Below are 57,671 nucleotides of genomic sequence, written 5' to 3'. Positions count from 1 at the left end.
CAGATCCGCCCGGTGGAGAAATCGGTTATCGAAGCCCGGCTTGAAAAATGGCGCGCGCTTCGCCAGCCGCAGGGCGTGCCGGGAATGAGCGCGCATGAAGTGGGAGCTATCGCCCGCTTCTGGCAGAACGCGGTACCGCGCGCGAAACAACAGATTGATGACGCGCTCTGGCATCAGATTGCCACGCTTGTGCCTTCCCTCGATCTCAGCACCCGCGCCAGCGTCTGGTCGCTGCTGTGGGGCGAACAGCAGGAGTTAACCCAGCAGTGGCTGAGGTTTGCGCATATGCTGCATCAAACCAGCCATGCGCGCGAGCTTGCTGCCCCGCTGAGCCTGCTGGTGGATAACTTCGGTCTGCCGTGCGAAGGGTTTCTCACCCACACCGCCCTGACCTCACCCGACGCGCAGGAAGCGTTGCTACACCCGCTCAGCCACGGCGACATGCTTAACGCCATCAGCATTCCCGTCGACGTGCTGGCGTTTTTGACCCGCGAGCTGGTCCTGCCCGTTGAGCACGGCGTGCTGGACGATGTCGATCTGATTGATATTCCGGCGTTCACCACGGATGAGACACCGCTGCTGACGCAGGCCAAGCGCCAGTGGTTGCTCGATCACTATCGCCAGCAGCTGCAGCCTGATGTCCTGGTTGTCTGCAACGCGACGGCCCGACACGATCAGACGGCCCATACGGCCAACGTGCTGCTGAACTGGGTGCAAGAAACCCAGTCAGCCGACGCGTCGGCCCTGCCGGGGCTGGTGTGGGCCATTACGCCGCACGACGCGCGGTTTACCACCAAACACAATCTCGACGAGGCGGTGCAACAGCTGCTGGGTCAACCGGGTTTGCGCTGGGGAACCTTGCAGGCGCTGGATAGCCACAGCATGCAGCGCGTGGTGGAGTGGCTGTCGCAAGCCACCCTGCCTGCTCAACGTCAGAAACGCCTGCGCGCATTACACTCATCGCTACAGCACGCGCTGGCGGCGCTGATGCAGCCCTGGCTTGCGCCGTTGACGCAAACACCCGAGGCCAGACGCGCGCAGGCCGAAAATATGGTCCGCACCCTGCAGGGCAGTGCCGCCCGCCATGGTGAACTGCTGGAGGGTTTACTTCCTCCGTTAAGCGCGTTTGAGACGCTGCTGGCCGTTCAGCAGCCGCGTGAAGAACAGGTCAACGGCTTGTTTACCGATACGATCGATCTCTTCGCGGATAATACCCAGGAAAGCACCGGAACGTTCCAGACCAAAGACAAGGCGCGTCTGGCGCATAAAGTCTGGATCAACCACCTGCGCCAGTGGAGCCGCAATGAGGCCGCCGCTGCCCGTCTGGGCCTGGAGCCTGCGGTTCTGCAACAGGTGGCGGACGTTCTGGTCGTCGCCAGCTATCGGCTGGATCTGCCTGCGCAAGTGCAGAATATTGTCGACGGGGATAAAAGCAGCGCAGCGCAGCTTCATGCCGTAATGGGGAATTTCGTGGGCTGGCTGGGGTATGAAAAGACGCCTGTCGCCGAACGTCCGGCCAGCCGCCTGCGTAAAGGCCAGGCGATCTTCGTGACACCGGTGGTCAACAGCGACACGCCAAGGCTCACGCGTCTGGGCGAGCAGCCCGTGCATGCTGCAACGGTCTATGTGTACGACTGGCTGGTTGCCCTCTACAGCCGGGCGATTGAGAACATCGAGTATCATCATCCGCAAGACGTTCAACCCTGTGCAAGAAAGGCGTTGCAGAGGCTGTTAGGCTAACCTTTCACGGCCCGCAGCAGTGCGGGCTGCTTTCAGAAAAGCGAGATCAGCAGTGCGACCGGGAAGCTCATCGGCCAGGTCGAACCGACAAGAAACGCGCTCAGCAGACGAATGCGCTTGCGATCTTTGGAGAGGAACCAGGTGATTAACGCGCAGATTGACGCCATGATTGCGTAGAAAACCAACATCTTTTGATACAACGTCATTCTGTTTACCTGAGCCGAAAAAATAACCGCACGCAATATGCGTCATACGTTGACACAGATCAAGTTTTTTCGTTACATCATAACCCTTTTAAGAATAAGGGTAATAACAACTGAGTACACTTCGTAACAAACCCGGAGCACAAGGGATCCTCTTTATTAGTAACATGCATTATAAATGCACATTATGATAAATTTGCCTTCGCGAAAAGCAGTCTAATGGAGACAGGCTTTTATGGGAGGAAACATGCTACGCATTCCGCAAAGTTGTATTCATACCCGCTCCACCCCTTTCTGGAACAAAGAGACGGCTCCCGCCGGGATTTTCATCCGTCATCTGGGTAAGGGCACACGTCCGGGCGTTTACCCTCGCCTGTCCGTTTCACAGGGTGCAGTACGTTACTTAGGCTATGCTGATGAAGTCACGCCTGAGCCTGACAGTGAACTGATCATTGAAGCAGGCCATTTCGGCGTTTTTCCGCCGGAGAGATGGCACCACATTGAAGTGATGACCGACGACACGCTGTTTAACATCGACTTTTTTGTCGAGCCTGACGTACTGAAGTCGCTTTAAGCGCCTGACATCAAGAAGGAAAACTCTATGCTACGTATTCCTGAGAATTTTGTTCATACCCGCTCCACACCGTTCTGGACGAAAGAGACGGCACCGAAAGCCCTCTTTACCCATCACAACACCAAAGCTGGCGTTTATGGCCGTTTATCCGTGATGCAGGGTGCAGTGCGTTACTTCGGTTTTGCCGACGGCGACGCTACCGAGCCGGACCTGGAGCTGGTCATTGAAGCGGGATCGTTTGGTATCTCCCCGCCGCAGAAATGGCACCGCATTGAGCTGTTGACCGACGATACCTATTTTAATATCGACTTTTTCGCCGATCCTGACGTCACGCTCAGCGGTGCAGGTATTGGAAAAGTGGTTAACACGCATAAGGAGTAAATCATGGGCAAGGCAACCTATACCGTTACGGTCACGAATAACAGCAACGGTGTATCGGTCGATTATGAAACGGAAGCTCCTATGGAGCTGCTGATACCGGATGTCGCCGCCGACGTGGTAAAAGATCTGGTGAATACCGTGCGTGCTTACGATACCGAGAATGAGCACGAGGTGTGCGGCTGGTAAATTACGTGATCATCAGTGGCGGTGTCGTATCTGACGATGAGCGACATACTGCCATCCGACAGTCGTTTAGCGACTGTCGGGGATCACTCTCCATCAACTCAATGCTAATTAGTCAATCTTCCTGTCTGCTGGATTGATGTCCCCCTTTAGTTCCCCCCTTTCAGCAAAACTCTCTTTTTATAATCACGTTCTTTGTTGACGTTCTCCTATGTATAGCGCACCCGTGAACATCAAAGTCAGCCTGATGTTTCCTATCCACCCGCGATACAGAGCGCTACGCTTTTTGGGTTTTAGATTATTTATTTTTGGCGACCAGGCGTGTTGTGAGAGGTCTGAATCGGCTACCGGGTTACCAGAGGGCTTCGCTCGAAAAAAGCCATTTCAGCAAAATGGCCAGTCGGGTGCCTGGCAGCAGTATTCAGGCACCCGACTGGCTGAACACAGGCAACCTGTTTACCTTCACCACCTTACCCGGGAATGACGGGTCTTTTCCCCGACACACGGCCTGTTGGTGATCCCGATCACATTTAAACGTGTTCCCTGTAGGCATTTGCTGGCACAGATAGTTAAATAATACTCATTATCATTTCGATGTATCGTGAGGAAGTGGCTGGCATGCATTGTCACCCTGTATCTGGTGCATGCCTGAAGATTATCCCCCGCCTCCTTCAAATGTCGCTGCCTGCATTATTGTCAGTGTCCATCTTCACCCGAATCGCGATGAAGGACGGCATCCTGATGTATTCAGATAATCGTTAAGCACTGCGTAGGATCACGGGTCCTATAAACCCCACAGGTCATTTTGCGGTTGTATGCATTTTTTTGTTTGTAATGGCTTTTCTATGGTGATGTATAAAATAAGGAGATACAGAAATGAAAGAATTGACCACTAATCAAATCAATACGGTAGCCGGTGCAGGCGGTGACGTCGGTCGGGAAATTGCCCAGGGCCTTGGTGCAGGCGCAGGTACATATGTCGGCGGCACACCAGGTGCGATTGTCGGGGGGATCGCCGCAGGGCAGACGTATGACTGGGCGTCAACGCATACTCCCGATCCGTCTCTGTCGCCGTCAGGACTGGGGGGAACGCTGGGAGGTACCCCATTTAATCCGCACGATCCTGATACTGTCACGAATGCCGCTGGCGCAGCGGACTTTGCAAAATGTTTCCTTTCTGGCGGTAAAGATTGTTCCTGACAGTTAATAACCTGCCCGTACAGGAAACTGTGACGGGCAATTCCAGGCTGGGCTACGGCACAGCCGCTGTCCCAATAATGATTCTTCTATCAGCTGACTGCAGCGTCGTTTCCCTGTGCGCAATAATAATCCGTGTAATATTCAGTCGTTTAATTGCCTGATTAACTGCGATTTCACTGTCGGTATCCAGTGCGCTGGTGGCCTCATCCATGAATAATATTCCGGGACGGCGATAAAGCGCCCGGGCGATAAACAGCCGCTGTTTTTGCCCACCTGACAGCCCTTCCCCCAGTTCACCTATAAGCGTTTCGTACCCCATGGGCATGGCCATGATCACGTCATGAATATAACTGACTCTGGCGCATTCCATCATCCAGTCATCATCGGTGGTTTCAGCGAAGCCACAGATGTTTTCACGCACCGAGCCTGAGAAAAGACGGTCATCCTGCATCACGCAGGCAATCATTTTATGATAATTATTGATGCCCAATTGTCGGATATCGGTTCCGTCCATTAATACCTGACCGGAGTCGGGCTCAAACAGTCCGCAAAGCACCTTCAGCAGTGTCGTTTTTCCCGATCCGGAGGGGCCCGTGATGGCCACGCTTTCTCCGGGTCTGATGCAGAGACTGAGGTCGACGAAAACAGGAGGAGACTGGCTGTCATATCGGTAGCTAAGGCCCCGGGTCTCCAGCCCCGCTGGCTCCATCGCGGCTTTCAGTCCTGAGTCCGGCTTAATCTCTTCCCGCTCATTGAGGGCAATATCCGAAATCCTTTCGTTATGCAGACTCATCATGCGCAGCTGAAGCAAATAGTTTGTCAGCGAACCCACCCGCGCTGAAAACTGGCTGCGGAAAACCCCGAACGCGACAAACATGCCGATGGTCATCTGGTTATCAATCACGAGACTGGTGCCCAGCCACAGGATCACAACCTGGTCACAGGCAGTTACAAAGGTGTTTATCCCACCAAATAACATGTCCATCCTGGTGAGCCTGATGCCGGTATTGATGGCATCAATCTTAAGATTGAGCCAGTGACGGCTTCGACGCTGTCCCATTCCTTGCATTTTAATGGTCGCGATGCCGTACAGGGTCTCCATAAAATAGGAACTGGCCCTGGCCCCCCTGACCAATGCATCTTCGGATAACTGGCGGTAATGGCTGTAGGTAAGTAAACGGATCATCACATATAATGCGGTAAAGCTCAGTACCACGGCAGTCAGCCATCCTCCATAAAGTACGAGCATGACCAGCACACAGACAACCATAATACTGTCCATGATGGCCCCCACCACGCTGGTCGTAAATGTCGTACGCAGCGTATCCAGCGAACCGAAGCGGGACTGAATATCACCCAGTTTTCGTCGTTCAAAATATGCCAGTGGCAGCTGGAGCAGATGGCGGAAAAGCCCTGACTGCCATTGCACGTTTATCAGCGTTTCCATAACGATTGTTGACCAGGCTCGTATCATACTGACCGTGGCCCGTAACAGGATGAAAAACATCAGGCCTGCGCAGATGAGCGTAAGCAACCCCTGATCGCCTGCGGGAATGGCGTGATCCATCACCAGTTGGGTGCCCACAGGCATCATCAGGGTGATTGTTTCAATGAAAAGTGAAAAGCAGAAGATTTTGGTCAGCGCGCCGCGTATGCCATGAACACCGCGTAGTAACGCCCGCATGCTGATCCGGTTCTGGACGGTCTCCTGAACAAAAGTACTGCCGGGCCATACCTCCAGCGCAACACCGGTGAAGCACTGAGACATTTCATTGGGATCTGCTATTCTCCGGCCCCGGGCCGGATCATGGAGCACGAACCCCTTCTTACTGATGCTTACCAGCACCACGAAGTGATTAAAATTCCAGTGAAGAATACAGGGTAGCCTGAGGTCGCTGAGTTCACAGAGATCAAGTGATAAAGCCCGCGTCTCCATTCCAAGATGAGTTCCCGTCTCCATGACGCCCGCAAGCGTGGCTCCCCGGGCAGACAGGTTAAACTGCCGACGCAGGGCAATCAGGTCAACGTTTCGGCCATAATGGCCACAAACCATCGCCAGACAGGCCAGTCCACATTCTGACGATTCCGTCTGATGCACGACTGGCACGCGTCTGCGAAGTTTGAGATCAAGTTTATTCCCCAGGTCAGCAAGGACGCGTTTAGTTGTCATTCACTGGCCCTGTAACGCTGTGCTTCATGTCGTAGAAAGGTGACAGCATCCACTGATAAATCCGTCGTTTCTCGAGAAATAATGTGCTCTGTGCCTTCATACCGTTTTCCAGCGGCAGATCTCTACCCATGTAAGCGATTGACTGACGTTCCGGCCTGACGACCACTTTATAGTAAGGAATTGATCCTCCCGCAGTGTTCCGAGGCGCTCCCGCATAGGTCTGCATTTCCTGGGAAGACGCTGGTGTTCGGGAAACCAGCATCACTTTCGCCGCAAACTGTCCGAATTTTTCCGCCGGGAAAGCTTCGTAGCGCACATTCACGCTGTCACCCACAGAAATATAGGGCAGAGCATCATTCGGTACCCACAAAACCAGGTCATGGCTTTTTACGTTCTGCGGAACGATTTGCAGAAGGCTGTCTCCTGCACTGACCATCTGTCCCGGCGTAACACTAAGCGAATCAATTTTTCCGTCCGACAATGCACGAACTATGACATCGCCTCCGGCATCCGTAGTGACACGTTCTTTCTGTAACTCGTAACGCTGCAGTTCCATCTGGTAAATGCGGTTATCAAATTCAGCTGCCTGCGTTTGGATCTGACTGTCCAGACTGGTTATCTGCAGGATGTTCTGCGCATTCTGTGTGCTCAGATTCAACAGGCTATTCTGTTGTTGATAATACAGTGCCACCTGGCTGGTTAACTGATCTTTAGTTATAAGTCCCTGTTTCTGATACTGGCGGTAGTTCTCCATATTTTGCTTCATCATGTTTATCCCTTCTTCCGCCCGACGGACAATAGCGGCAGAACGCCTGAAAGCCTCGCTGTACTGCAACTTCTGTTTTTCAAGCGTCCGTAGCGTTGTTTCCTTACTTTTCCTGATGCCAGCGATCATATTCCCGATACGGGCCAACTGGTTATCAATATCCTGACGTTGCGTATCACTGACCACCCCGCTGCGGGTACTTTTACTGACATCAATCTGATAGACAGCTTCCCCTTTCCTTATGCTGTCCCCCTCTTTGATGAATTGTTTGACGACAAAGCCCTGCATACCAGAATAGACATTTACCGGCCTCGGCCAGGTGCTTATTTCCCCCTGAACGTTAATACGCCGGGTGTAAGAACCTGAAATGATGAAGGTCATGAGACAGGTCAGGAAAAACGCCGACATTGCCATGACCAGCCAGACGGGAACACCCGGTAGTAAAACCGCATTCCCGTACCACGTCTTTTTCCTGCTTTCCAGAGCTTCCTTTCGAAACATATCTCCTTCCCGGATCAAAATTGAGATAAAAAGTGGTGCATACGCCGGCAAACATAAAGCGTCATAGCCGAAAACGCCCATAACTGCTCACGCTATCAGACGGTCCCCAGATAAGCGGTGACAAAGGGCATACCGATCACGGTCATGTTCATCAACATATGAAGAAAAACGGGCATCAGTATTCCACCGGATTTGACTCGTCCTACGACAAATACACCAGAGACCAGAAACAGCATCACAAACGATCTCCAGTCCAGGTACTGCAGATGACACGCAGAAAATATAAGAGAGACCACAATTCCGGCAGCGTAAATATTATTTCCGAACCAGTATCTGAACACGCTTAAAAGACAACCACGGAAAATCATTTCTTCATAAACCGGCACAATCAGGATCATCATTACAGCATTCATCCAGAATACGTGACCTTTCAGTGCCAATTGGGACACAGACCAGCTTTCAGCCTGTTTTATAAAAATAAGCGAAGGTATAACATACTGAATAAACAGGACACACAAAAAGAGCGGGAAGAATATGCCGATCCGGATACTCCCCCAACCATAACCTTCTCTTTTACGAAAGTAGAAGTAATAAAGAGGAAAGATAATCATGAATTCCAGGCTAAAGAGCAAGGGATAGAGATATCCCTTGTCTAACAGCGCCTTACTACCGTCATAAAACAGGGGTAAGAACGTGATACCCATAAAAAGAAGGAACATCGCAAAGCAACCGGTAACAGATTTGCTCCTTTCAATAGTTTCACTGTTGTATCCGTCAACATTCATATTTTGGACCAGTAAAAGTGTAAATTATGCTCATAAACCGCACTGACTGTACACATCAGGATAACCCTGATGATTCTGCTCACATGCTTCTTAAGGAAGCAGAGAGGATTGGGGTCCTGTGAACTGTTCATGCGGCTTAACCGGCCTTTTGGCACTGTTACAGATCATACGGACATCATAGGGATCAGTAACAAACATCATTGAGGTTATTAGGACTCCATATGCACTCTCGTCCTGCCGCGGCGTTCCATGCTTCGGAGGGCAAATTCGCAGGTTTCTGCCTGATTGTTCCACCCAGCCCAGAAGGTGACATCGCCGGATCGGGTGTATGGGCGGCAGCCCAGTCATACACCTGTCCCGCAGCTATTCCACCAGCAATGGCCCCCGGTGTGCCGCCGACATACGTACCTGCACCAGCGCCGAGTCCCTGCGCAATTTCGCGGCCGATATCGCCTCCCGCTCCAGACACGGTATTGATTTGACTATTTGTAAGTATTTTCATCTCTGTAGTTCCTTATTTTATTTAACACCGAATAATATCCATTACTCAAAAAAAAGATGCATACAACGGCAAATACCGAAACCAGTGCTCTCGAAACTGATATTATAGGTTCGTTATTGACAAATATGTTATATAGAGAAATAAAAGAATAGAAAATGACGAAATTAATAATACCAGAAATAATCGCATCTGCAATATCACAGTTCCTTTGCTTATTTCTAAAAACCATGACCACTCCTTGTCTCTAACGGACAGCACTAGCAAAGAAATATTCAGATTGAATAAGTAAAAGAACAACAAACCATGCTTGTTGTACTCATTAAACAGCACAGGATCACCTTATGAAAAATAGTTCATCGTCATTTTTATTTACCTGTATTGTCGCAACCTTTGCAAATGCTAATGAGTCTTATTTAACAGCTAATGCTGACATAATCATACTAACAACACTCCTAAACGTGATCATGATCACGTTAATTAGCGCATTTCGATATCAATTATCGCGTAATCTCCGGACTACTATTCTGCCCCCTCAGACAGTCAATAGTAGATTTCACGCCAATACGGATTAGAGAGTGAAAATATTGATTACCTCATTCTATAACGGATGTGACTGTGATTGATCCGGGCAATTATAATAACGATCTGCTCGCCCTACGGACAGTCGTGCGCCTGCCCGCTTTAGGTCATCCTCACATCACCGTCAGCCCGGTAACTCCATCTGGATCAATTATCACATTTAGACAGGTAACAATTTGATTTCCGTTCAGCAGAGTATTGCCAGTATGCATTGACTCAAGGCATATACGCGTACCGACAAATACTCTGCATAAAAATACGTACAGGGTTGTGTAACAGATCCGTCAGGCATCCACCGCCTGCAGTAAACGCGCCTTCATCGTGCTATAAGTCGTCCGTGCATAGTTTTCTGCCCACGACTGATCGGTAATCTGACTAACGTTGACCGCGCAATATTTGGTTTCCGGCGTTTTGGATATCGGGTCAAGGTTGTCCTGCGTCAGCTCATTGCACGCACCTATCCACCACTGGTAAGTCATATATACCGTCCCTGCATTAATGCGCTCACTCACATCTGCACGGCTTATCACTTTTCCCCTGCGCGAGCTGACCCACACCAGCTGCTTGTCTTTGATACCCCGCTCGTTTGCATCTTCCGGATGGATTTGTACAAAACCAGGTTCATCAGCAAGGCTTTGCAATGCCGCACAGTTACCCGTCATGGAACGACATGAGTAGTGGCCAACTTCACGGACCGTACAAAGCACCAGCGAGTATTCTTCGTCCGGGAGTTCCGCTGGCGCACGCCAAGGAGCGGCAAATAGCTGGCCCTTCCCCGTTGGGGTATCGAATCTGTTGTCTTTATAAAGATAGGGTGTACCCGGATGTTCGGGTGTTGGACATGGCCACTGCACATGACCCATTTCACCCATTTTTTCGTATGTAACACCAAAGAAGAGAGGACAAAGTTCGCGCATTTCGTCCCAGATTTGCTGGTTATTGTCGTAATGCATCGGGTATCCCATCGCTGTGGCAATTAAGCTGATAATTTCCCAGTCGCGTTTGACATTGTAAGGGGTATCAATTGCTTTCTCGAAACGCTGGAAACCACGGTCGGCACAGGTAAACACGCCGCCATGTTCACCCCATGAAGTGGCGGGTAAAATAACATCTGCCACTTCAGCTGTCTTGGTCATGAAAATGTCCTGAACTACAACAAAATCAAGTGCTTCAAAACCTTTACGTACCAGACCAAGATCAGCTTCGGTCTGTAACGGGTCTTCACCCATGATGTAGTAGGCTTTAATCTTACCTTCAAGAGCCTGATGCGGAACTTCGGTGATACGTACGCCGGCTTTGTCGTCCATGTCATCGACGTTTATGCCCCAGGCTCTGGCAAACTTAGTCCGGACCTGCTTATTTTCCACATCCTGATAACCCGGAAACTGGTTGGGCAGCACGCCCATATCGCACGCACCCTGTACGTTATTTTGTCCCCGAACCGGGCCAACCCCTACACCTTCACGCCCCAGATTCCCCGTCAGCAACGCAAGGCTTGCGAGCCCTTTAACCACATCAACCGCCTGACCAAACTGCGTCACGCCCATCCCCCACATGATGGTAGCCGACGGTGCGGCAGCGTAAGTACGCATTGCCTGACGAACTGACTCGGCCGGAACACCGGTGAGGTGTTCAACGTCCTCCGGTTTATAGCCTTGAACCCCTTCACGGTAAATATCCAGGCCTTCGGTGTATTTCTCAACGTATGCTTGATCGTAAAGATGTTCCTCAAGCAGCACATAACCAAAAGCATTTACCAGTGCCATATTACAGCCGTTTTTCAATTGCAGATGCTGATCGGCTATACGAGCGGTTTCGATGCGACGCGGATCGCAAACGATGATTCGGGCACCGTTTTGTTTCGCTTTAATTACACGGCGCGCTACTATTGGATGTGAATCGGCACAGTTATAGCCAAACACCAGCAGACATTTTGAATTTTCAATATCGCCGATTGAATTACTCATTGCACCGTTACCCAGTGTCATCTGCAGACCTGCAACTGATGGTCCGTGGCAAACACGTGCGCAGCAGTCAATATTATTGGTATTCAGGACCGCTCGTGCGAACTTCTGCATTACATAATTAGTTTCATTACCTGTTCCACGTGATGATCCCGTGGTCATAATTGCGCGTGGGCCATACTGCTCTTTGATGGATTTAAGTCGATTAGCTGTATAGTTGATGGCTTCATCCCAGCTTACGGGCTTAAGTTTACCGTTCTTCTCATAACGAATCATCGGCTGCGTCAGTCGTGGTGTGAGTAGCCTGGTATCGTTGAGAAAATCCCAGCCGTAATAACCTTTCAGGCAAAGTTCATTCTGGTTTGTCACGCCATCGGCCGCTTCGGCACGGATAATTTTGTTATTCTCAACAATCAGCTTAAGTTTGCAGCCTGCGCCGCAATAAGGGCAGACGGTAGTAACTTTTTTCATCAGTAACAGACCTGTTAAAAGTGAATTTTTGACATGATAAAATTATGCGGTTTCGTTACCTGAAGGCAGCGTAACCTCGGGTTTCATCATCAACTCAGGGGACAATATTCCCCCCTTTTCACAGTCATGCATGAAATATGCCAATTATATATCATCTATAATTCAGTAATTTAAACGTTGCGCTGACACATAGTGACGATGATTTCGGCATATTTGTCGATAATCCATTCAAGGGTGTCAGAGACAATGTTCCTGCAGTGGCGAACGGTGTTTTCCAGTACGCAGTGGCCGCATCCGATGAATAGGATCAGCCCGCGTAATGAACGCCAGATAAGTGCGCGCATCCACCGCGACGCCATCCCAGGGGCAGGATGACATCGAGGTGGGCGCAAAACGCATCAACCCGTTGAGGGTGGCGCGGCGAAGCTTTAGGCGCGGTAGAGTCGAAGCGCATTTCGGAACAGGTGATGGCCGGGATAACAATATGCTGATTGCATCAGAATGTGTAATTCATGCTTACCGAGACGCTACGCGGTTCGCCATAGACGGCAGAGTCATCGAGGTAGGAGTAGTATTCACGGTCGAACAGGTTGCGGACGTTCGCCTGCACCGCCAGCTGTTTCGTCAGCTGATACTGTGCGAACAAATCGACGAGCGGATAGCTGCCCTGGTAGAGGCGCTGCGTTTCGCCGTCCGGACCGGTGACATCTTTGTACACCTGATTCTGCTAGTTAATCCCGCCGCCTACGGTCAGTTCCGGAAGCACCGGGACGCGGTAGCGGCTGAACAGCTTCAGCTGCGTCTGCGGCGCGAAGCTGTTAAAGCGACCATCTGAATCACGGGCAACGTAACGGGTCGCACTGAAGGTAAGCTGCAGGTTGTCGGTAACGGCACCGTTCACTTCAAATTCCGCCCCTTTGCTCACTGCGCCTTTGGTTGCGCGATAAGCTTGTTCGCTGGATCCATTAACGAATTCTCCGCTTATGGCCTCTCCTGCGTTCTCTTGTTCGATGCGGAATACGGCAACGTTGGTGGTCAGTCGACCGTCCATCCAGTCGGCCTTCAGGCCCGTTTCATAGTTTTTGCCGGTGACGGGGGAAAGCCATGCGCCATCTTTCGTGCGTTTGGTTTGCGGGGCAAAAATTGAGGTATAGCTGGCGTAAGCGGAAAGGCTGTCGTTGATGTCATATACCAGCCCGCCGTAAGGCGTGGTGTTGTATTTACGTATATCGCCGCTGCTGCCGTCTGAGCTGTATTGGGTATAACGTGCGCCAACAATCAGCGACAATGGATCCGCCAGCGACAGGCGTGTCGCCGTATACACCGATTTTTGCCGCACGATATCATCCGCATTTTGATACCAGTCGCCCCACTCCGGCTCGGCCACGCTGCCGTCCCAGCTGTTGTTGAAGATGCCAATCCGATCGCTGTCCATCGGCCCGTCTTTGCTGAAGGTGGCATTGTGCTGCCGGCTATAGCTGGCTCCGGCCATCAGCTGATGTTGACGCCCGAGTAGTTCAAAAGGTCCGCTGGCGTAGGTATCAAAGGAGTCCAGGGTACGCTTGCCGCGATCCTTACTCCCCCAGCCTGTTGCGCCCTCACCGGTGGTGGCGTCCGGATTGCCCATCACGTAGAGCAGAGTGTCGTTGAACGTTTGCTCGCCGTGGGTTCCATTGAAACGAATCGACCAGCCGTTATCCCAGCTGTGAGTGAGGTTAGCAAAAACTTTACGTGATTCAACGTTGTATCCCGTCCAGTCCGCCGAGGTATTCACGTTGCGATCGTAATGGGTGCGTCTGCCGTTACTGTACAGGCTGGGTAATCCGCCCCAGGTCGGGTTGGCGGTATTTGTTTGCTGATAATCCCAGCCCAGCGAGGCCGTTGTGTGTTCCGTTACATCGCCTTCAATTACGCCATAGAGAAATTTCTTGCGCTTACCATATCTGTCAAGCCAGCTGTCCTGATCCTGATAACCTGCCACGACGCGCCCGCGCAGGCTTCCGTCGGAATTGAGCGGCGCGGAGATGTCGCCCACATAACGCTGTTTGTTCCAGCTTCCGTAGCTTGCGCTGACGTTGCCCCTGAAGGTTTTACTGTCGGCACGTTTACGCACCATGTTCACCGTTGCTCCCGGATCGCCAGCGCCGGTCATCAGGCCGTTCGCGCCGCGCACAATCTCGATACGATCATAAATGGCGGTATCTTCCTGCGCATCGCCAAAGTTCCACGCGTCGCCCATCGATGTGGGGATCTCATCGTAGGCGAAATTGGTGATTTCAAAGCCGCGAGAAAAGTAGCTGGAACGCTCGCTATCAACCTGCTGCGACGAAACGCCGGTGGCATTGGTTAATACCTGGTCAATGGTTTGCAGATCCTGATCCTGCATACGCTGGCGCGTCACGACGCTTACTGACTGGGGAACGTCGCGCGGCGTCAGCAGCATTTTGGTGCCTGAGCGCGTGGTTTTTACCGCATAATCCTGCTGCGAATCGGCGCTCCCGCCCCCGTCGCCGTAGACAACCATTTCTTGTTCTTGTGTATTCTCATCCGCCTGTGCCGGGTGCATGACGGCGGACATCGCCAGCGCAAGCAGTGAAAGTGAGAATGGCGTATGAATTAATCCTGCGGGCGCTTTCGCGCGAATTGCCCTGCCGTTAAGCATCATCATGTTACCTGTCAGTTGTTGTCGTTTTTGCAAGTCATCCATCTAAATAAGAATGGAAATGATAATTATTTGCTTTATTATGCACAGGTTATTTTGTAAGTGAAATGTAAATAAATGTATATTTATAAAAAATCAGCGCCTTTCTCGTCTGACAGGAACAAAAAATGAACAAATTGCAATGGCTAAACGGAAAGACATGGGGCGTCAGCGTCCTTACCGCGGCGTTAACCCTGAGCGCAACCGCGTCAGCAACTTCCCCTGATTCGGCTGCATTCAAGCAGCGCGAACTCGCTGATGGTTTGTATGAGATGGTTTACTCTCCAACGGCAAACGCGTTATACGTCGCGAGCGCGCAGGGCTTTAAAAACGTCAACGGTGGAGTGCTCTATAAACTGGATCCCGCAACGCTTGCCACGCAAAGTGAAACCCACACCGACCTGAAAAACTTCGGCATGGCGGCGGACGATAATGGCAAGGTCTACTACACCACCAACACCCTTGATGGCGGTGTATCGAAAGTGGACGTGCAAAGCGGCAAGGTGCTGCAGCGCCTGATGTTTGAAGGCAAAGATAAGGATGGCGACCCGGTTGGCGCACGTGAGATCCTCTTCCACAAGGGACAACTGTTTATCGGCGGCGTTGCCGACCCTGGTTTTATCTCCGTGGTTGATGCCAGCACCATGACGCTAAAAGCCCGAATCGAGAATGCCGGAAAATGGGTGACGGGGATTATCTATTCGCCGTTGACAGATCGCCTTTATGCCGCCAATGGCGGCGGTGAAATTCTGGTGATTAACCCGGGCACGTATAAAATCGAACAGCGCTGGACGCCGGGAGATAAAAAAGGGTATTTGTTTCTCAACATGGCAGAAGATCCGGCTACCGGCCGCCTGTTCGTGACCGATGATTCAAAAGCCAAAACCACGTTAGTATTTGATGAGCGCAGCGGGAAAGTTATCAAGCGTCTTGAAGGCGATGCGCTGGGGATTAAGTTCAACGCTACGCGCAACGAAATTTACATCAGCCAGCGCGAGTCAAAGAAGGTGCTGCAGCTTGACGCTGGCAGCTATGCCGTGAAAAACAGCTGGACGTTCACCAGCCATCCTAACAGCCTCCTGGTGACACCAGACGGTAAAACGTTATACGTAACAGTGAAGCAGGACTTCAATGACGACAACACTACGAAAGGCCCAGATAGTGTGGTTCGTATTTCATTAAATTAAAAAAATACAGCCATCCTGTGAGGGATGGCTAACTTATCAAAGTGGTCGTTGTAGCAGTATTCAAAGTCAGGCCGACAGAAAAAGCAGCGCTAAACATCAGCTCAGTACGCTATATGTTCAAAATAAGCTGAGTCTTTGTAATAAGTTCATATTGATTTACACAATATATTACAGAGGCATAATCCACAGCCCGCACTGGCTTTAACGCTTATTCACTTCACTGCGGCAAGCGTAGGGTTCACTTCTTTGGGTTTTAGCGTATACATTCCGCCGTTAAATGGATCAACCGCCAGCCAGCCAATCAGCCCGCCAAAAACAATATTTCCGGCGATATACCAGCCGTTTGCATTGGCTTTCAAAGGCAGCGTCACAGGCTGCACGCCATCTTTTTCGAAGGTTATTTGATAATTCTTTTTACCAAAGTAACTTCCGTCCGATTTGGACAAGGTGACACCTTGCGGCGTTTTTCCCTGCGCAACTATTCTGCCTTCATCATCTTTAATAGCAAAATTCGCGCCCGCAGGATTACTGTTGACCTGCACCAGTTGTGTATCATCCCCAACAATGGTGGCACATCCTGACATGGCAAAAATGCCAGACACCAAAAATAATGCGAATATTTTATTCACAGAAACCTACTGTCATTAAATTATTATGCCGAAAATGGCGTGCAGACAGTAGATATCTTTAATGTATACAGCAATGCGCAAGATCAAAAAAAGATGCGCCGCTCAAATGCTATTTCACATCAGCGCGGCGCTTAATTTAGTCGTGTTTTATCATGACATGCCGGACAACCGTATAATCCTCCAGCCCGTATACCGACATATCTTTCCCGTAGCCTGAGAGCTTCATCCCGCCGTGCGGCATTTCGCTTACCAGCATAAAGTGGGTATTGACCCAGGTGCAGCCGTACTGCAGCCTTGCGCTCAGCCTATGGGCGCGGCCCACATCTTTTGTCCAGACGGACGATGCCAGACCGTATTGCGAAGCGTTGGCCCAGGCCAGGACCTGCGCCTCGTCGTCAAACTCGGTGACGCTCACCACCGGCCCAAAGACTTCGCGCTGCACAATGGCGTCCTCCTGCTTTGCCCCGGCCAGCAGGGTCGGTTCAAAGTAATAGCCTGCCCCGTCACGTTTACTGCCCCCTGTGACGACGCTGATATGGCTGAGCGCTTTCGCTTCATCAACGGCCTTGCAGACGCGGGCCAGGTGCGCGTCTGAGCTGAGCGGGCCAAGCTCTGTGGATCCAGCCTCGGGCGCGCCCATCTTCAGGCTGGCAACGGCTTTGCCCAGTTTCTCCACCAGTGCGGGATAAATTCCCTTTTGGGCGTAGATCCGGCACGCCGCCGTACAGTCCTGCCCGGCATTGTAGAAGCCAAAGGTGCGCACGCCTTCTACCACCGCATCCAGATCCGCATCGTCAAACACAATAACCGGCGCTTTTCCACCCAGCTCCATGTGCGTGCGCTTAATCGAGGAGGCCGTACGGCTGATGATGTGCTCTCCGGTTGCAATTGATCCGGTAAGCGAGACCATACGCACTTTTTCGTGTCCGGTGAGCGGGTCGCCAACGGTTTTCCCCCGGCCAAACAGCACGTTGAGCACCCCGGCCGGGAAGATATCTTTCGCCAGTTCGCCCAGCTTCAATGCCGTCAGCGGTGTGATTTCCGAGGGCTTGATCACCACGCAGTTCCCTGCGGCCAGCGCCGGGGCCAGCTTCCAGGCCGCCATCATCAGCGGGTAGTTCCAGGGGGCAATCGAGGCCACGACGCCCACCGGATCGCGGCGGATCATGGAGGTGTGCCCTTCAAGATACTCTCCGGCTGCCAGACCGTTCAGACAGCGCGCCGCACCGGCAAAGAAGCGGAACACATCCACCACCGCCGGGATTTCATCCCCGCGCGCGCAGTGCAGCGGCTTCCCGCAGTTAAGCGATTCGAGACGCGCAAACTCATCCGCATTCGCCTCGATGGCATCCGCCAGCTTAAGTAAACACTCGGCACGGGTCTTTGGTGTGGTTTGCCCCCAGGTGTCGAAAGCCTCATCGGCTGCCTGAACGGCTGCATCGACCTGAGCAGCAGACGCCTCGGCGATCTCAAGCAGCACCGCCCCCGTGGCGGGGTTATACACCGGCTGCTTTTCCCCTTCGCCGTTAACCAGTTCACCCTTTATCAGCAGTTGTTTTTGCATAGCATTGTCCTGTTGAAATCGACGTTATTTTCCGCCACCGGCGACAGTCTCGCCGTCGCGGGTGAGCCACCAGGCTCCCAGAATGGGGAGAGTCGTCACCAGCATCACCAGCAGCGCAACCACGTTGGTGACCGGCACATCGCGCGGACGTCCAAGCTGGTTGAGCAACCACAGCGGCAGCGTGCGCTCATGCCCCGCGGTGAATGTTGTGACGATAATTTCATCAAACGACAGGGCAAAGGCCAGCATCCCCCCTGCCAGCAGCGCAGACCCTAAATTGGGGAGCACCACGTAGCGGAAGGTTTGCCAGCCGTCGGCCCCTAAATCCATCGAGGCTTCGACCAGGCTCCAGGAGGTACGACGGAACCGGGCGATCACGTTGTTAAATACCACCACCACGCAGAAGGTGGCGTGTCCGACAACGATCGTGAAAAATCCGGGTTCAAGATTGATGGTTTTGAACGCCGTCAGCAGCGCCAGGCCGGTGATGATCCCCGGCAGGGCAATGGGTAGCAGCAGCAACAGCGAGATGGCGTTTTTGCCAAAAAATGTGCTGCGCCACAGCGCCGCGGCCGCCAGCGTGCCCAGCACCAGCGCAATAGCCGTCGACATGGCGGCGATTTGAAGTGACAACGTCACGGAATCAATGATATCTCCGCGCGATGCAGCTACGCTAAACCACTTCAGCGTCAAGCCGCGCGGCGGGAAACTGAAGGCTGCGTCTTCGGTATTAAACGCATAGATGGCGATGATCAGCAGCGGGAAGTGGAGAAAGATCACCCCACCCCACGCAGCAATTTTCAGGAACAGCGGTGCGCGCTCAGAGTGCATCGAACGCTCCCAGGCGTTTCACAAACGCCAGATAGAGAGAAATCAGCACAATCGGTACCAGCGTAAATGCCGCCGCCATCGGCATATTGCCGATCGCCCCCTGCTGGGAATAGACCATATTGCCAATGAAGTATCCCGGCGGGCCGACCAGCTGTGGCACAATAAAATCACCGAGCGTCAGCGAAAAGGTAAATATCGACCCGGCCGCAATACCGGGTATGGCCAGCGGAAATACGACGTAGCGGAACGTCTGACGCGGACGCGCGCCCAAATCGGCAGAGGCCTGCAGCAATGACGCAGGTAAACGCTCCAGCGCAGCCTGCACCGGCAAAATCATAAACGGCAGCCAGATGTAGACGAACACCAGAAAACGCCCCAACCCGGAAGTCGACAGCGTATTGCCGCCAATCGCCGGGAGGGTGAGGATCGACATCAACACCGGCTCCAGCCCCATATGACCAAGAAACCACTGTGCGACACCATCTTTCGCCAGCAGCAGCGTCCACGCGTAGGCTTTGACGATATAGCTGGCCCACATCGGCAGCATCACCGCAATATAGAAAAACGCTTTCCATTTGCCGCGGGTATAGCGCGCCATGTACCAGGCCATCGGGAAGGCCAGGATCGCGCTGGCAAGGGTAACGGCGATAGCCATCGCCAGCGTTCGCAGGATGATGTCGTAGTTTGCCGGGTTGAACAGCGCCTGAATGTTCGCAAGCGTCAGGTCCGGCGTGACCGACATCGTGAAGTCATCGAAGGTATAGAACCCCTGCCACAGCAGCGTAAGCAGCGAGCCTAAATAGATAATGCCGAACCACATCAGCGGGGCAAGGAGCAGCAGGAACAGCCCTAATGCGGGTTTGCGCCAGAACAGCGCGGTGATACGGCGCAGGGTGCCGTGCGGCCCGGGCGCAGGTGAAACGCGCATCTCCATTTCACCGCTCCTCATTCAGACGCACCATGGCCTCGCGCGACCAGGATGCCAGCACCTGCTGGCCGGGTTCAACGCCCGACGGTAAGATCCCACCGCTGAGGTTCGCCTGGCTGACCAGCAGCTTTGCGCCATCTGCCAGCGCAAGCTCCACGCGGGTTGCCGCCCCCTGATACTGTACCGCCTGTACCACGCCCTGAACCTGAACTTCTCCGCCCTGATTGAGACGAATATGTTCCGGGCGCAGCGAGTACATACCCTCCATACCACAGACGCGACGGGCGATGCCCGCATCGAACACATTTGAGGTGCCGACGAAACCGGCGACAAACGGCGTGCGCGGGCGCATATAGAGCGCATGCGGGGTATCTACCTGCTCGATACGCCCATTGTTAAACACCGCCACGCGGTCGGACATCGACAGGGCCTCACCCTGATCGTGCGTGACAAAAATGAAGGTGATACCGAGTTCCTGCTGCAGTTTTTTCAGCTCAAACTGCATCTGCTCGCGCAGCTTCAGATCCAGCGCCCCGAGCGGCTCATCCAGCAGTAATACGCGAGGCTCGTTGACCAGCGCACGCGCAATCGCCACGCGCTGACGCTGGCCGCCCGAGAGTTGCGACGGTCTGCGGGCAAGGGCAAAACCTAAACCGACCTTTTCCAGCGCCTCGTTTGCCCGCGCGTGTCGCGTTTTTTTGTCGATGCCCTTCACCATCAGGCCGTAGGCCACGTTATCGAGGATCGACATATGCGGGAACAGCGCGTAGTCCTGGAACACCGTGTTCACATCTCGCTCCCATGGCGGAAGTTCGCTGGCCTCTTTGCCGAAGAGAGTGATTTTGCCGCCGCTGAGTTGCTCAAACCCGGCAATCAGGCGCAGGCAGGTGGTTTTGCCGGAGCCAGACGGCCCCAGCATTGAGAAAAACTCTCCGTCATGAATGCCAATGGTGACCCCATCCACCGCCCGTACGTCACCGTACAGGCGGGAAACGTCAGTGAACTCTACCGCGTACGTCATGTTCTGCTCCCGGCAATTAACGCCCGCCCATGATGGCGATGTAATCCTGCGTCCAGCGGCTGTACGGCACAAACTTGCCCCCCTGCGCCACCGGAGTTTTCCAGAACATGATTTTGTCGAAGTTGTTATAACCGTTGGTTTCGCAGCCTTTCTCGCCCAACAGCGTACTGGCCTTACAGCCTTCCGCCACGACCGGCAGCGAACCGAACCATGCCGCCAGATCGCCCTGCACTTTTGGCGTTAACGACCAGTTCATCCATTTGTACGCGCACATTGGGTGTTTCGCCTGGGCGTGGAGCATGGTGGTATCCGCCCAGCCGGTGACGCCCTCTTTCGGGAAGACGGTAGCGATCGGCTGGTTTTCCGCTTTCAGGGCATTTGCCTGATACGGCCACGCGCTGGACGCCACCACGCCTTCGTTTTTGAAATCGCTCATCTGTACGGTGGTGTCATGCCAGTAGCGGTGGATCAGCGCATGCTGGTCCCGCAATACGTTAAGCACGGCGGCATACTGGGTTTCCGTGAGCTGGTACGGATCGGTGATGCCGAGCGCAGGCTGGGTAGCTTTAACGAACAGCGCCGCGTCGGCAATATAGATTGGGCCATCATAGGCCTGGACCCGGCCCTGATTGGTTTTACCGTCCGGCAGATCCTGTTTTACGAAGACCACGTTCCAGCTGTCCGGCGGCGTGGGAAAGGTTTTGGTGTTGTACATCAGCAGGTTCGGCCCCCACTGATACGGCGTGCCGTAGGCCTTACCGCCAACGTTAAACCATTCGCCTTTCACCATTCGCGGGTCGATTGTTTTCCAGTTCGGGATCAGATCGGGGTTAATCGCCTGAACGCGTTTGCCCATAATCAGGCGCAGCGAGGCATCACCCGAGGCCGTCACCAGATCGTAGCCCCCTTTCGCCATCAGGCTGACCATCTCATCTGACGTGGCCGCCGTTTTTACGTTAACCGCACACCCAGTCTCTTTTTCGAACTGCGTAACCCAGTCATAGTTTTTATCCGTCTGACCGCGTTCGATATACCCCGGCCAGGCAATGATATCCAGTCGGCCTTCCCCGTCGCCAATGGCTTTAGGTGGCTCGGCGGCTTGCGCTGTCATGATCGTCATGCCAAGCGCGCACAGGCTGCTGCGGGCAAAATTCTTGCTCATTCGATTTACTCCTGTCGCAATGAAATTTAGCGGCAGCCGTGCCGTAAAAATATCTCCTTAACTAAACGTAGACCGCGCAAATGCGCCGCACCGCGCGGCTTAAGGAATTTTCATCAAGGTGTGACCGAGGGCGCATTCCCCGTTAACTGGATTATAGACAAGGGGTTAGCGTTGGGAGGTGGTATGCGGATTTCCTATGATACAGCCCGGCGAGTGCGTCACCGGGCAGACCGCAGGAGAGGCGAAAATCAGGCGTCCAGCATGTCGCTAATCAGCGTTCCCAGCTGGATAACGGCCTGCTCTTCCCGCTCGCCCCACGTCCAGGAGGTATTAAAACGGAAGAACGGCGTCCAGACGTCGGAGGTAGAAAACATCTTCCCCGGGGCGATGCTGATATGGTGGGTTAACGCCTTCTCGCTTAGTAAGCCTGCGTCAAGCTGCGCGGGCAGTTCGAGCCACAAAAAATAGCCGCTGTCGCTGTGATGGATTTTGACGCCCGCGGGCATGTGGCGCAACAGCGCCTGCCAGGCCTGCTGTTTGCGCTCGGCAAGCGTGCGTCGAAGGCGGCGCAGGTGAGCGTCGTAGCGCTTGGTCGCCAGGTAGTCCACCAGCGCCAGCTGCATCGGTGAGCTGGTGGATAAGGTACTCATCAGCTGCAGGTGTTGAATGCGGCGCGCATGTTTCCCCGCGGCCACCCAGCCAATGCGAAATCCCGCCACCAGACATTTCGAAAACGAGGAGCAGTGTAGCGTCATATCCTGACGATCCCACGCTTTTGCGGGGAGCGGTTTTTCGCGGCCAAAATAGAGTTCGCTGTAGACATCGTCTTCTATCAGCGTGACGTTGTGCTTCGTCAGCAGGGCCACGAGCTGCGCCTTTTTATCGGCAGTGAGGGTAAATCCCAGCGGGTTCTGGCTGTTGGTCATCAGCCAGCAGGCTTTGACCGGATACTCATTCAGCGCCTGCTCCAGCGCATTGAGATCGATGCCTTCCCGGACGTCTGTTGCGATAGACAACGCCTTGAGCTTCAGGCGTTCCAGCGCCTGCAGCGCGCCGTAGAAACAGGGGTTTTCGACGATCACCCAGTCGCCCGGCTCCGTCACCGCCTGCAAGCTGAGATTGAGCGCTTCGAGTGCGCCAGCGGTAATCACAATCTCGTCCGGCGAGATGTTCATCCCCTGCTGCGCATAGCGGCGGGCAATAGCGTGACGTAAGTCCACGTTACCGGGCGGCAGGTTTTCAATCACGCTCATCGCCGTGGCGGTTTTGCCGACGTTAGCCAGTGAGCGGTTGAGCTGCTGGAGCGGGAACAGACGGGGATCGGGAAACGCAGAGGCAAAGGGGACGACGGACGGGTCGCGGCTGGCCTGAAGCACGTCGAAGATGTAGGTGTTAATGTCGACCACTTCGTCGCGCATCACCTGAGCCGGAGGGGCTGGCTGCTGTGCGGTCGGGCGCGAGGCAACGTAGTAGCCCGACTGCGGCCTGGCGACAATGCGCCCCTGGCTTTCCAGCATCTGATACGCGTGACCCACGGTCATAAAACTCATGCCGCTGCTGGCGACCTGCTCTCGCAGAGAAGGCAGCTTATCGCCCGGCAACCATACGCCAAGCTCAATCTGCGAGATGATTTGTTGCGCCAGACGCTGGTATTTTTTCATCAGATTCTCCTTATTGCCGACAGTGTATATCAGCAGGAGAAAAAGAGAAGATTTTGCTAACTGTTATGGTCAGCGAGGTTGATTATTTACGGTACTCAGTCACATGGCTCTGTGCGGCGTGCGCAGCGGCCAGGTGGTCCAGCGTAATCATCGACGATTTGCAAAAAATGCATTTTGCGCCGTACGGGTTTTTATCAGACACATCAAAAGCTGAGGTGCGGTACTGCGAGCCATGACAGCATGGGCAGCGGAAATGGATATAAGAAATCATAAGATTCTCCTGTAAACGTAAAATACGTAAAGTGCTAATGGGCCTTTCAGGCGATAGAGTGGTCTGAAACAAAAAGCTAATCGGAGTGTAGAAAAAGACCCAAGAGAGGCTGCGGAGAGGCACAACGTGATGAGAACTGCTTTTATAAAACTACGTCAGATATTTATTCGGTTTCCAAACCAGAAGACCATTAACGCACGAGGTTGACGACAAAGCAAGCGGTTTAATGCATTAAATTTATAAAAACGACTCTTTTATACGTTAAAGCACAGTATATCAGATTCGAAAAACATCTTATTTTCATAAACTGTTATACATAAATTTCACTTTTCTGCGTCTGACAGTGTTCTTTCCCGCCCTATACCATAACAGTACACCGATTGACATTGAGGCTGTGCATGTTTGGTTTAGATGCTTTTCACCTGGCGCGGATACAGTTTGCCTTTACCGTATCCTTTCACATTATATTCCCGGCGATCACCATTGGCCTGGCGAGCTATCTCGCCGTGCTGGAAGGCCTGTGGCTGAGAACAAAAAATCCGGTCTGGCGTGCGTTGTACCATTTCTGGTCGAAGATCTTTGCCGTTAACTTCGGTATGGGCGTGGTCTCCGGGTTGGTAATGGCATACCAGTTTGGCACCAACTGGAGCGGGTTCTCGCAGTTTGCCGGCAGTATTACCGGGCCGCTGCTCACCTATGAAGTGCTGACCGCCTTCTTCCTTGAGGCCGGTTTCCTCGGCGTGATGCTGTTTGGCTGGAATAAAGTCGGGCCCGGGCTGCACTTTTTTGCCACCTGCATGGTGGCTTTAGGGACCATTATCTCTACCTTCTGGATCCTCTCCTCGAACAGCTGGATGCAGACGCCGCAGGGCTATGAGATCGTCAACGGCCAGGTGGTGCCGGTCGACTGGTTTGCCGTGGTCTTTAACCCCTCCTTCCCCTATCGTCTGCTGCATATGTCTATCGCCGCGTTCCTCAGCAGCGCGCTGTTTGTTGGCGCGTCTGCCGCATGGCATTTGCTGCGCGGCAACGCTACCCCCGCCATTCGCGCAATGTTCTCGATGGCGCTGTGGATGACCCTGATTGTCGCGCCCATTCAGGCGCTGGTGGGCGATATGCACGGGCTTAACACCCTTAAGCACCAGCCTGCCAAAATTGCCGCCATCGAAGGACACTGGGAAAATCCGCCGGGTGAGCCAACGCCGCTGCTGCTGTTTGGCTGGCCGGATATGGAGCAGGAGCGCACGCGTTTTGGCCTGGCGATCCCGGCGCTCGGCAGCCTGATCCTGACGCACAGTCTGGATAAACAGGTTCCGGCCCTCAAATCGTTCCCAAAAGAAGACCGACCTAATTCCACCATCGTTTTTTGGTCTTTCCGCATTATGGCCGGTCTAGGGATGTTGATGCTCTTGCTGGGCGTGGCGGCGCTGTGGCTGCGTTACAAAAAGCGGCTGTATACCTCGCGTCCGTTCCTGTGGTTTGCCCTACTGATGGGGCCATCCGGGCTGGTTGCGATCCTGGCCGGATGGGTCACCACCGAGGTGGGCCGCCAGCCGTGGGTGGTTTACGGGCTTCAGCGCACCAGGGATGCGGTTTCTGCCCATGGCGATCTGCATATGAGCGTGAGTCTGCTGGCCTTCTTCATCGTCTATACCTCGGTGTTTGGCGTGGGTTACAGCTATATGGTGCGGCTGATAAAGAAAGGACCTCAGCCCCATGAATCGTTCGCTACGGAGTCTGACGGACGCCCTTCCCGCCCGCTGTCGGCGGTTACGACTGAACATAAGGAGCAGCCATAATGGGTATCGATCTCTCCCTTATCTGGTTTGTCATCATTGTCTTCGCCACCCTGATGTATATCGTTATGGACGGCTTTGATTTGGGGATAGGCATTCTGTTTCCGGCGATACCGGACGCGGACGATCGCGACGTGATGGTCAATACCGTTGCGCCGGTCTGGGACGGAAATGAAACCTGGCTGGTGCTGGGCGGCGCGGCGCTGTTCGGCGCGTTCCCGCTGGCCTATGCGGTGATTATCGACGCCCTCACCATTCCTCTGACGTTAATGCTGATCGGGCTTATTTTTCGCGGCGTGGCCTTTGAGTTTCGCTTTAAAGCGACGCCGGCCCATCGTCCGTTCTGGGATAAAGCCTTTATCGGCGGGTCGATTCTGGCGACCTTTACGCAGGGCATCACGGTGGGCGCGGTCATTAACGGCTTTGCCGTGACCGGACGCGCCTACAGCGGCGGGCCGTTTGACTGGTTAACCGGGTTTACCCTCTTTTGCGGCGTGGGGCTTGTGGTGGCCTACGCGCTGCTAGGCTCGACCTGGCTGGTGATGAAAAGTGAACATGCCCTGCAGCGCCGCATGCGTCAGCTGTCGAAACGCTTGCTGATAGCACTCCTGGCGATTATCGCTGCGGTTAGCGTCTGGACGCCGCTGTCCTATCCCGCCATTGCCGCGCGATGGTTCTCTTTGCCGAACCTCTGGTTCCTGCTGCCCGTTCCGGCGCTGGTGCTTCTGCTGAGCGTGCTTCAGTGGCGCTGCCTGAACAATGATGACAGCCATAGCCGTCCGTTCATCCTGACGCTTGGGCTGATTTTTCTGGGGTTCAGTGGGCTTGGGATCAGCATCTGGCCGCACATTATCCCGCCATCCATCACCCTCTGGCAGGCTGCCGCCCCCGCGCAAAGTCAGGGCTTTATGCTGGTAGGTGCGCTATTGATCATACCTGTTATCCTTGTTTATACCTTCTGGAGTTATTACGTTTTTCGCGGGAAAGTTCAGCATGGGGAGGGTTATCACTGATGCAACAACCTGTCTGGAAGCGACTGCTGTGGCTGGTCATTATCTGGGGTGGAAGCGTACTGGCGCTGGCGTGCGTCAGCATGTTCTTCCGCATGCTGATGACCGCGGCGGGCTTTAAATCACATTAGTTTTCAGGCCGGGTGCAGCGCATAGCCCGGCCTCTTCTCGCACTTTCAGATAAACCCCATTAACACGTCAGGGCTTATGGTTACACTGTGAAAAGATTCATCGCATTGATAGTTCGAGAAGAAAAATGAAAAAGATCGTTGCAGTAAGTTTACTGAGCCTGGCGCTGGCAGGCTGTGTTAACCCGGGCAAAGCCTCTGTTCAGCCCGACCAGCTTAAGACTCATCGCTTTGTTCTGGAAAATATTGACGGCAAAGCGGTCACCAGCAAGGCAACGCCGCCTGAAATTCGTTTCAGCGCTCAGCCTGACATCAGTCTGATCAACAATATCGCCGTCTCCGGCGTGATGTGTAACAGCTTCAACGGCCAGGGGAAATTATCCGAAGGCGAGCTTAAGGTCAAAAACCTGGCCATGACCCGCAAGCTGTGCACCGAGCCGCAGCTGAACGCGCTGGATCAGACGCTCAGCGATATGCTGCGCAAAGGCGCGCAGGTCGACCTGACGGAAGACCAGTTAACGCTGGCGACAGCAGAAAAAACGCTGATGTTTAAGCGGGTTGAATAATCAGTAGTTACCGCATGAACCCACGGCAAGCGACTGCTCGCTGCACCGTTTGCCATTGGGTAGCGCACACATCCCCATCGCCGTCCCGTCCAGCTGGCGGGCAACGGACAGTGAACCGCCGATCATCGCGCAGTTGGCCTGTCCTGAACTGGACATCGCCGCTTTCATTCCTGGCGTAACGTGCGCCGCCGTCGCCTGCTGAACAGGTTCATTACTGCACGCCGATAACACTAACGCGGCACACCCTACCCAAAATGCTGAACGCATACTCTCTCCCCCCTTAGATTAAGCGAAACCTATGCATAATAGGCATCGTGCGCCGTATCGTCGAGAGCGGATGTGCGTATTTATGCGCCCTGGAAACAATTTCTCGCAATTTTTTCACCCAAATATTGATCTACTCATTGATGAAGGGAATATCGAGGACACAAAAGCGAAAATCGTAAAATCCGACCTTTGCTAAAATAGGGAGATAATTATCTGGGCTCGTCGCCGTTTCACGGGTCCCTCTTTTTTGCGCAATGTAAGGGTGTTGTCCTATGCAAACTATTGACGGTAATGGTGCAGTTGCGTCCGTCGCGTTCCGCACCAGCGAAGTTATCGCCATCTACCCGATTACGCCAAGTTCAACGATGGCTGAGCAGGCTGATGCTTGGGCTGGCAATGGGTTAAAAAACGTCTGGGGCGATGTCCCTCGCGTCGTGGAAATGCAGTCAGAAGCCGGGGCGATTGCCGCGGTGCACGGCGCGCTGCAGACCGGGGCCTTGTCGACGTCCTTTACGTCGTCTCAGGGCTTGCTGCTGATGATCCCCACGCTTTACAAGCTGGCGGGCCAGTTGACCCCGTTTGTCCTCCACGTCGCCGCGCGGACGGTTGCCACCCACGCCCTCTCCATTTTTGGCGATCATTCAGACGTGATGGCCGTGCGCCAGACCGGCTGCGCCATGCTGTGCGCCAGCAGCGTGCAGGAAGCGCAGGATTTTGCGCTGATTTCGCATATCGCGACCCTCAAAAGCCGCGTGCCGTTTATTCATTTCTTTGATGGTTTCCGCACCTCGCACGAAATCAATAAAATCGTCCCGCTGGCGGACGACACTATTCGCAACCTGCTGCCGCAGGCGGAGATCGACGCGCATCGCGCCCGCGCCTTAAACCCGGAGCACCCGGTGATCCGCGGCACGTCCGCGAACCCGGACACCTATTTCCAGTCCCGCGAGGCAACCAACCCGTGGTACAACGCGGTATACGATCACGTCGAGCAGGCGATGAACGACTTCAGCGCCGCCACCGGTCGCGACTATAAACCGTTCGAATATTACGGCCATCCGCAGGCGGAGCGCGTTATTGTGCTGATGGGATCCGCCATTGGCACCTGCGAAGAGGTGGTGGATGAACTGCTGACGCGCGGCGAAAAAGTGGGCGTGCTGAAAGTGCGCCTTTACCGCCCGTTCTCGGCGAAACATCTGCTTGCGGCCCTGCCGGAAAGCGCGCGCAGCGTGGCGGTACTTGACCGCACCAAAGAGCCGGGTGCTCACGCAGAACCGCTCTACCTGGACGTTATGACTGCCCTGGCAGAAGCCTTTAACAACGGCGAACGTGAAACATTGCCGCGCGTCATCGGCGGCCGCTACGGTCTTTCCTCGAAAGAGTTCGGTCCGGACTGCGTGCTGGCGGTGTTTAACGAGCTGGCTGCCGCGAAGCCAAAACCCCGCTTCACGGTCGGTATCTATGATGACGTGACCAACCTTTCGCTGGCGCTGCCGGAGAACACGCTGCCTTCGGGTGCGAAGCTCGAAGCGCTGTTCTATGGTTTAGGCAGCGACGGCAGCGTCTCTGCGACCAAGAACAATATCAAGATCATCGGCAATTCGACGCCCTGGTATGCGCAGGGGTATTTTGTCTATGACTCCAAGAAAGCCGGCGGCCTGACCGTATCGCACCTGCGCGTCAGCGAGCGCCCTATCCGCTCGGCGTACCTTATCTCCCAGGCCGATTTTGTGGGCTGCCACCAGCTGCAGTTTATCGACAAATACCAGATGGCCGAGCGCCTGAAGCCCGGCGGTATTTTCCTGATCAACACCCCGTACAGCGTGGATGAAGTCTGGGCGCGCCTGCCTCAGGAAGTGCAGGCGGTGCTGAACCAGAAAAAAGCCCGACTGTTTGTGATTAACGCGGCGAAGATTGCCCGTGAATGCGGCCTGGCGGCGCGTATTAACACCGTGATGCAGATGGCCTTCTTCCACCTGACCCATATTCTTCCGGGCGATAGCGCCCTGATGGAACTGCAGGGAGCGATCGCCAAAAGCTACAGCAGCAAGGGGCAGGAGCTGGTTGAACGCAACTGGCAGGCGCTGGCGCTGGCACGCGAATCGTTGTTTGAGGTTCCGCTGCAGCCGGTAAACGCCGACAGCCCGAACCGTCCACCGGTGGTTTCTGACGCCGCACCGGATTTCGTCAAAACCGTCACGGCGGCGATGCTGGCCGGACTTGGCGATGCCCTCCCCGTCTCGGCGCTGCCGCCGGACGGCACCTGGCCGCTGGGCACCACGCGCTGGGAAAAACGCAACATCGCCGAAGAGATCCCAATCTGGAAAGAGGAGCTGTGTACCCAGTGTAACCACTGCGTGGCGGCATGCCCGCACTCGGCAATCCGCGCCAAGGTGGTCTCTCCGCAGGACATGGAAGCGGCACCGGCCAGCCTGCACTCGCTGGATGTGAAGTCCCGCGATATGCGCGGCCAGAAATATGTCCTTCAGGTCGCCCCGGAAGATTGCACCGGCTGTAATCTGTGCGTTGAGGTGTGCCCGGCGAAAGATCGTCAGAACCCGGAAATCAAAGCCATCAATATGATGTCGCGTCTGGAACACGTTGAAGAAGAGAAAGTGAATTACGACTTCTTCCTCAATCTGCCGGAGATCGATCGCAGCAAGCTGGAGCGTATTGATATCCGCACCTCGCAGCTGATTACCCCGCTGTTTGAATACTCCGGCGCCTGCTCCGGCTGTGGCGAAACGCCGTACATCAAGCTGCTGACGCAGCTCTATGGCGACCGCATGCTGATTGCGAACGCGACCGGCTGTTCTTCTATCTACGGCGGCAACCTGCCGTCCACCCCTTACACCACCGACGCTAACGGTCGCGGTCCGGCATGGGCAAACTCGCTGTTTGAAGATAACGCCGAATTTGGCCTGGGCTTCCGCTTAACCGTCGATCAGCACCGCGCGCGCGTGATGCGCCTCCTGTCGCAGTTTGCCGATAAAATACCGGCAGAGCTGAACGAGGCCCTGCACGCGGAAGCCACGCCTGAAGTGCGTCGCGAGCAGGTGGCGGCGCTGCGTAACGCTCTTCAGGGCACTGAAGGCACCGAGCAGCTGCTGACCGATGCTGACGCGCTGGTTGAGAAATCTATCTGGCTGATTGGCGGTGACGGCTGGGCTTACGATATTGGGTTTGGCGGGCTGGACCACGTTCTGAGCCTGACCGAAAACGTCAACATTCTGGTGCTTGATACCCAGTGTTACTCCAACACGGGTGGACAGGCCTCGAAAGCGACCCCGCTCGGCGCGGTGACGAAGTTTGGCGAACACGGTAAACGCAAGGCGCGTAAAGATCTCGGCGTCAGCATGATGATGTACGGCCACGTCTACGTCGCGCAAATTTCGCTCGGCGCGCAGCTGAACCAGACGGTGAAAGCGATTCAGGAAGCGGAGGCCTATCCGGGGCCATCGCTGATTATCGCCTACAGCCCGTGCGAAGAGCATGGCTATGATCTGGCCCTGAGCCACGATCAAATGCGCCAGCTCACCGCGACCGGTTTCTGGCCGCTGTACCGGTTCGATCCGCGTCGTGCAGACGAAGGCAAACTGCCGCTGGCGCTGGATTCACGTCCGCCGTCAGATGCGCTCGCCGAGACGCTGATGCAGGAGCAACGCTTCCGTCGTCTTAACGCCCAGCAGCCTGACGTTGCAGAGCAGCTGTGGAAAGATGCCGCGGCCGACCTGCAAAAACGCTATGACTTCCTGGCGCAGATGGCCGGGAAAGCGGAAAAATCGACCAGCGAGTAACTCCTCTGCCCGGCACGTCCGGGCATTTTTTTGCCATAAAAAAAGCCCGATGCATTCGCATCGGGCTAATCCAGATTATCGATGAATATCCGTTTAATTCAGCCAAAGATATTCATGGAAATTATGGATGAAGAATCTTAAAGGCATATAACAGCGCAAAGAGTACCTGTTTTTTCTGATAATTAATAATTTTAATTTTGTATGATTTCAATTAAATCATTCACAAAACAAATCACCATTTCCTTTGCATTATTTACTTTAGATAATTCTCACCTGGTAACAATTATATTTTATTACTCGTCTGTAAGACTGATTTAGCATGAGACCTCTTTCCATGCAGGAAAGTTCACGTAGTAATTAAATAAAAAATTTGCAAAGGAAAAACCAAAATGCAAAGAAAAGTACTGGCACTGATGATTCCAGCGCTGTTAATGGCTGGCGCAGCACATGCAGCAGAAATTTATAATAAAGATGGTAACAAGCTCGATCTGTACGGAAAAGTCGATGGCCTGCACTACTTCTCTGATGACCAGGGTGCCGACGGCGACCAGACGTATATGCGTCTGGGCTTCAAAGGTGAAACCCAGATTAACGACCTGCTGACCGGCTATGCCCAGTGGGAATACAACATTCAGGCGAACAACACCGAAGGCTCTGACAACCAGTCCTGGACGCGTCTGGCGTTTGCCGGTGTCAAAGCAGGTGACTACGGCTCATTCGATTATGGGCGTAACTACGGCGTGCTGTACGACGTGGAAGGCTGGACCGACATGCTGCCAGAGTTCGGCGGCGACTCCTACAGCAAGGCCGATAACTTTATGACTAACCGCGCTAACGGCGTGGCGACCTACCGTAACACCGACTTCTATGGTCTGGTGCAGGGTCTGAACTTTGCGCTGCAGTACCAGGGCAATAACGAAGACGCCAGCAACAATCAGGAAGGCACCAACAATGGCCGCGATACCCGCCATGAAAACGGTGACGGCTTCGGTATCTCCACAACCTATGATTTCGGTATGGGCTTCAGCGCGGGTGCGGCTTACGCCTCATCTGACCGTACCAACGATCAGGTGACTAAAACCACTGCGGGTGGCGATAAAGCCGATGCGTGGACCGCTGGCCTGAAATATGACGCGAATAATATTTATCTCGCGGCCATGTATTCTGAAACGCGTAATATGACGCCTTACGGTGATAATGACGCCGCTGTGGCAAATAAAACGCAAAACTTTGAAGTGACCGCACAGTATCAGTTTGATTTCGGTCTGCGCCCGGCAATTTCTTACCTGCAATCTAAAGGTAAAGACCTGGGCAACGGCCAGGACGATCAGGATCTGGTTAAATATGCTGACGTCGGCGCGACATATTACTTCAACAAAAATATGTCCACCTACGTTGATTATAAAATCAACCTGCTGGATGAAGACGATCAATTCTATAAAAACAACGGCATCGGTACCGACGATGTTGTGGCGTTAGGTCTGGTTTACCAGTTCTAATGACTCAGGCCCGCCTGTCTGGCGGGCCTGTTTTTTAGCTTTTTAACGGAAAACGTCATAATACTTTCAACTTGCGCAGTTGCGCCCTCCTGTAAGATGATGACCCTACTGTCACTGCGGTAAGGGGCAACTCCATGGTTCATCATCCTGTAAAATCATCACGTATTGCCTCTGTTGCCTACGACGAAAAAAGCGCCACGCTTGAAATCCGCTTTCGCGATCGCAAAACGCTGCAGTATCAGCGCGTCCCCGCCCGCATTTTTTCTGATTTTTTGAGCGTTGTCTCAAAAGGCCGCTTTTATGACGGCGTCGTTAAGGGCAAGTTTAAAGAGACCAGAGTACAGTAACGGCGTGTCTGCGACGTATAAGGATAGGTGCGTGTTCACCCGACTCTCTCTGGCTCTGCTTGCCCTGTTAGGCTGTATCTGGATAGCGCTAATTTTTGATTTTGGCGGTGTGATGGGCCATCTGAGCGAATGGCTAAACGCTCTGGATCAAAATTAGTCAGCCTCTTTTTGACGAAACGACAGATAGCCATACACTCCACTGTCCCCATCCAGCGGGTGATTAACGCCGTCCATGACCACGACCTCCGCGAAATCAAAAGGCGAGACGTTTTCAAAGCACGCCACGTTAACGCCGTACTGGTTCGGATTGGAACGTCGCTGATGGAAAGTGTAAATCCCACAGACCGAGCAAAAGAAATGTCGTGCCGTACCGGTATTGAACCGGTATTCGGTGAGCGTGTCTTCCCCTTTGGTCACGGTGATCCCCGATAACGGGGCGGACACCGCTATTGCGCCGCGCATTCGACAATACGAGCAGCTGCAACGGCGGGCGGTATTAAACCCGTCCGTCAGTTCAACGGTAAATGCCACCGCGCCGCAGTGACACTGTGCATGACGAATTTCAGCCATCTTCTATACCCCTTTTCTGACCAGTTCAGCGGCCTTCACGAACACGTCGTCTTCGACGCCATCGCCCTTCTGCCTGCCGAGCCTGAGCAACTCGTTGATGATACTGTCACGATTGATGTGTTGCTGCGCTGAGACCAACCCGATGACCGCTGCGCCAATCGCCAGACCGACTAATCCTGTTTGTTCGTCTTTATTCTTCATGCTCATGATCCCTGATCCTTCTCAAAAGCGTAGCAGGCACGTTGTAAAATGCGCTGATAATCGCTGCCACAGACCGCGTGGTAGCAATATAAAAACGTATGCAATGAATCACTTAACTCTCAAGACGTCTGAAATGCGCGTGGTGTATCGCGGTGAAAGCATCTCACGCTTCATTTGCCACGGCTGCTGGATGCCCTGACCGGCAAAGTAAAGTGTGCCTTTGCCCTCTTTCGCATTCAGCGTGTCCAGAAGCGCCATTAACCTCTCGCTGTCGGCGCGGGGGGCGCTCTCATCAAAGAGGTTAAGCTGAGCAATACCCCGGCTGGAAAAATCGCCGAGCATAATGCCCGCCTTCTGGTACCGGCGTCCCTCCCGCCAGATAACGTCCAGACACTTCGACGCCGCGTTTATAATATCCCGGCTGTCCTGCGTGGGTGTGAGTAGCTTCACAGAAGCGCTGTTACCGTAATACGTTTCGTTGATGGCAAATGGTGATGTCTTCAAAAAGGCGGAGATATAGCGGCAATACTGGTGCTCGCCGCGTAGCTTTTCCGCGCCGCGGGCGGCGTAGGCGCAGATAGCCTGGCGCACCTGCTCATAGTCGGAGATACGTTCGCCGAATGAACGGCTGCACACAATTTCCTGTTTAACCGGCGCAAACTCTTCGAGTTCGAGGCAGGGTTCACCGCGCAGCTCGCGCACCGTACGCTCAAGCACAACATTGAAGTGTTTTCTGATAATCCAGGTGCTTTGCCCGGCAAGATCCAGTGCCGTGTTGATGCCCATCGCGTTGAGCTTCTTGCTGATACGCCGCCCCACTCCCCAGACATCTTCGACGGGCAACAAAGCCAGCAGCCGACGCTGGCGGGCGACGTTTGAGAGATCGACAACCCCGCCGGTTTGCCGCTGCCATTTCTTTGCCGCGTGGTTGGCCAGTTTTGCCAACGTCTTGGTTTGTGCAATGCCGACCCCCACCGTCAGATGGGTCCGCTTGAGCACCGTTTCCCGGATGCGTTTCCCAAACTCGGTAAGGTCGCAGCAGTGCTGGACGCCGGTCAGATCGCAAAAGGCCTCGTCAATACTGTAAATTTCCACGCGCGGAGCGAGTTCTTCCAGGGTGGTCATCACCCGGTGCGACATGTCAGCGTAAAGCTCGTAATTACTGCTGAACGCAACAATACCATGCCGCCTGAATGCCTCTTTCTGCTTGAAATAGGGCTCGCCCATAACCACCAGGGGTTTAGCTTCGGCGCTGCGCGCAATGACGCAGCCATCGTTATTTGAAAGAACGACCACCGGGCGCCCTTTCAGATCAGGCCTGAATACGGTTTCGCATGATGCGTAGAAAGAATTCACATCACAGAGTGCAAACATATTCAGCTCGCTGATTTAACGATAAAGGTCACCACACCAAAAATATCCAGCGTGTCTTCACTGCCCACGATGATTGGACTGTAGGCGCTGTTCATGGGGTTAAGCTGAACCGTCGGGCGCAGCTGAAGGCGTTTAACGGTAAATTCACCCTCAACGGCGGCAATGACGATATCGCCATGCTCCGCGTTCAGGGAACTGTCTACCACCAGCAGGTCACCGTGACCAATTCCTGCCTCTATCATTGAATCGCCTGCGGCTTTCACGAAATAGGTCGAGCTGGGATGGGAAACCAGTAGCTCATTGAGATCGATGCGTTGCTCAACATAATCAGCGGCCGGGCTTGGGAACCCGCACTGAACAAGATCGCTGAAAAGGGGGATGCCGATAATTTCCCGTAACTCTGCCGGTCTTAAGAATTCCATATTGCTCACCTCCGATACTGTTTTTATATACAGTAGTTTTAAGCGGGGTTGTCTGCAAGGGGTGAGGCATGACGCAACTGTACAAAGCTTCATCATTTCGTTTGTAAGTTTCTATTAGCCCTGCAAAGTTAGGCATTGTAAATTTTTTCATTGGTGGTTCAGGCGAACAAAATTAAATCATTTTCCTGGCCGGAAATGATCTATATCGCATAAAAGCTAAGGCCCTGGTTGTGTTATTTCACCGTTTTAAAGAACGTTTATCTTTGAATTTCACCCACAAAAAACCGCCCCGTGAGGCGGTTGAGATGCGAACAGTATTACAGCGGTCTCTTAACATCCGGGTCTTCCGGTGCCAGAGGATCATTCACATCAGGGACATCCGGTACATCGTCACCAGGAATCGGCTCATCCTCAGGGATGGGATCAATCAAATCAGGACGTTCAGCCATACAGCCTCCGTCGAACAGGGAAAAGTGGGCTTATTTGCCTTTGCTTGGTTGTTGTTTGCCTTGATCGTCTTTCGGCGACTTGGCCGGTTGCTTAGGTTGCTCTTTGTTGACGTTTGATATCGTGGCTTTCATTTGACACTCCGAAATGTACGCAGCAGAAGGCTGCCCTGTAACTATAAGCCGGGTTAACCTATCCTTCGAGCGAGGCGAGAGCGCGTTATTGTTCATGCCGTTGAATTTAAAGGCGACTTATTTCGTACAATTCGTGCTATTGCGTTATTACAGGTTAATCCTGAAATAATTACCCCTCACCTGGCGGGAGCGCGCTTTTTTGCGCATGGCTTTCCTGAGATAAGCGCCAGAAATCGTGACCGGCCGGATACTGATATAAACGAAGCGAGAATTTCCCGACAACCGCAGTGATATATTCAAAAATAGCGGATTGCGTATTTTCATAATCCATCCACAGCGTGGAGGTGGTAAAGCAATATATTTCCAGCGGGATGCCAGATGGCGAGGGCTTGAGTGTCCTCACAACGATGTACATGTCTTTAATAATATCTGGTCTTTCAGCAAGATAGGCCATCAAATAATGGCGAAATAGCGTTAAATTCGTCAGTCCATTTTCAACAAACCAACTGTCGGCAATCCCCATGGGATCGCGCCCGTCGATCAGTTTCGCCAGCGGTTCGCTCACGCCGCGGATTGTCAGCATCGGGGCCAGAACGTCCTGAGAAAGAAAGGTCACCGAGTGCTGGTCGATGGTTGTGCTGCGCATAATTCGGCGCGCGCCGGACGAAAACATCGCCTGCCAGTTGGTGTAGGTTTCCGTCAGAAAGTTTTTCGTCGGGATACGTGAGATGGTGTTATCCCAGTTGCGGATCGTAATGGTGTGGAGCGCAATGTCAGTCACTTCCCCGCTCAGGTTTTTATCCGGCATCTCAATCCAGTCTCCCAGCTGGAGAACGTCATTTGAGGAGAGCTGGACGTTTGCCACAAGCGAAAGCAGCGTATGCTGAAACACTAACATGAGTACCGCGGCGACCGCACCGAGGCTGGAAATAATGATGGCAGGCGATTTGTTCGACATCACCGCGAGTATCATAATCGCGGCGATGATGTGAACCAAAATCTTCCCTATCTGGATGTAGCCTTTTATAGAGTGATTTTTGCGTTTGGTTTTTCGTAAATAAGAGCTGTTAACGATATCCAGCATCTCATTGAAAAACACCGACGAAAAGACAAAGAACAATATTCCGCAGATGGTGTTTATGGCCGTGACCAACGACGCGGGCATATTCGGCATAAACTGCAGAACATAATAAACGATGAGCACTGGAACGAAATTGGAAAGCTTTTCGGCAATGCGACGATCTTTCTCGAGCGGTACGTCCTGTTTATGGCTTGCAAAAAATACACGTCTGACGATCTTAATCAAAAGGAATTTGCACATCAGGTGTGCGAAAAACCCGGATATAATCAGCAGAACCAGGTTGAAACCAATAGCCAGCGCCGGATTGCTTTCAATAAACGTTAATAGATAATCCAGATACGCCACTATTCATCCCCTGAACATACAAGCCATTCGTCTCTACGTTAACCTGCATCTAATTATACAAAAATTTAACTAATGTGCATCATGACATAACCCGGACAGCCAAGTCCATGGCCTGGCCGTGGTCATGTCAACGCAAAGCCGACTCCCCTTTCTCTGTGTGGGGGTTTTGCGCACGCACAAACCCGTGACAGTATCTGGCGTACCTGGCCGACGAAGACGATCGCGACATTGCTTAAGCCCCGGAACCTGTCGGCCGGTACAGCGTCGCTCCGGGAACCAAATTCCTGCTGCTAAACGAACGTGACAAGCAACTATTGCCAACAACTCTGTATGGCAAATGACGCGTGAGGTGTTGCAAACCTACTTTTCCCTTACTATAAAAACAGTTATCCAACTATGCTAATCAACTCTTTATTAGGGAATAATGTTTTGCAACTCTACTCCACCCGACTGTATCTTCGTCCTGTAACTAAATCTGACCTGGATGACCTTTTCAGAATTTATGGTGACCCGGCTACAAACACCTTTAATCCGGCAGGGCCATATCCTAACATACAGCATGCACACACTGTTTTAGCTCGCTGGATTAACCACTGGGAAACTCACAGTTTTGGAAACTGGGCAATCTCTTTGAAGGATAGCCCGGAAAGAATCATTGGTTTTGGAGGTCTGAGTATCAACCGTTATGCGGATATATTAATTAATAACTTAGGATATCGTTTTGCCACAGAGGCATGGGGAAAAGGTCTGGCGACGGAGTTCTCGAAAAACTCTGTCAGATTCGGGTTTTGTGAGTTAAGGATGACTGAGATATCTGCTGTAGTAAGAGGTAATCATGTGGCATCGCAGAAAGTTCTTCAAAAAGCCGGCATGCAATACAGAAAAGAGATTCATGATGTGAAAGATGCACCGCCTAGCCAGCTTTTTTCTCTCACACAAAGTGAATGGTTAAAACTATCAATGTGAATACGTTCACTCTAATACTTTGATACTTAACAACCAATTACAGCCATTTTGAAGGTTAGGTCACAAAAAACGTCATCGATACTGTAAATTTCCACGGGGGGACGCATGCCCTCAAACGTCGTCATGACCTGACATCTTGATTGTTTATCGACAATACCCCATAAACACAGTGAATGCAGGACGTTGGTATTACCCGTGGCTGGGGTTAGAATGGTTTAACAAAAGCTAACGTCAGGATGACCCGCTCATGATCTCTATTTTTTCTACAATCGCGCTCTCCTCGCTGGCGACCTTCGTCTTACTCTGCTTCTTTGCAATTTACCAATTTTCGGTAAAAGGAGATGTCAGCTTCTACGTCATGCTCTTTGCTTTAATATTCCTTTTTGTCTCTTTTTATGGGGCGGTAGGCTTTACCTACACAAAATTGAAAGAGGCCGGGAATATCATAAAAATCATCTGAGGCAGCCAGGACACAGCCTGGAAAAATGGGAATATCCGCTATCGAGTCCACCAACAGGTGAGTTATGTCAAGACTGTCACTTCCCGGACCTGCCTAAGATGTGAGGTTCCAGCCACGTTTCACCATAAAGAAAATCCCAATATCTGCCGCTTATGCTTGTTGTTTACTGACTGACTGCCAGGCTATTCAGGACTCTGATGTTGGAGAATGCCATCTCCAGGGAAACATCTATAAAAAAAAGAGCAAGTGAACTGAGACTCCTCTGGCCCTCCTTGTGGGGGCGTTTTTTATCCATTAAATAAGATAATCAATTAGCGTCGCCCTTCCAGACCCTTAGCATTGCTCAGCATGGCGGTGGCAATGGTAAGCGCACAGGCGCCAGAGTGCTGTATGCTATAAACAGGGAAAGCCGTGCAACGGAACGGTTTCATACTAAATGCAGAAGAGATTAAAACGATGCACGGGATAAGACATCTCAGCCTGATCTGTTGTATTGGGTTAACCGGGTGTGTAGTGGCAGATATGGACTCAAGTAACTACGACTTCTTCCCCTACGTTCAAACATTCCAGAAGCCACAGACTATGGGCCATACCGATGTTCAGAAACGCCGGGAAGATTTATATGAGTGCGGCGTTGATAAGAAATATTCGCTTAACTCATGGGATGACACGTTTCGTCGTAACAGCCTTCAGCCCGGCGAGACGATAGACCAGCTCGATACCAGAACTAAAAAAGTAGAAGAGTGTATGGTGTCAAAGGGGTATGTGATTCACGATTTCTCGGAATGCGGGCCACGCAAAAAACCAAGCGGATTGTGTAATTGATGCCAGGTCGCTAAAAGGCCTTATCCACAGTAAACAGGCCGCCTAAGACCAGGATTATCTTTCATCGTCGAGAGTACGGCGCGGTAGAACATCAAAGCCTGCGCGTTGTTTTCATGCCCAGGATGCGCGAAGGCGAGCATAATGCCAGCTACGCTTTATCGAGTATCGACCCCAGATTTAACCCCGCAGTAAAACGTGCTGGTATTCGCCGCCGGAATCCGTACCATACGCGGCATACTTTGCCTGCTGGATGTTATCTGCCAGCGCCAACCCGTCTTTTTAGCCAGCCAGATGGGGCATGAAAACGCGCAAAGGGTTTATGACGTCTACGGTGCGTGGATCGAAGAATGAAATGGTGAGCAGGCGACACGCCGGCACGCTGAAAAAATGTTGCCCTGCTATGCCCCTATTGGCTCCAAAGGTAGTAATAAATGCAAGATAATCAATCGAATACAAAGAAAGATCAGTACAACCTGAATAAACTGCAAAAGCGACTGCGCCGTAACGTGGGCGAAGCCATTGCAGACTTCAACATGATTGAAGAAGGCGACCGCATCATGGTCTGCCTGTCGGGGGGTAAAGACAGCTATACCATGCTGGAGATCCTGCGCAATCTTCAGCAAAGCGCGCCGGTGAACTTTTCCCTGGTGGCGGTCAACCTTGACCAAAAACAGCCAGGCTTCCCGGAGCACATTCTGCCAGCATATCTGGAGAACCTCGGTGTCGAATATAAAATCGTAGAAGAAAACACCTACGGTATCGTCAAAGAGAAGATCCCTGAGGGGAAAACCACCTGCTCGCTCTGCTCTCGTCTGCGTCGCGGTATTTTGTACCGCACGGCAACGGAGCTGGGCGCGACCAAAATCGCGCTGGGGCATCACCGCGACGATATTCTGCAGACGTTGTTCCTGAACATGTTCTACGGCGGCAAAATGAAGGGCATGCCTCCTAAGCTGATGAGCGATGACGGCAAGCATATCGTGATCCGTCCGCTGGCCTACTGCCGTGAAAAAGATATCGAGCGTTTTTCACAGGCCAAAGCATTCCCGATCATTCCATGTAACCTCTGCGGCTCTCAGCCAAACCTGCAGCGTCAGGTGATTGGCGACATGCTGCGCGACTGGGACAAGCGTTACCCTGGCCGTATCGAAACCATGTTCAGCGCTATGCAGAACGTGGTCCCTTCCCATCTGGCCGATACTGAACTGTTCGATTTCAAAGGCATCAACCATGATTCTGACGTGGTGGATGGCGGCGATCTGGCATTTGACCGTGAAGAGATCCCGATGCAGCCATCAGGCTGGCAGCCGGAAGAAGACGATACGCAATTCGATGAGCTACGCCTGAACGTGGTGGAAGTAAAATAATGCATGAGCGTCTCAGAAAGGGTTTCTGAGACGCTGTTTAGTGTTACTTCAGCAAGCGAACGCGACAGGTTTTTCCTTTAATTTTACCGCCCTGCAACTGCTTCCATGCTTTATGCGCCACCGACTGACGCACGGCCACATAGACGTGTGCCGGATGAACCACGATCTTCCCGATATCCGCCCCGTCAAGACCCATCTCACCCGTCAACGCGCCCAGTACATCGCCCGGACGCATTTTGGCTTTTTTACCGCCATCAATGCAAAGCGTCGCCATTTCAGCGTCAAGAGGAACAATGCTGACGCTGGCAGGCGCGTTCACCCAGTTGAGCTTAAGCTGTAGCATTTCAGACAGAATATTGGCGCGCTGAGCCTCTTCCGGCGCACAGAAGCTGATGGCCAGGCCGCTATTGCCGGCACGGGCAGTACGTCCGATACGGTGAACGTGCACTTCCGGATCCCATGCCAGCTCGAAGTTGACGACCAGCTCTAACGATTTAATGTCCAGACCGCGTGCCGCCACATCGGTCGCTACCAGTACGCGGGCGCTGCCGTTAGCAAAACGGACCAGCGTCTGGTCACGATCGCGCTGTTCGAGATCGCCGTGCAGGGACAACGCGCTCTGTCCGGCGGCGTTAAGGGCATCACACACCGACTGGCAATCTTTTTTGGTGTTGCAAAACACCACGCAGGACGCGGGCTTATGCTGGCTCAGTACTTTCTGCAGCAAGGCAATTTTGCCCTTCTGGGAAACTTCAAAGAACTGTTGTTCAATGGCGGGTAGCGCGTCAACGGTATCAATTTCGATGGTGAGCGGCGCGTTCTGCACACGACCGCTGATGGCCGCGATGGCCTCTGGCCAGGTTGCCGAGAATAACAGGGTCTGACGATCCGCCGGGGCAAAGCGGATCACCTCATCGATGGCATCGCTAAAACCCATATCCAGCATGCGGTCCGCTTCGTCCATGACCAGCGTTTGTAGCGCATCAAGTGAAACGGTGCCTTTTTGCAAATGATCGAGAAGACGTCCCGGCGTTGCCACGATGATGTGCGGCGCATGCTGCAAGGAGTCACGCTGCGCACCAAAAGGTTGTCCGCCGCACAGGGTCAGGATTTTGGTGTTCGGCAAGAAGCGCGCCAGGCGACGCAGTTCACCGGCGACCTGATCCGCCAGCTCACGCGTGGGACACAGTACCAGAGACTGCGTCTGGAATAGCCCGGCGTCGATACGCTGTAACAGCCCCAGACCGAATGCAGCCGTTTTCCCACTGCCGGTTTTGGCCTGCACACGCACGTCACGGCCTTCAAGAATAGCAGGCAATGCCGCAGCCTGGACTGGGGTCATGGTGAGATAGCCCAACTCATTAAGGTTCTCGAGTTGGGCGGCAGGCAGAACATTCAGGGTAGAAAAAGCGGTCACAATATACTCTCGTGGTCATCATCGCAGTCAGATGGCGCGTATCCTCGCAGATCTCTGCTAACGATGCGACAATTTAATCGGTTCTTCATCGGGCGGCGGATCGGGTATCGGGGTGGGATCGGTTGGCACCGGATCGGACTGACGCGGGTCCAGGCGTTGCAGGTTAGATCGCATATATCTTCTCCTCCAGGTTGGGAACAGACTCTTTTAGGGTAGACGTTAAGAGGCTGGAGGCAAAAAAAAAGCCGACTCATTAAGTCGGCGTCGTACGAATCAATTGTGCTATGCAGTAATTCAAAAAAGGAAGTAAGACAATATGGAGCGCAACGCCCATCGCTTGACGTTGCATTCACCTGCGGGAGTAATAGTGCACCTTACGGGGTAGATGTTTATTGACTTCGCTCAATTAAAATGTCGTTTTAAGGCCATCTTCGCGTCGAAAAAACGTAAATTTACAGCCATTTACTACGATGCAACCACCATGCAACACCGCCAATTAAAACCACTAACATGATGCAAAAAACGGAGAAGCCGAACCGGTACTCGCCCCCGGGGATCCCACCCAGGTTAACGCCGAATAGCCCGGTTAAAAATGTGCTGGGTAAAAACACCATAGCCATGAGCGACATGGTATAGGTTCGTCTCGCCAGAGACTCTTGCATAACCTGGGCGATTTCATCTGCCATCACCGCCGTTCTGGCAATGCAGGAGTCGATTTCATCCAGCCCGCGCCCCAGCCTGTCCGCAATATCCTGCATCCGTCGACGCTGATCGTCATTCATCCAGCTTAAACGCTCGCTGGAGAGCCGCGCATAGACATCGCGCTGAGGCGTCATGTAGCGACGCATCACGATAAGCTGTTTGCGCAGCAGCGCCAGGAAACCACGCGGCGGGATCTGCTGGTCCAGCAGATTGTCTTCAAGATCGATAATTTTATCGTGCAGCTCTTCGATAAACTCGCTGGCATGATCGGTCAGGGCATCACACACATCAACCAGCCAGCTGCCGCAATCCGTCGGGCCGGTGCCCTCTTTCAGATCGTTAACGACATCGTCAAGCGCCAGCACCTTACGCTGGCGGGTGGAGATGATAATGCGCTCGTCCATATACAGGCGCATCGCCACCAGCTGGTCAGGGCGTTCGTCAGTGCTGCCGTTTATGCAGCGCAGCGTAATCAACGTCCCCTCGCCCATCCGGCTGACCCGTGGGCGCAGGCTTTCTCCTGCCAGAGCATCACGGACGCTGTTGGGCAGAAGCGGCGTCATTGCCAGCCACTCGGCGCTCTCGGGATGGGTATAGTTGAGGTGTAACCAGCAGGGATGCTCACTGCTGATTTCATCGCTATTTTCGAGGGGCCTCGCACCACCGCGGCCGTCGAACATCCACGCGAACACCGCATCAGGAACGTTAAGTTCAGACCCTTTAATGCTCTCCACTGCACCTCCACCTTTTCATCTCGTTCGCAGTCAGTCTAGCTTTCGTATAACGTTACGCAATAATTATGTTCCCCATCGCGCTGAAATAGCTCAGGAAATGTACATTTTATACCTGAGTGGTGTAGACAGGCGTTTTATACGACGGAGCAGCAAGGATGAAATGGCTGGACGCGGGTGCGGCCGTAAAAAGCCTGGCACGCCAGGCTTTTATATTCGTTAATGAGAATGCCCCGGGCGCTGAGAGAACACTAACGGGCGAAGGGATTGCGGCGCTTGCGCCCCCGGTTGGTCGCTATTATCAAGACGGAAGTTGCGGGTGCGGGTCTGCAACTCAATAACCTGATTACGCAGAACATCAGATGAGCCATTCAGCTCCTCCACCATGGCAACGTTGCTCTGGGTTACGCGCTCCAGCTCGGACAGCGCCAGAGTAATTTGCGAAATCCCTTTCTCCTGCTCAGCGGTTGAAGAGGAAATATCGTCCATTAATCGGCTGACGTTGCCCGAACCCGCGACAATCTCATGCATATTTCTTTCTGCTTCGGCGACGACGGTCGCTCCCTGGGTCACGTTGTTGCTGGTAACGTCAATCAGTGACTTGATGTTTTTTGCCGCCTCGGCGCTGCGGTGCGCCAGGCTCCTGACTTCTCCCGCCACCACGGAAAACCCTTTCCCATGATCACCGGCACGAGCCGCTTCAACCGCAGCGTTAAGCGCCAGAATATTCGTCTGGAAGGCAATGCCATCAATAAGGCTGATAATTTCCGTCATCTGCTGGGCGCATTCAGTAATAGATTGCATGTTATTGGCAACCTGCCCCATCAGCTCTCCCCCTTTGCGCGCCTGCATCGTCGCAACATTCGCCTGCTCGCTGGCCAGGCGGGTATTGTCGGCGTTGTTTTTGGTGCTGGCGGCCATCTGTTCCATGCTGGCTGCGGTTTGCACCAGAGAGGCGGACTGCTGCTCCGTCTTCACCGACAGCTGCGCGCTGCGTGAGGAGAGTTGCTCTGATAGCGTCATGGCGGTTTGCGAGGAAGCGCGGATCTCCCGAACCAGAGTGGCAATATTGCTGGATAAGCTGTTGATGCCAGGAATTAAACGTCCGGCACAGTTATTGCCAAACTCCGGGATAGAGACGGCCAGATTGCCCGACGTCACTTCTTCAATACTTTTTTTCACAGTGTTGATCGGCGTCACAAGATATTTTGTCATGTACGCCCAAAGTGAAAATAACGCGATGAAATTTAAAATAATGGTGGATAACAGAAGCATTGACCTGCCTGAAAATAAAGCAACCACACCTGCATTTACCAAAAAAACACATAAAAGGAAATAGATAATAAAAGTTCTGACACTAATATTTTTTAGCATGATAATTCCCACAACTTTATATTTTGGTCGGCATTAAGGTTTATAGCATTGGCAGCAAAATTTGTCCTCACGATCTGCTCCGCTTTTCAGTTTTGCCGCATGATTGCAGAAATTTCATTTAAGGAGAGATAAAGCATCGTATTACTTAAAATGTGGGTTCTGCCATCCTGTCCTGCTGGTTTATGGCATATTCAAGCGATAACATTATCTCTGAGGACGCCAGATATTTGCAGGCATACTTAAGGAGCAATGATGTTAACCTCCTGTATTGTGTAGCGATGCTTAACAGGCTATTAAAGATAATATATATCATATTTTTTATAGGTTATTTTTAATACCACGGGTTATGTCACACAATAACTGACTCATCATCTTTAAACCCGTATGCCACTGGCACAGAAAAGGTATGCCTGGCAGGCGAACTTTGTAACTCCTTTTGGCGTGGGATGGCAGCATGCTCAATGTATCGTGGGACCCGGTATTAATCGCCATCTCGTATCTGGTGGCATTTATCGCCTCGTTTGTGGCGCTGGACAGCGCGGGAAAAATCCCTCTCTCTGGACGTAAGGCCGCGATGTTCTGGCGCATGGCGGGCGGGATCACGCTGGGCATTGGGATCTGGTCAATGCATTTCATTGGTATGCTGTCGATGAACATGCCAATGATCATGAGTTATCACCTCTGGCTCACGCTCGCCTCACTCGGCGTGGCGGTCCTGGCGTCTACACTGGCCATCAACATTGCCGTTCGCGGAAAATCGCTCTCACCCTTACGCCTGATCTTTGCCACGCTCATTCTCAGTGCGGGCGTCGTGTCGATGCATTACGTCGGTATGGCAGCGTTGATGCTCAAAGGCGGTATCATCTGGGACAGGCGTATCGTTCTGCTCTCAATCATCATCGCCGTCGCTGCGTCCGGCGTTGCGCTCTGGCTCGCCTTCCACCTGCGAGACAAACGTAAAGGCGTCTTTATCAACCGCATTGTCGCCGCGCTGGTGATGGGCGCAGCGATCTGCGCCATGCACTATACCGGCATGAGCGCCGCCCATTTTCACGAGATGGAACACACCGTACCGGGCGGCATCAGCGAACTGGGTTTATCGATATGGGTCTCCGTAACGACGTTATGCCTGCTGGGGATTATGTTGATTATCTCGCTGGTGGACTCTCACTGGCGCACGGCAAGGCTGACCGACAATTTGCAGCAACTCAACCGTCAGCTCGAACTGCAGGCGCGTTTTGACGCCCTCACCGGCCTTGCCAACCGGCATCAGATGGATATCCGGCTACAGGATTGTCTGCACAGTGCGCTTCTCAATAAAAAATCGTTTGCCGTGGTATTTCTCGATATCGACCATTTTAAACGGGTGAACGATACCTGGGGTCACCACGTCGGTGACGAGCTGCTCATTACCGTTGCACAGCGAATTACGGCAAGGCTCACCCGGGAGGTCACGCTGGCCAGGCTGGGAGGCGATGCATTCATTCTGCTGCTCCCGGACTACGACGATGAGAAGCTGAACCTGCATCTTACTCCCCTGCTTGAGGATATCCGTCGACCGCTATCCGTGTGTGGACACACGCTGAGCGTCACCCTCAGTGCGGGAGTGAGTCTCTATCCCGAGCACGGCGAAACGCTGCATGAGCTAAAGCTCAAAGCAGATGCGGCCATGCAACACATCAAACGGGAGGGACGTAACGGATGGGCGGTGTACCGGGCCCAGATGTCCACCGTCATCCCGGCAGAGCCGGGTTTCCTGCAGGAGCTGTCCCAGGCGCTTGAACGCGATCAGTTTGAACTTTGGTATCAGCCAACCTATATCGCCGATCAAAATGCGATCCATGGTTTCGAGGCGCTGCTGCGCTGGCGGCATCCGGAGCAAGGCGTTTTACTTCCAAACCTGTTTTTACCGTCACTGGAGCAAACGGGGCTGATCGTGCCGGTGGGAAACTGGGCCATTGAAGCTGCCTGTCGACAGCTGCATTTCTGGACGGAACAGGGTTTCAGCCAGTGGACATTGTCGTTCAACCTGTCGCCAGTACAATTTGAACAGCAGGATTTATTCCAGGTTATTTCATCCATGCTGCAAAAATATAACCTCGCGCCATCCCGGCTCATTCTGGAAGTGACAGAGAGTACCGCGCTCAAAGATCTCGATCGCAGCATTGAGTTGCTTAATGCCTTCACCCAGGCCGGGATTACCGTTTCAATTGATGATTTTGGTACGGGGTATTCCAACCTGCTGATGCTGAGCGTCCTTCCGGCTAAAGAACTAAAAATCGACCGAAGCTTTGTCAACTCAATGCTGGTAAATGAAAAAAGCAGAAAACTGGTTGAAACTATTATTAATATTGCCCGCACCATGGAAATGAGCGTGGTCGCAGAAGGAATTGAAACCGAAGAACAACAGGCCGCGCTGGCGGAGATGGGCTGTGATTACCTACAGGGTTTTCTGTTCTCCCGACCGTTACCGGCAGAACAGGTACCCTGGCTGCTTTTGCAAAAAAACTCAGATAAACAAATTATCCCCATAGGGAAAATACATTCTGATTCATCTTATATTTCACAAAAAAATCATGCTTGATGTGATTGAATAAGGTATGTTTCAAAAGAACCCACGCGAAATAATTCCGGCGTGATCGTCAGGCACCGCGTGCCGATGAACAGGATTTTTCTATGTCGCAACACAGCTTTGATGCGCTGCATTTGATTACCACGCCCGTGTGGCTGATTTCTCCTGTTTCAGAACAGATACTTTTTGCCAACGCCGCGGCGGCAAAGGTAATGCGTAATAAAACCCTCAACGAAATGCGAAGAGGAATATATTCCGCCAGTGCCCAAACCGTTCTTTCTATGTATGTCGCCGACCTGAAAACCGATCGGGAAATTATTGAGATTTGGACAGTCTGGCGTGACGCTCAGGAAACCACGTTGAGCTGCAGGCTCACGCTGAATCATATTGAGCCTTATGGCGACATTATTCTGTTTGCAGGCCTTCCACAGCAGGCAGCCACCGGACTCAAGGCCAGCCGATCGGCGACCTATCAACGCAAGAAACAGGGATTTTACGCACGGTTTTTCCTCACCAACAGCGCGCGGATGTTGCTCATCGACCCTGCAAGAGACGGTCAAATTGTGGATGCGAATCTCGCCGCGCTGAATTTTTACGGCTATCTCCACGATGAGATGTGCAGCAAACACACCTGGGAGATCAACACGCTGGGCCGCAATGTTCTGCCGGTGATGACCGAGATTGCCCGTTTGCCCGGCGGCCATAAACCGCTCAATTTTGTACATCGTCTTGCCGACGGGCCACGTGCCAACGTATGCCGGGCCTATTGAGATCTACGGCGACAAGCTGATGCTATGCATCATTCATGATATTACCGAGCAAAAAGGCTCGAACAGGAGCTGGAACATGCCGCACTCCGTGATTCGATGACCGGTCTGCTTAACCGTCGCCAGTTTTATGCCATTACGGAGCAAACTAACCCTTCCCATCTTCCCGCACAGCAGCAATTCAGCCTGCTGCTGGTGGATACCGATCGTTTCAAGGACATAAATGATGTGTTCGGACACCTCAAAGGCGACGAAGTGCTGATTTCGCTTTCGAGAACGCTGGAAGCCTGCTGCCGGAAAGATGATTATGTCTTCCGCTGGGGAGGTGAAGAGTTTGTGCTTCTGCTGCCGCGTACCCCGCTCGAAACCGCGATGCAAATTGCCGAAACCATCCGCGCCACGGTGGCGCATATCACGATCCCGGGGCTGCCACGTTTCACCGTCAGCATTGGCGTGGCGCGACACAATCAGGGTGAGAATATTGATGAGCTGTTCAAGCGTGTAGACGACGCACTGTACCGCGCCAAAAACGATGGCCGCAATAAAGTCCTTGCCGCATGAAACTGGAGTAAAACGGAAACCCCCGCTACAATGCCCACCTCGAAAAACGAAATACAGGTGGGTTAGTCTGCGATGGGAAAAACAGAAATAATACTCATCTTAACTATTTTAAGCCTTATTATATTCGGCCTATGGTTTATTTTTAGCGGCGAGATCTGGTACGTCGTCGAATATTTTGAAAACAGTCTGTATCCGTCTATTGAGGCGTTGTAGGGTACGACTACCCTGTCACAGGCTGGATATTGTGCTGAGGTTTCGGCAACGTGACACAGACCTGTTTTACGTAGTCTGCCGGTTCACTTATGGGGCGGAGTTGACAACTTTATTCGGCGGAGGCGCTGAAGTCCCGTAAGCCTTGCCGATGGCCCGATATAGTTTTTCTATCATACAGCGCGCCTGATCGGCGACGTCAACCGCTTTACGATCCCTGCTCAGCCAGCCCCACCGTTAGTGATGGCATACAAACAGGTCTAAAAAAAATAAACATATGTCGATAATTTAGGATAATCGAGGTAAAAATGTTGTATGTATTTTATCTAATGTCGGTATTCCAGAAATTCTATGGTCTCAACCGAGAAAGCGCTTCGCCCGAGATAGTGTTTTTTTCCACATTCACTCAAACTCTCCCAGAACGGCTCCCAATATATATTCCACCAGCACGCTATATCACCTTGCAAACTACCATAATGACTAAAGTTTTTAACAGGAAAGATGTTTTCTGGCCCTGGAGGCTCTAACCCTTTCTCACAAAGGACTTTGATAAATTCATTATCATTTGTGATAATTTGTATTATATCCCGTCCAAATTCCTTAAATTTATAACAAACTAGAGATTTATTATGATCCACAACACTCTCTTTCTCCTCCTTTATTTTTATTTTGCCATGAAAAAACAACTCAATTAGATACTCAATAACTGAAATATCTTCATGTTTCACCATAAATCGTGCTGAGTAAGCATATACACCCTTCTTTTCTAAGGATAAAAATAACGGATATGCAAATTTTTCACCTAGTAAGGCATTGAATTGTTCAAGAGGAAAATCTTCCTGAAGTTCATTTTTGTTTCTAAATAACCTTAATATATTAACTTTCATCAAAAATAACTATTCTCCAATCTGCTCCAAAAGGCCTGCAATCCCGAAAGTAACCCGACAACGAACCCTGTCAATACTCCCCCCAGTTTCGTAGGAAAATATCGCACCTGTTGCTGTACCTATTCTTTATCCCAGAACAGTCACCTACGGCTTATCTGATGTCTTCAGGCGTTATCAGTTTCATGATATCGCTTATAAGCGATTGTTTAGAAACCTGAGCTAAATAGGTATGACGAATATTTGAATACTTTTGAGCCTTCCTCAAAATCGGCTATCTCACTGTACTCATTTAATGCAACACTATATTCCCCAAACCATCCTTCCACTATTAGAAAACGCAGCCCAAATGCCAAACCTCACCCAACAATGCGTCCCGGCGTTGCGCTGCATGTTGTCCAGCACTGAAAGGATGAGCTGGTTCTCCTCGCTGACGCTGTTCAGGTCGAGGCCGCCGGCGAAGTTGCCGAAAAGCGTTTCATACAGAGACGGACGTGGCATTTCAGTCCTTCTTAAGCGGTTGCAGGTTCAGGCGGTTATTGCTGGCTTCAATAATGCGAGGTTTATCCGGGTCGAGGTCGTCGCGGGTGAGGACCAGCTTCCAGTCATTCTTCGTCATATCCGGCGCCCGGAACAACCCCACCAGCGCCACAAACTGCGCTTTTTCGTCCAGCGGCATATCCAGGCTGGCATCCGCCCCCGGCTTCATCACCAGGCTGCGGCTGGCAAGCAATACATCGTCTACGGCGTTATCCCCCTCCTGCACCAGTTGCTGATAGACCAGTTTATCGAACAGCTTGCGGTCCTTAAGCTGGTACACCCGTACCATCACCGGTTGTGAGAGTGACGTGTTTTCCTGCGCATCGGTGTTCAGCGCCTCTCTGGCCGTGAAATCCAGATGCAAGGTTTTCACCTGTTTATAAAAAACGGATTTCACCATCGCGGAGGTGCCGTCACTGACTTTCTGCGTCAGGCCACAGCCGGAGAGCAACAGCGGCAGGAGAAGCACGGAGAGGCGTTTAATTGACGTAGTATGCAACACGCAGATTTCCTTTTTGTAATGTTGCAGGCGGCATACCGCAGTAGCCACCCAGATCAAAAGTGAATATATCCGGCAGATCCGGCGGCACCGTTTCCCCTTCCATGCCCAGTACGCCGCTCATGCCGAGAATAAACGGCGTTTCGCCCAGTACGGGAGCCGGTAGTAGAGACGTCGGCACACTAAGCTGTATACGAGCCTTATAGCGCCAGCCGAGATACACCCGCAGCAGCACCAGAAAATCAGCATAAATATGCCCTTCCGGTAACCAGCCCTGTGCCTCCTTATAGTCTTCCGTATGCAGGGCAATCAGCAACTGGCTGCTGACTTCTGTGGTTTCGTCACCCAGCACCGTATAGCCGTCGAGCAGAAAATCATTATCGCCGTAAAAACCCAGAGGCCGGCTGATATGAACTGTGCGCGGACAATACGGCGTGACGATCGCCTGCGTGCGCGGCGCCAGCAGTTTTACCAACGCCCGGATCCCTTCTTCGGTGCGCGCTGGCAGGCGCATCACGCTGAGCAGGGCCAGAAAACGCGACATCGGTGCGGCGGCGTGCCTTTCGGTGCCGGGAATGCCCAGCCCGATAAGCCCCAGCAGGCTCTGCGACGTGCGGTCCCTGCCGCCCGCTTCAAAGGTTGCCGGGTATGAGTACTTACGCCAGATACGGTAAAACTGCGTCAGGATACGGTGGTTAAAAATATCGAGGAACGCTTCCTGCGCGTCGTGCCCCTCCCGCTGCTGCGCAATATCGTCGATATAATGCGTCGGCAGCGGCGACTCCACGCCATACAACCCCATAAAGGTGGTACGCACCGTCGGCGGCGCATCCGGATTGTCATCGTCGTATTCCACCGTCTTCAGTTCGCTGGCCGGGAATCCCATCCCCGGATGCGGGCGGAAGCGTACCGGATCGTTCGTCGGGTTCAGGGTACTGCCTAACGGCGGTGCATCAGGGTGCGTTTTTTCCAGAAGCTGGCAGAAGCGGTAAAAGTTGATGCGGTGGATATCCCGCTCAAGCCGTTCACTCAGCCGGGAATGCGGCGGTTGTGGTTCTCCTGCCATTCGAGACGTTCTCCGGTCGGTTGAAGTATCAAAATCAGACGATTAAACAGGTGTATGTCGGTATAGAGGGCAAAAAAACGGTTAAGCATTTCACCGAACAGGCAGATGTCCCCGCGCCCGGCAAAGCCGTTGCTGTCCAGCGTCACTTCAATCTGTACACCGCGCAGGAAATGGCCCTGTTCGAAACGTTCCGTTTCACTGTGTTTCACATCAATGATGGCCGCCAGGCGGCGGCGGTTCATCTCATTGTCCGTCCAGTCGTACAACGCCAGCGCCCCGCGCAGTACCTCGGCGTTATCCATCATCCAGAGGAAGCTGCTGCCCAGATGGCTAAGTACCCGCCAGTGAAAACGGTCCTGATCGGGCGGGTAGCAGGGCAGCGTCGGGGCGCAGAGGTTACGCACCTGAATGCGCGAGGCGGTGGATTTCACCACCGTATCCAGCAATGTGCTCTGCAGCGCCCGGCGCGGCAACTGACCGTTAGTGCCGGTCAGGCTGAGCGACAGCTTTTCATTCTCCGGCACGGTATGGCTATCGAACGCTTCGCCGCCGAGGATCAGCCAGGTATCGTGCAGTCCCGAGGGACCGCGTTTCACGCGGGTGTGGTAGTAATATTCCGGCGCATCGTGACGCAGCATCCCCCCTTTATGGCGAAAACTGGTGAACGGCACATAGACCTGATGGCCAGAATGACGCGACGAGGTGACCGAATCCACTGAATAAATCTCGGTATGCCCGTCCTGGATACGCATCGGACGCAACAGATATTCGGTCTGCAGTGAATCCAGCTGCAGCGGGTCAGACTCCAGCGTGAACAAGTTAATCACCGGAGCGCAATGCAGCCGCAGGTGTTTCTCCGAAAAAGAAAACTCGTGCTGCCACTGCTTATCCAGCACTACGTCGATTTCAAACCACGACAGCGTTTCCGGGAAATCCACCTTTTCCAGCCCGCGCAAGGCCACCGACATAAACTTTTCGCGGAAAGTAAAATACTCCAGCAGCAACTGGTAGCCACTGAAGCTGCCGCTTTCAGGCAGCAGAGCCTCATCGGGCTCCAGCCCACAGACAGCAAAGCGGGCGTCCAGTGGCATGCGGTCGGTATCGCCGGGTAAACGGATCCCCGTCTTCGCCACATTCAGTGTCAGCGCCTCGTGCAGCGCGAAGGCCAGCGGCGCATCACCATTGAGGTAAAGAGAGATGCGGCTCAGATCCACCTCGCGCCAGTCAACAAGCGGGCTACACTCAAAACGCAGGTTGATGCAGGAGCGCCCGTCCGGCTCCGTCGACACGCCCGCGCGTGAGAGCGTAAGCGGCAAAAGAGTCAGTGACTGCGTGGTGGTATAGCGGCAGCGGGTGCGCTTTTCGCCAACTGGCCGGGAGAGGACTTCAAAGCCCTTCTCCACCCGTACCGGCTCTTTCATCCCCCGCCAGTCGGCGGTGAATTCCACCACCGAAAGCGAGGGGATGGTGCGCAGGTAGTGCGGCCAGAGCATACTGACCAGCCCGCCGGTCAGTTCCGGCAGATCGTCGTCGAGTTTTTCGCGCAGGCGTCCCATCAGGAAAGCGAAACCTTCGAACAGGCGCTCCACATACGGGTCGCGGGCACCGGCTTTGTCGAGATTTAAACCCGCCACCCGGTCGGGATGGGCACGGGCGAATTCTTCACCCGCTTCACGCAGGTAACGCATTTCAGCGTCAAAATAACGCAGGGTTAAGTCGTCCATATTTTTATCATTTAAACAGGAGGGATAATTATTAGTGAACAACACAGAAAACTCAATTTGATGGGTTAAAATGTCCTTTATCTTAATTGAGCTCTGTATGTTTCTTCAAAAACACCTTATCGAGATTCATATCGCCGGCACGAAATTCAATTGTATTTGAACTCATAAAAAAAGTTCCGGTAAGTTCATCATTAACAACTGGCGCGGTCGAAACCCAGAAGCTTACGTTAAATTTACAACTCCCCTGAACTGGGAAAGGATAATCCTCAGCTAGGTTAATCCTGCTCCCCATTAACTCCTCACCTGGTTTTATTTTTATAAAGAAATCACCACCCGTGTTATACCTCAGGCCATAATATCTTATCTTCACAGCAGAACAGGATAGATTACCCCAGTCAGACATCAAATATTTACTTTGTGGTATAAATCTTTTGTCAATATAAATGGGGTCATGCCATTTATTTATCAGCGTTGCAGATACTCCCGCATGTTCTTTTAATACATCCGCTTTCAGAACCATTTAAACTACAGGTGTATCCATACCAGCCCCTTATTCAAAGTATCGTTCAAAGTTATAAGCGGTATCCAGTGCTTCAGGTTTACCCTCTTGGGTCAATTTTATCGCAACCGCTCTGAGTCCATCATCAGTTGTCCCCAGCACATCATTAAAATGTGACATTTCATGGCATAACGTCACAACTTTTGAATCTTTACCATTCATCGGTGCAGAAAGAAATTTATTGGCTATCGTTATATAGTGATCTTTATCAGCATTGCTCACGCAGGCATATACATGTTGATCTGCAAATCTGAATTTCTGATACGTCATTGATGTATTAAGTTCTATTTCTTTCTTTACGGCACCGAGAATTTTCTGGTGCGAAGCTTCGTCATCTCGGCCAAAAACCTTTTTGAACGCGGCACGATCCTGTTCACTCCAGCGAACTCATTCCTTGAGCCTTCTTTCCAGCGCTGCTTTTTGTGCTCTTAACGTATCATTCATTTCATCCTCTGTGGGTCGTTTACTTTCTTCCATCTCATACACCGGGTTACCATTACCATCCAGAATCACATCACCATACTGATTTTTTTAAAAGGACACCATTTCCTTTGCCTGTGGGGTTCTTTTTAGCAGATTGTCCATATTGTTCTGGTTCGCTCTAACTACTGGGCGCTTTCTCATACGTATCGTCCACCATTGACGCAATAAACCTCGACTGACACGGGCAGGAACTGTAACTGTCCAGCGTCCCGGCCATCCTGCGCCCGTGTACGCTGTCAATCGCGATACCGCCGACGATGTTATATATGCCGGGAAACCTCCCGCAGGTCACTTTATCCCCTTCGCGGGAAACAGCCTTTCCGAACAGACAGTGATCTTCACAGCCCTCAACAATAACGCCACCGCAGGTAGTCCTATCCCCGCGTACCAGATAATTACCCTTTGCCATATAATACGTCCTGTTTGCTTATTACGAATGTTACTGGCACAGCACGGCGGCCCGTTCCGGATCAATGGCAATCAGCCCGGCCAGAAGATGCTCCATATCGGGATTTAGGCGCGTTTTGTCCGCTTCGTTGCGCCCCGCCTTCATCCGCATCGGTTTTAGCCGCCTCGCCTTCACCTCAAACAACTGTTCCGTCCCCCAGTGCACGTGCGTCAGGGTTGTCGAATGAATACCGGCTCTATCCAGCTCATCTACCGTTTCTGTGTATCCTGCATTTTTGTCCTATCCGGTGCCCAGGCCACTGGGCGCGGCGTAGATGGGGGACAAATGTTGTGCGCCAAAGGACGTAGCATACTGTGACACTGCCGGCTATATTCAGTCATCATCCACTGCGCCGGATGAAATATCGTTATCACCATATTCCACGTCTGCCGGTTCATTTTCGGTCAGTATGGCGGCATCCACGCTGAATATCTGAGAAGGCAGGGTAAAGTTGCGCAGCTTCAACAGCGCGAGCGGACCGTCGCCCAATTCCGTACGCAGCAGCCACTGAAGCTGTCGATTGTCCGGCGCAGACACGGTCAGCCGGTACAGACCGTCGTTTTCCTTCCGCCGCTTCATTTTCTCCAGCATTCGGATAACGCCCCACGGACCGCTGTCGTTTTCAAACAGCCGGGCACCTGCCGCGGTTGAGGTCCAGGTCAGCATTGCGCCGGGTTTATTCATCACCCCCGGCCAGCGGATGCTCTGCCAGTCGGCAAGCTGGTTGAAATAATGCAGTTTCTGACCATCCAGGGTCAGTTGCGTTTCAACAACTTCCGGCATCGCTACCCCCTGCATCTCAAAGCTGATGCCCTGGCTGCCGTCAGTAAACAGGATGTCGGAAAGTTCGCTCAACTGGTTAATCGCCTTCAGGAACGCCGGACTGAACGCAAGCCCCTGACTGTTGGTGCTGTCGGCCACCCAGGTGCTGCCCTCCCGGTGCAGCACCCCGCCCAGCTGCGTTGTCAGGAAGTGATCGATGCGCCCGCTGTCTCGGCGGATGAACGCGGCCAGCATCGGCAGCGAGGCATCATTATTTCCGGCGGCAAAAGGATAACGGCCGTCAAATGCGGAATGCCAGTTAGCAACTACGGAACGCTGCCATGCCTCGTTCAGGCTGGCCGCCGATGGCTGAAGCACGGTCTCCCAGGCCTGGGCCAGCGGTTGAACGAACATCGTGTCACCAAAACTGCTCCACTCCTCGCCAAGACTCGCCGCCACCAGGCTGCCGTATTCCCGGGTATCGGTCAGGTCAACGCTCTTGCCCTGAAACACCGTCTGCGCCAGCTGCTGCATCATCGCCTGCGGATCAGGGGCGCCCGCCACCTGCTGAAGCCGCAGGCGCACGCGGGTCAGGCGGGTGAGATACGTCTGGAGGCTGAGCGAGCTGTCCGCCGCCATAACGTTCTGCGCACTGTTTTTTCCCATCAGCGCCAGAAGCGGCCCAAATGTGCCGTCCAGCGGGCTGACTGGCCCGGCGGCCTGCTGGTCAATCACCGGCTGCTCGTCTTTACCCAGCAGATTTTTCGCCGATTTCACCAGCGAATCAGCTATCGCC

General features: G+C 52.8%; 51 protein-coding genes and 6 pseudogenes (2 of these 57 only partly in view). 21 read left to right on the top strand and 36 right to left on the bottom strand.

Going from position 1 to position 57,671, the window contains the following annotated elements:
* Positions 1 to 1,740, top strand: partial view of a virulence factor SrfC family protein gene (locus tag I6L58_RS01095; RefSeq protein ID WP_088209166.1) — the 3' portion only. It extends 435 nt beyond the left edge of the window; only the last 1,740 of its 2,175 coding nucleotides appear in the window; the start codon falls outside the window, past its left edge; the stop codon is at positions 1,738 to 1,740.
* Between the two features lie 32 nt (positions 1,741 to 1,772).
* Here I6L58_RS01095 and I6L58_RS01090 read toward each other — a convergent pair whose 3' ends face one another.
* Positions 1,773 to 1,946, bottom strand: coding sequence for a GhoT/OrtT family toxin (locus tag I6L58_RS01090; RefSeq protein ID WP_003856960.1), 174 nt, complete (start codon positions 1,944 to 1,946; stop codon positions 1,773 to 1,775).
* Positions 1,947 to 2,190: 244 nt separating this feature from the next.
* Between I6L58_RS01090 and I6L58_RS01085 the strand changes: the two genes are divergently transcribed.
* From I6L58_RS01085 to I6L58_RS01070, 4 genes are all read left to right on the top strand, one after another.
* Positions 2,191 to 2,517: a DUF1971 domain-containing protein gene (locus I6L58_RS01085; RefSeq protein ID WP_088209167.1), complete on the top strand. Its 327-nt coding sequence runs from the start codon at positions 2,191 to 2,193 to the stop codon at positions 2,515 to 2,517.
* Between the two features lie 27 nt (positions 2,518 to 2,544).
* Positions 2,545 to 2,898, top strand: coding sequence for a DUF1971 domain-containing protein (locus tag I6L58_RS01080; protein WP_006175470.1), 354 nt, complete (start codon positions 2,545 to 2,547; stop codon positions 2,896 to 2,898).
* A 3-nt stretch (positions 2,899 to 2,901) separates the two neighbouring features.
* The gene (locus tag I6L58_RS01075; protein WP_003856955.1) at positions 2,902 to 3,084 is read left to right on the top strand and encodes a DUF1869 domain-containing protein; all 183 of its coding nucleotides are present in this window, start codon (positions 2,902 to 2,904) and stop codon (positions 3,082 to 3,084) included.
* An 873-nt stretch (positions 3,085 to 3,957) separates the two neighbouring features.
* Positions 3,958 to 4,281, top strand: coding sequence for a colicin V family bacteriocin (locus I6L58_RS01070; RefSeq protein WP_006175475.1), 324 nt, complete (start codon positions 3,958 to 3,960; stop codon positions 4,279 to 4,281).
* 52 nt (positions 4,282 to 4,333) lie between these two features.
* Here the strand turns inward: I6L58_RS01070 and I6L58_RS01065 are convergent, their stop codons facing one another.
* The 7 genes and pseudogenes from I6L58_RS01065 to fhuE all read right to left on the bottom strand — a co-directional run bounded on the left by I6L58_RS01065 (position 4,334) and on the right by fhuE (position 14,684).
* Entirely contained in the window at positions 4,334 to 6,451 is a 2,118-nt protein-coding gene (locus tag I6L58_RS01065) for a peptidase domain-containing ABC transporter (RefSeq protein WP_088209168.1), read from the bottom strand.
* Positions 6,441 to 7,718, bottom strand: a complete 1,278-nt coding sequence (locus tag I6L58_RS01060; RefSeq protein ID WP_058608719.1) for an HlyD family secretion protein — start codon at positions 7,716 to 7,718, stop codon at positions 6,441 to 6,443. Before I6L58_RS01060 ends, I6L58_RS01065 begins: the two co-directional genes overlap by 11 nt.
* Before the next feature lie 95 nt (positions 7,719 to 7,813).
* Positions 7,814 to 8,503, bottom strand: coding sequence for a CPBP family intramembrane glutamic endopeptidase (locus I6L58_RS01055; RefSeq protein WP_088209169.1), 690 nt, complete (start codon positions 8,501 to 8,503; stop codon positions 7,814 to 7,816).
* 184 nt (positions 8,504 to 8,687) lie between these two features.
* A complete protein-coding gene (locus I6L58_RS01050) occupies positions 8,688 to 9,005 on the bottom strand; it encodes a colicin V family bacteriocin (RefSeq protein ID WP_006175480.1) in 318 nt (105 codons plus the stop codon).
* A gap of 863 nt (positions 9,006 to 9,868) precedes the next feature.
* Entirely contained in the window at positions 9,869 to 12,019 is a 2,151-nt protein-coding gene (fdhF, locus tag I6L58_RS01045; RefSeq protein WP_088209170.1) for a formate dehydrogenase subunit alpha, read from the bottom strand.
* A 170-nt stretch (positions 12,020 to 12,189) separates the two neighbouring features.
* On the bottom strand, positions 12,190 to 12,363 hold the full coding sequence (locus I6L58_RS01040; protein WP_176399443.1) for a hypothetical protein: 174 nt from the start codon (positions 12,361 to 12,363) through the stop codon (positions 12,190 to 12,192).
* 152 nt (positions 12,364 to 12,515) lie between these two features.
* Positions 12,516 to 14,684 (bottom strand): annotated as a pseudogene (gene fhuE / locus I6L58_RS01035) (ferric-rhodotorulic acid/ferric-coprogen receptor FhuE).
* 164 nt (positions 14,685 to 14,848) lie between these two features.
* Between fhuE and I6L58_RS01030 the strand changes: the two are divergent.
* A complete protein-coding gene (locus I6L58_RS01030) occupies positions 14,849 to 15,907 on the top strand; it encodes a YncE family protein (protein ID WP_088209171.1) in 1,059 nt (352 codons plus the stop codon).
* A gap of 212 nt (positions 15,908 to 16,119) precedes the next feature.
* On the opposite strand, the gene I6L58_RS01025 is transcribed toward I6L58_RS01030, so the two are convergent.
* The 8 genes from I6L58_RS01025 to ymcF all read right to left on the bottom strand — a co-directional run bounded on the left by I6L58_RS01025 (position 16,120) and on the right by ymcF (position 23,974).
* Positions 16,120 to 16,491: a hypothetical protein gene (locus I6L58_RS01025; RefSeq protein WP_088209172.1), complete on the bottom strand. Its 372-nt coding sequence runs from the start codon at positions 16,489 to 16,491 to the stop codon at positions 16,120 to 16,122.
* Between the two features lie 181 nt (positions 16,492 to 16,672).
* Positions 16,673 to 18,100, bottom strand: coding sequence for an aminobutyraldehyde dehydrogenase (gene patD / locus I6L58_RS01020; protein ID WP_088209173.1), 1,428 nt, complete (start codon positions 18,098 to 18,100; stop codon positions 16,673 to 16,675).
* A gap of 24 nt (positions 18,101 to 18,124) precedes the next feature.
* A complete protein-coding gene (locus I6L58_RS01015) occupies positions 18,125 to 18,931 on the bottom strand; it encodes an ABC transporter permease (protein WP_058608712.1) in 807 nt (268 codons plus the stop codon).
* Positions 18,921 to 19,865, bottom strand: a complete 945-nt coding sequence (locus tag I6L58_RS01010; RefSeq protein ID WP_390881711.1) for an ABC transporter permease — start codon at positions 19,863 to 19,865, stop codon at positions 18,921 to 18,923. The genes I6L58_RS01015 and I6L58_RS01010 overlap by 11 nt, the downstream gene beginning before the upstream one ends.
* A 1-nt stretch (position 19,866) precedes the next feature.
* A complete protein-coding gene (locus I6L58_RS01005) occupies positions 19,867 to 20,880 on the bottom strand; it encodes an ABC transporter ATP-binding protein (RefSeq protein ID WP_088209174.1) in 1,014 nt (337 codons plus the stop codon).
* 16 nt (positions 20,881 to 20,896) lie between these two features.
* Positions 20,897 to 22,042 (bottom strand): putative ABC transporter substrate-binding protein YdcS, encoded by a 1,146-nt coding sequence (ydcS, locus tag I6L58_RS01000; RefSeq protein WP_006175490.1) that lies wholly within the window; start codon positions 22,040 to 22,042, stop codon positions 20,897 to 20,899.
* Positions 22,043 to 22,290: 248 nt separating this feature from the next.
* Positions 22,291 to 23,703 carry an aminotransferase-like domain-containing protein gene (locus I6L58_RS00995; RefSeq protein WP_006175491.1) on the bottom strand — a complete coding sequence of 471 codons (1,413 nt, stop codon included), beginning with the start codon at positions 23,701 to 23,703 and terminating at the stop codon, positions 22,291 to 22,293.
* An 82-nt stretch (positions 23,704 to 23,785) separates the two neighbouring features.
* Positions 23,786 to 23,974, bottom strand: a complete 189-nt coding sequence (ymcF, locus tag I6L58_RS00990; RefSeq protein ID WP_006175493.1) for a cold shock small protein YmcF — start codon at positions 23,972 to 23,974, stop codon at positions 23,786 to 23,788.
* 398 nt (positions 23,975 to 24,372) lie between these two features.
* Here ymcF and I6L58_RS00985 point away from each other — a divergent pair, with 398 nt between their 5' ends.
* The 4 genes from I6L58_RS00985 (at position 24,373) to hslJ (ending at position 27,474) form a co-directional block, all read left to right on the top strand.
* Positions 24,373 to 25,773: a cytochrome ubiquinol oxidase subunit I gene (locus I6L58_RS00985; RefSeq protein WP_088209175.1), complete on the top strand. Its 1,401-nt coding sequence runs from the start codon at positions 24,373 to 24,375 to the stop codon at positions 25,771 to 25,773.
* The gene (cydB, locus tag I6L58_RS00980) at positions 25,773 to 26,783 is read left to right on the top strand and encodes a cytochrome d ubiquinol oxidase subunit II (RefSeq protein WP_088209176.1); all 1,011 of its coding nucleotides are present in this window, start codon (positions 25,773 to 25,775) and stop codon (positions 26,781 to 26,783) included. The genes I6L58_RS00985 and cydB overlap by 1 nt, the downstream gene beginning before the upstream one ends.
* Positions 26,783 to 26,911, top strand: a complete 129-nt coding sequence (locus I6L58_RS00975) for a DUF2474 domain-containing protein (protein WP_006175504.1) — start codon at positions 26,783 to 26,785, stop codon at positions 26,909 to 26,911. The genes cydB and I6L58_RS00975 overlap by 1 nt, the downstream gene beginning before the upstream one ends.
* 125 nt (positions 26,912 to 27,036) lie before the next feature.
* On the top strand, positions 27,037 to 27,474 hold the full coding sequence (gene hslJ / locus I6L58_RS00970) for a heat shock protein HslJ (protein ID WP_088209177.1): 438 nt from the start codon (positions 27,037 to 27,039) through the stop codon (positions 27,472 to 27,474).
* Here hslJ and I6L58_RS00965 read toward each other — a convergent pair whose 3' ends face one another.
* Positions 27,475 to 27,741 (bottom strand): putative hemolysin, encoded by a 267-nt coding sequence (locus I6L58_RS00965; protein WP_042319882.1) that lies wholly within the window; start codon positions 27,739 to 27,741, stop codon positions 27,475 to 27,477. It lies immediately after the preceding gene.
* 272 nt (positions 27,742 to 28,013) lie between these two features.
* Here I6L58_RS00965 and nifJ point away from each other — a divergent pair, with 272 nt between their 5' ends.
* The 4 genes from nifJ (at position 28,014) to I6L58_RS22990 (ending at position 33,541) form a co-directional block, all read left to right on the top strand.
* Positions 28,014 to 31,538 (top strand): pyruvate:ferredoxin (flavodoxin) oxidoreductase, encoded by a 3,525-nt coding sequence (gene nifJ, locus I6L58_RS00960; RefSeq protein ID WP_088209178.1) that lies wholly within the window; start codon positions 28,014 to 28,016, stop codon positions 31,536 to 31,538.
* Between the two features lie 389 nt (positions 31,539 to 31,927).
* Complete coding sequence (gene ompC / locus I6L58_RS00955; RefSeq protein ID WP_006175508.1) at positions 31,928 to 33,037, top strand: porin OmpC; 1,110 nt, start codon at positions 31,928 to 31,930, stop codon at positions 33,035 to 33,037.
* A gap of 134 nt (positions 33,038 to 33,171) precedes the next feature.
* Positions 33,172 to 33,384 carry a KTSC domain-containing protein gene (locus I6L58_RS00950; RefSeq protein ID WP_006175511.1) on the top strand — a complete coding sequence of 71 codons (213 nt, stop codon included), beginning with the start codon at positions 33,172 to 33,174 and terminating at the stop codon, positions 33,382 to 33,384.
* 31 nt (positions 33,385 to 33,415) lie between these two features.
* A complete protein-coding gene (locus I6L58_RS22990) occupies positions 33,416 to 33,541 on the top strand; it encodes a hypothetical protein (RefSeq protein WP_254915577.1) in 126 nt (41 codons plus the stop codon).
* On the opposite strand, the gene I6L58_RS00945 is transcribed toward I6L58_RS22990, so the two are convergent.
* The 6 genes from I6L58_RS00945 to I6L58_RS23090 all read right to left on the bottom strand — a co-directional run bounded on the left by I6L58_RS00945 (position 33,538) and on the right by I6L58_RS23090 (position 37,958).
* Positions 33,538 to 33,954: a GFA family protein gene (locus I6L58_RS00945; protein WP_042319885.1), complete on the bottom strand. Its 417-nt coding sequence runs from the start codon at positions 33,952 to 33,954 to the stop codon at positions 33,538 to 33,540. The two genes, I6L58_RS22990 and I6L58_RS00945, sit on opposite strands and share 4 nt — an antisense overlap.
* A 3-nt stretch (positions 33,955 to 33,957) precedes the next feature.
* The gene (locus tag I6L58_RS00940) at positions 33,958 to 34,155 is read right to left on the bottom strand and encodes a hypothetical protein (RefSeq protein WP_042319888.1); all 198 of its coding nucleotides are present in this window, start codon (positions 34,153 to 34,155) and stop codon (positions 33,958 to 33,960) included.
* A gap of 108 nt (positions 34,156 to 34,263) precedes the next feature.
* Complete coding sequence (locus I6L58_RS00935) at positions 34,264 to 35,529, bottom strand: Y-family DNA polymerase (protein ID WP_088209179.1); 1,266 nt, start codon at positions 35,527 to 35,529, stop codon at positions 34,264 to 34,266.
* Positions 35,530 to 35,531: 2 nt separating this feature from the next.
* Entirely contained in the window at positions 35,532 to 35,951 is a 420-nt protein-coding gene (locus I6L58_RS00930) for a translesion error-prone DNA polymerase V autoproteolytic subunit (RefSeq protein ID WP_006175525.1), read from the bottom strand.
* A gap of 317 nt (positions 35,952 to 36,268) precedes the next feature.
* Positions 36,269 to 36,400: a hypothetical protein gene (locus tag I6L58_RS22855; RefSeq protein ID WP_088209180.1), complete on the bottom strand. Its 132-nt coding sequence runs from the start codon at positions 36,398 to 36,400 to the stop codon at positions 36,269 to 36,271.
* Between the two features lie 301 nt (positions 36,401 to 36,701).
* On the bottom strand, positions 36,702 to 37,958 hold the full coding sequence (locus tag I6L58_RS23090; protein WP_088209181.1) for a mechanosensitive ion channel family protein: 1,257 nt from the start codon (positions 37,956 to 37,958) through the stop codon (positions 36,702 to 36,704).
* A 153-nt stretch (positions 37,959 to 38,111) separates the two neighbouring features.
* On the opposite strand from I6L58_RS23090, the pseudogene I6L58_RS22840 reads away from it, so the two are divergent.
* The 4 genes and pseudogenes from I6L58_RS22840 to ttcA all read left to right on the top strand — a co-directional run.
* Positions 38,112 to 38,272, top strand: a pseudogene (locus I6L58_RS22840) (SOS response-associated peptidase); the annotation flags it as partial.
* Positions 38,273 to 38,387: 115 nt separating this feature from the next.
* Positions 38,388 to 38,924 carry a GNAT family N-acetyltransferase gene (locus I6L58_RS00920; RefSeq protein ID WP_088209182.1) on the top strand — a complete coding sequence of 179 codons (537 nt, stop codon included), beginning with the start codon at positions 38,388 to 38,390 and terminating at the stop codon, positions 38,922 to 38,924.
* A gap of 1,329 nt (positions 38,925 to 40,253) precedes the next feature.
* A pseudogene (locus I6L58_RS23015) lies at positions 40,254 to 40,560 on the top strand (tyrosine-type recombinase/integrase); the annotation flags it as partial.
* Positions 40,561 to 40,640: 80 nt separating this feature from the next.
* Positions 40,641 to 41,576, top strand: coding sequence for a tRNA 2-thiocytidine(32) synthetase TtcA (gene ttcA / locus I6L58_RS00915; RefSeq protein WP_088209184.1), 936 nt, complete (start codon positions 40,641 to 40,643; stop codon positions 41,574 to 41,576).
* A gap of 43 nt (positions 41,577 to 41,619) precedes the next feature.
* Here the strand turns inward: ttcA and dbpA are convergent, their stop codons facing one another.
* The 4 genes from dbpA to I6L58_RS00900 all read right to left on the bottom strand — a co-directional run bounded on the left by dbpA (position 41,620) and on the right by I6L58_RS00900 (position 45,641).
* Entirely contained in the window at positions 41,620 to 42,993 is a 1,374-nt protein-coding gene (dbpA, locus tag I6L58_RS00910; RefSeq protein WP_006175540.1) for an ATP-dependent RNA helicase DbpA, read from the bottom strand.
* A gap of 57 nt (positions 42,994 to 43,050) precedes the next feature.
* Positions 43,051 to 43,167, bottom strand: a complete 117-nt coding sequence (gene ynaL, locus I6L58_RS23035) for a proline-rich small protein YnaL (protein WP_390881710.1) — start codon at positions 43,165 to 43,167, stop codon at positions 43,051 to 43,053.
* 278 nt (positions 43,168 to 43,445) lie between these two features.
* Entirely contained in the window at positions 43,446 to 44,429 is a 984-nt protein-coding gene (gene zntB, locus I6L58_RS00905; RefSeq protein WP_006175542.1) for a zinc transporter ZntB, read from the bottom strand.
* A 216-nt stretch (positions 44,430 to 44,645) separates the two neighbouring features.
* Positions 44,646 to 45,641 (bottom strand): methyl-accepting chemotaxis protein, encoded by a 996-nt coding sequence (locus I6L58_RS00900; RefSeq protein WP_390881709.1) that lies wholly within the window; start codon positions 45,639 to 45,641, stop codon positions 44,646 to 44,648.
* A 613-nt stretch (positions 45,642 to 46,254) separates the two neighbouring features.
* Between I6L58_RS00900 and I6L58_RS00895 the strand changes: the two genes are divergently transcribed.
* The 3 genes and pseudogenes from I6L58_RS00895 to I6L58_RS00885 all read left to right on the top strand — a co-directional run bounded on the left by I6L58_RS00895 (position 46,255) and on the right by I6L58_RS00885 (position 49,913).
* Complete coding sequence (locus I6L58_RS00895) at positions 46,255 to 48,384, top strand: putative bifunctional diguanylate cyclase/phosphodiesterase (RefSeq protein WP_088209185.1); 2,130 nt, start codon at positions 46,255 to 46,257, stop codon at positions 48,382 to 48,384.
* Between the two features lie 92 nt (positions 48,385 to 48,476).
* A pseudogene (locus I6L58_RS00890) lies at positions 48,477 to 49,700 on the top strand (diguanylate cyclase domain-containing protein).
* A gap of 72 nt (positions 49,701 to 49,772) precedes the next feature.
* A complete protein-coding gene (locus I6L58_RS00885; RefSeq protein ID WP_042319897.1) occupies positions 49,773 to 49,913 on the top strand; it encodes an Ecr family regulatory small membrane protein in 141 nt (46 codons plus the stop codon).
* 323 nt (positions 49,914 to 50,236) lie between these two features.
* Here I6L58_RS00885 and I6L58_RS00880 read toward each other — a convergent pair whose 3' ends face one another.
* The 9 genes and pseudogenes from I6L58_RS00880 to I6L58_RS00840 form a co-directional block, all read right to left on the bottom strand.
* Positions 50,237 to 50,797, bottom strand: a complete 561-nt coding sequence (locus I6L58_RS00880; RefSeq protein ID WP_088209186.1) for a hypothetical protein — start codon at positions 50,795 to 50,797, stop codon at positions 50,237 to 50,239.
* A 381-nt stretch (positions 50,798 to 51,178) separates the two neighbouring features.
* A pseudogene (locus I6L58_RS00875) lies at positions 51,179 to 51,295 on the bottom strand (type VI secretion system baseplate subunit TssE); the annotation flags it as partial.
* 1 nt (position 51,296) lies between these two features.
* A complete protein-coding gene (gene tssJ, locus I6L58_RS00870; protein WP_140418820.1) occupies positions 51,297 to 51,836 on the bottom strand; it encodes a type VI secretion system lipoprotein TssJ in 540 nt (179 codons plus the stop codon).
* The gene (gene tssG, locus I6L58_RS00865) at positions 51,814 to 52,899 is read right to left on the bottom strand and encodes a type VI secretion system baseplate subunit TssG (RefSeq protein WP_088209187.1); all 1,086 of its coding nucleotides are present in this window, start codon (positions 52,897 to 52,899) and stop codon (positions 51,814 to 51,816) included. The genes tssJ and tssG overlap by 23 nt, the downstream gene beginning before the upstream one ends.
* Positions 52,863 to 54,623, bottom strand: coding sequence for a type VI secretion system baseplate subunit TssF (gene tssF, locus I6L58_RS00860; RefSeq protein WP_088209188.1), 1,761 nt, complete (start codon positions 54,621 to 54,623; stop codon positions 52,863 to 52,865). Before tssF ends, tssG begins: the two co-directional genes overlap by 37 nt.
* 82 nt (positions 54,624 to 54,705) lie before the next feature.
* Entirely contained in the window at positions 54,706 to 55,143 is a 438-nt protein-coding gene (locus tag I6L58_RS00855; RefSeq protein ID WP_088209189.1) for a hypothetical protein, read from the bottom strand.
* Between the two features lie 30 nt (positions 55,144 to 55,173).
* Positions 55,174 to 55,497, bottom strand: a pseudogene (locus tag I6L58_RS00850) (M35 family metallo-endopeptidase); the annotation flags it as partial.
* A gap of 286 nt (positions 55,498 to 55,783) precedes the next feature.
* Complete coding sequence (locus I6L58_RS23030) at positions 55,784 to 56,074, bottom strand: PAAR domain-containing protein (protein ID WP_337958348.1); 291 nt, start codon at positions 56,072 to 56,074, stop codon at positions 55,784 to 55,786.
* A gap of 372 nt (positions 56,075 to 56,446) precedes the next feature.
* Positions 56,447 to 57,671, bottom strand: the 3' end of a protein-coding gene (locus I6L58_RS00840) for an ImcF-related family protein (protein WP_176399444.1). It continues 2,228 nt past the right edge of the window; 1,225 of the gene's 3,453 nt are visible here — the last part of the coding sequence; its start codon lies beyond the right edge, outside the window — the gene reads right to left on this strand; the stop codon is at positions 56,447 to 56,449.

Source organism: Enterobacter cancerogenus (genome assembly GCF_019047785.1).
GTDB classification, from domain to species: domain Bacteria; phylum Pseudomonadota; class Gammaproteobacteria; order Enterobacterales; family Enterobacteriaceae; genus Enterobacter; species Enterobacter cancerogenus.
The sequence above is the reverse complement of the archived record's forward strand: the minus strand, read 5'-3'. Positions and strand labels throughout refer to the sequence as shown.

What these genes read in the sequence shown, in the direction of transcription:
- nifJ (WP_088209178.1), top strand. Translation starts at nt 28,014, where the DNA reads ATGCAAACTATTGACGGTAATGGTGCAGTTGCGTCCGTCGCGTTCCGC.
- patD (WP_088209173.1), bottom strand. Translation starts at nt 18,100, where the DNA reads ATGCAAAAACAACTGCTGATAAAGGGTGAACTGGTTAACGGCGAAGGG.
- I6L58_RS01050 (WP_006175480.1), bottom strand. Translation starts at nt 9,005, where the DNA reads ATGAAAATACTTACAAATAGTCAAATCAATACCGTGTCTGGAGCGGGA.
- I6L58_RS00900 (WP_390881709.1), bottom strand. Translation starts at nt 45,641, where the DNA reads ATGACAAAATATCTTGTGACGCCGATCAACACTGTGAAAAAAAGTATT.
- I6L58_RS01025 (WP_088209172.1), bottom strand. Translation starts at nt 16,491, where the DNA reads ATGTCAGGATGTGCCACCATTGTTGGGGATGATACACAACTGGTGCAG.
- I6L58_RS01090 (WP_003856960.1), bottom strand. Translation starts at nt 1,946, where the DNA reads ATGACGTTGTATCAAAAGATGTTGGTTTTCTACGCAATCATGGCGTCA.
- I6L58_RS00880 (WP_088209186.1), bottom strand. Translation starts at nt 50,797, where the DNA reads ATGAAAGTTAATATATTAAGGTTATTTAGAAACAAAAATGAACTTCAG.
- tssF (WP_088209188.1), bottom strand. Translation starts at nt 54,623, where the DNA reads ATGGACGACTTAACCCTGCGTTATTTTGACGCTGAAATGCGTTACCTG.
- ttcA (WP_088209184.1), top strand. Translation starts at nt 40,641, where the DNA reads ATGCAAGATAATCAATCGAATACAAAGAAAGATCAGTACAACCTGAAT.
- I6L58_RS00930 (WP_006175525.1), bottom strand. Translation starts at nt 35,951, where the DNA reads ATGGAATTCTTAAGACCGGCAGAGTTACGGGAAATTATCGGCATCCCC.
- I6L58_RS01075 (WP_003856955.1), top strand. Translation starts at nt 2,902, where the DNA reads ATGGGCAAGGCAACCTATACCGTTACGGTCACGAATAACAGCAACGGT.
- hslJ (WP_088209177.1), top strand. Translation starts at nt 27,037, where the DNA reads ATGAAAAAGATCGTTGCAGTAAGTTTACTGAGCCTGGCGCTGGCAGGC.
- I6L58_RS01065 (WP_088209168.1), bottom strand. Translation starts at nt 6,451, where the DNA reads ATGACAACTAAACGCGTCCTTGCTGACCTGGGGAATAAACTTGATCTC.
- I6L58_RS01055 (WP_088209169.1), bottom strand. Translation starts at nt 8,503, where the DNA reads ATGAATGTTGACGGATACAACAGTGAAACTATTGAAAGGAGCAAATCT.
- I6L58_RS00975 (WP_006175504.1), top strand. Translation starts at nt 26,783, where the DNA reads ATGCAACAACCTGTCTGGAAGCGACTGCTGTGGCTGGTCATTATCTGG.
- I6L58_RS00895 (WP_088209185.1), top strand. Translation starts at nt 46,255, where the DNA reads ATGCTCAATGTATCGTGGGACCCGGTATTAATCGCCATCTCGTATCTG.
- I6L58_RS00885 (WP_042319897.1), top strand. Translation starts at nt 49,773, where the DNA reads ATGGGAAAAACAGAAATAATACTCATCTTAACTATTTTAAGCCTTATT.
- fdhF (WP_088209170.1), bottom strand. Translation starts at nt 12,019, where the DNA reads ATGAAAAAAGTTACTACCGTCTGCCCTTATTGCGGCGCAGGCTGCAAA.
- ynaL (WP_390881710.1), bottom strand. Translation starts at nt 43,167, where the DNA reads ATGCGATCTAACCTGCAACGCCTGGACCCGCGTCAGTCCGATCCGGTG.
- I6L58_RS01085 (WP_088209167.1), top strand. Translation starts at nt 2,191, where the DNA reads ATGCTACGCATTCCGCAAAGTTGTATTCATACCCGCTCCACCCCTTTC.
- I6L58_RS00945 (WP_042319885.1), bottom strand. Translation starts at nt 33,954, where the DNA reads ATGGCTGAAATTCGTCATGCACAGTGTCACTGCGGCGCGGTGGCATTT.
- I6L58_RS01070 (WP_006175475.1), top strand. Translation starts at nt 3,958, where the DNA reads ATGAAAGAATTGACCACTAATCAAATCAATACGGTAGCCGGTGCAGGC.
- I6L58_RS00940 (WP_042319888.1), bottom strand. Translation starts at nt 34,155, where the DNA reads ATGAAGAATAAAGACGAACAAACAGGATTAGTCGGTCTGGCGATTGGC.
- I6L58_RS00855 (WP_088209189.1), bottom strand. Translation starts at nt 55,143, where the DNA reads ATGGTTCTGAAAGCGGATGTATTAAAAGAACATGCGGGAGTATCTGCA.
- I6L58_RS00995 (WP_006175491.1), bottom strand. Translation starts at nt 23,703, where the DNA reads ATGAAAAAATACCAGCGTCTGGCGCAACAAATCATCTCGCAGATTGAG.
- ompC (WP_006175508.1), top strand. Translation starts at nt 31,928, where the DNA reads ATGCAAAGAAAAGTACTGGCACTGATGATTCCAGCGCTGTTAATGGCT.
- I6L58_RS00985 (WP_088209175.1), top strand. Translation starts at nt 24,373, where the DNA reads ATGTTTGGTTTAGATGCTTTTCACCTGGCGCGGATACAGTTTGCCTTT.
- I6L58_RS01040 (WP_176399443.1), bottom strand. Translation starts at nt 12,363, where the DNA reads ATGCGCGCACTTATCTGGCGTTCATTACGCGGGCTGATCCTATTCATC.
- I6L58_RS01015 (WP_058608712.1), bottom strand. Translation starts at nt 18,931, where the DNA reads ATGCACTCTGAGCGCGCACCGCTGTTCCTGAAAATTGCTGCGTGGGGT.
- I6L58_RS00950 (WP_006175511.1), top strand. Translation starts at nt 33,172, where the DNA reads ATGGTTCATCATCCTGTAAAATCATCACGTATTGCCTCTGTTGCCTAC.
- I6L58_RS01060 (WP_058608719.1), bottom strand. Translation starts at nt 7,718, where the DNA reads ATGTTTCGAAAGGAAGCTCTGGAAAGCAGGAAAAAGACGTGGTACGGG.
- I6L58_RS01005 (WP_088209174.1), bottom strand. Translation starts at nt 20,880, where the DNA reads ATGACGTACGCGGTAGAGTTCACTGACGTTTCCCGCCTGTACGGTGAC.
- I6L58_RS01030 (WP_088209171.1), top strand. Translation starts at nt 14,849, where the DNA reads ATGAACAAATTGCAATGGCTAAACGGAAAGACATGGGGCGTCAGCGTC.
- cydB (WP_088209176.1), top strand. Translation starts at nt 25,773, where the DNA reads ATGGGTATCGATCTCTCCCTTATCTGGTTTGTCATCATTGTCTTCGCC.
- ydcS (WP_006175490.1), bottom strand. Translation starts at nt 22,042, where the DNA reads ATGAGCAAGAATTTTGCCCGCAGCAGCCTGTGCGCGCTTGGCATGACG.
- I6L58_RS01080 (WP_006175470.1), top strand. Translation starts at nt 2,545, where the DNA reads ATGCTACGTATTCCTGAGAATTTTGTTCATACCCGCTCCACACCGTTC.
- tssG (WP_088209187.1), bottom strand. Translation starts at nt 52,899, where the DNA reads ATGGCAGGAGAACCACAACCGCCGCATTCCCGGCTGAGTGAACGGCTT.
- I6L58_RS00965 (WP_042319882.1), bottom strand. Translation starts at nt 27,741, where the DNA reads ATGCGTTCAGCATTTTGGGTAGGGTGTGCCGCGTTAGTGTTATCGGCG.
- I6L58_RS22855 (WP_088209180.1), bottom strand. Translation starts at nt 36,400, where the DNA reads ATGGCTGAACGTCCTGATTTGATTGATCCCATCCCTGAGGATGAGCCG.
- ymcF (WP_006175493.1), bottom strand. Translation starts at nt 23,974, where the DNA reads ATGATTTCTTATATCCATTTCCGCTGCCCATGCTGTCATGGCTCGCAG.
- I6L58_RS00935 (WP_088209179.1), bottom strand. Translation starts at nt 35,529, where the DNA reads ATGTTTGCACTCTGTGATGTGAATTCTTTCTACGCATCATGCGAAACC.
- I6L58_RS01010 (WP_390881711.1), bottom strand. Translation starts at nt 19,865, where the DNA reads ATGGAGATGCGCGTTTCACCTGCGCCCGGGCCGCACGGCACCCTGCGC.
- I6L58_RS23030 (WP_337958348.1), bottom strand. Translation starts at nt 56,074, where the DNA reads ATGGCAAAGGGTAATTATCTGGTACGCGGGGATAGGACTACCTGCGGT.